The 44,201-nt window shown below is 44.3% G+C and carries 35 protein-coding genes; 29 read left to right on the plus strand and 6 right to left on the minus strand.

Features of this window, described 5'->3' with window-relative positions; genetic code table 11:
• The 3 genes from ACQRBN_RS13010 to ACQRBN_RS13020 all read right to left on the minus strand — a co-directional run.
• Positions 1-495: uracil-DNA glycosylase family protein (locus ACQRBN_RS13010; RefSeq protein ID WP_427739432.1), on the minus strand; the 495-nt coding region annotated here is incomplete at its 3' end.
• A gap of 53 nt (positions 496-548) precedes the next feature.
• Entirely contained in the window at positions 549-1,388 is an 840-nt protein-coding gene (locus ACQRBN_RS13015; protein ID WP_427739433.1) for an AraC family transcriptional regulator, read from the minus strand.
• 214 nt (positions 1,389-1,602) lie between these two features.
• Positions 1,603-1,776: a hypothetical protein gene (locus ACQRBN_RS13020; protein ID WP_427739434.1), complete on the minus strand. Its 174-nt coding sequence runs from the start codon at positions 1,774-1,776 to the stop codon at positions 1,603-1,605.
• A gap of 274 nt (positions 1,777-2,050) precedes the next feature.
• Here ACQRBN_RS13020 and ACQRBN_RS13025 point away from each other — a divergent pair, with 274 nt between their 5' ends.
• The 3 genes from ACQRBN_RS13025 (at position 2,051) to ACQRBN_RS13035 (ending at position 6,381) form a co-directional block, all read left to right on the plus strand.
• Positions 2,051-3,013, plus strand: a complete 963-nt coding sequence (locus ACQRBN_RS13025) for an alpha/beta hydrolase (protein WP_427739435.1) — start codon at positions 2,051-2,053, stop codon at positions 3,011-3,013.
• A 23-nt stretch (positions 3,014-3,036) separates the two neighbouring features.
• A complete protein-coding gene (locus ACQRBN_RS13030) occupies positions 3,037-3,882 on the plus strand; it encodes an MBL fold metallo-hydrolase (RefSeq protein ID WP_427739436.1) in 846 nt (281 codons plus the stop codon).
• A 63-nt stretch (positions 3,883-3,945) separates the two neighbouring features.
• Positions 3,946-6,381: a family 78 glycoside hydrolase catalytic domain gene (locus ACQRBN_RS13035; protein WP_427739437.1), complete on the plus strand. Its 2,436-nt coding sequence runs from the start codon at positions 3,946-3,948 to the stop codon at positions 6,379-6,381.
• Between the two features lie 129 nt (positions 6,382-6,510).
• On the opposite strand, the gene ACQRBN_RS13040 is transcribed toward ACQRBN_RS13035, so the two are convergent.
• Positions 6,511-8,784, minus strand: a complete 2,274-nt coding sequence (locus ACQRBN_RS13040; RefSeq protein ID WP_427739438.1) for a glycoside hydrolase family 3 C-terminal domain-containing protein — start codon at positions 8,782-8,784, stop codon at positions 6,511-6,513.
• Between the two features lie 136 nt (positions 8,785-8,920).
• Here ACQRBN_RS13040 and ACQRBN_RS13045 point away from each other — a divergent pair, with 136 nt between their 5' ends.
• From ACQRBN_RS13045 to ACQRBN_RS13075, 7 genes are all read left to right on the plus strand, one after another.
• Positions 8,921-9,661, plus strand: coding sequence for a helix-turn-helix domain-containing protein (locus ACQRBN_RS13045; protein WP_427739439.1), 741 nt, complete (start codon positions 8,921-8,923; stop codon positions 9,659-9,661).
• Positions 9,662-9,834: 173 nt separating this feature from the next.
• Positions 9,835-11,517 (plus strand): trehalase family glycosidase, encoded by a 1,683-nt coding sequence (locus tag ACQRBN_RS13050; protein WP_427739440.1) that lies wholly within the window; start codon positions 9,835-9,837, stop codon positions 11,515-11,517.
• 6 nt (positions 11,518-11,523) lie between these two features.
• Positions 11,524-11,766, plus strand: a complete 243-nt coding sequence (locus tag ACQRBN_RS13055; RefSeq protein WP_427739441.1) for a hypothetical protein — start codon at positions 11,524-11,526, stop codon at positions 11,764-11,766.
• Position 11,767: 1 nt separating this feature from the next.
• Positions 11,768-14,140, plus strand: coding sequence for a glycoside hydrolase family 2 TIM barrel-domain containing protein (locus ACQRBN_RS13060; protein ID WP_427739442.1), 2,373 nt, complete (start codon positions 11,768-11,770; stop codon positions 14,138-14,140).
• Between the two features lie 56 nt (positions 14,141-14,196).
• The gene (locus tag ACQRBN_RS13065) at positions 14,197-16,761 is read left to right on the plus strand and encodes a family 78 glycoside hydrolase catalytic domain (protein WP_427739443.1); all 2,565 of its coding nucleotides are present in this window, start codon (positions 14,197-14,199) and stop codon (positions 16,759-16,761) included.
• A 137-nt stretch (positions 16,762-16,898) separates the two neighbouring features.
• Positions 16,899-17,192, plus strand: a complete 294-nt coding sequence (locus ACQRBN_RS13070; protein WP_427739444.1) for a type II toxin-antitoxin system RelB/DinJ family antitoxin — start codon at positions 16,899-16,901, stop codon at positions 17,190-17,192.
• A complete protein-coding gene (locus ACQRBN_RS13075; protein WP_427739445.1) occupies positions 17,192-17,470 on the plus strand; it encodes a type II toxin-antitoxin system YafQ family toxin in 279 nt (92 codons plus the stop codon). Before ACQRBN_RS13070 ends, ACQRBN_RS13075 begins: the two co-directional genes overlap by 1 nt.
• 32 nt (positions 17,471-17,502) lie before the next feature.
• Here ACQRBN_RS13075 and ACQRBN_RS13080 read toward each other — a convergent pair whose 3' ends face one another.
• A complete protein-coding gene (locus ACQRBN_RS13080; protein ID WP_427739447.1) occupies positions 17,503-18,570 on the minus strand; it encodes a MerR family transcriptional regulator in 1,068 nt (355 codons plus the stop codon).
• 353 nt (positions 18,571-18,923) lie between these two features.
• On the opposite strand from ACQRBN_RS13080, the gene ACQRBN_RS13085 reads away from it, so the two are divergent.
• The 3 genes from ACQRBN_RS13085 (at position 18,924) to ACQRBN_RS13095 (ending at position 24,364) form a co-directional block, all read left to right on the plus strand.
• Positions 18,924-21,092: a glycoside hydrolase family 3 N-terminal domain-containing protein gene (locus ACQRBN_RS13085; RefSeq protein WP_427739450.1), complete on the plus strand. Its 2,169-nt coding sequence runs from the start codon at positions 18,924-18,926 to the stop codon at positions 21,090-21,092.
• A 198-nt stretch (positions 21,093-21,290) separates the two neighbouring features.
• Positions 21,291-22,763: an MFS transporter gene (locus ACQRBN_RS13090; RefSeq protein WP_427739452.1), complete on the plus strand. Its 1,473-nt coding sequence runs from the start codon at positions 21,291-21,293 to the stop codon at positions 22,761-22,763.
• A gap of 110 nt (positions 22,764-22,873) precedes the next feature.
• The gene (locus ACQRBN_RS13095) at positions 22,874-24,364 is read left to right on the plus strand and encodes a family 43 glycosylhydrolase (protein ID WP_427739454.1); all 1,491 of its coding nucleotides are present in this window, start codon (positions 22,874-22,876) and stop codon (positions 24,362-24,364) included.
• Between the two features lie 434 nt (positions 24,365-24,798).
• Here ACQRBN_RS13095 and ACQRBN_RS13100 read toward each other — a convergent pair whose 3' ends face one another.
• On the minus strand, positions 24,799-25,938 hold the full coding sequence (locus ACQRBN_RS13100; protein WP_427739455.1) for an AraC family transcriptional regulator: 1,140 nt from the start codon (positions 25,936-25,938) through the stop codon (positions 24,799-24,801).
• 212 nt (positions 25,939-26,150) lie between these two features.
• Between ACQRBN_RS13100 and ACQRBN_RS13105 the strand changes: the two genes are divergently transcribed.
• The 16 genes from ACQRBN_RS13105 (at position 26,151) to rhaD (ending at position 44,036) form a co-directional block, all read left to right on the plus strand.
• The gene (locus tag ACQRBN_RS13105) at positions 26,151-27,860 is read left to right on the plus strand and encodes a glycoside hydrolase family 3 protein (protein WP_427739457.1); all 1,710 of its coding nucleotides are present in this window, start codon (positions 26,151-26,153) and stop codon (positions 27,858-27,860) included.
• A gap of 22 nt (positions 27,861-27,882) precedes the next feature.
• Positions 27,883-30,618, plus strand: a complete 2,736-nt coding sequence (locus ACQRBN_RS13110) for a family 78 glycoside hydrolase catalytic domain (protein ID WP_427739458.1) — start codon at positions 27,883-27,885, stop codon at positions 30,616-30,618.
• A gap of 14 nt (positions 30,619-30,632) precedes the next feature.
• Complete coding sequence (locus ACQRBN_RS13115; RefSeq protein WP_427739459.1) at positions 30,633-32,927, plus strand: glycoside hydrolase family 65 protein; 2,295 nt, start codon at positions 30,633-30,635, stop codon at positions 32,925-32,927.
• Positions 32,928-32,938: 11 nt separating this feature from the next.
• On the plus strand, positions 32,939-33,310 hold the full coding sequence (locus ACQRBN_RS13120; protein WP_427739460.1) for a hypothetical protein: 372 nt from the start codon (positions 32,939-32,941) through the stop codon (positions 33,308-33,310).
• On the plus strand, positions 33,270-34,928 hold the full coding sequence (locus ACQRBN_RS13125; RefSeq protein WP_427739461.1) for a hypothetical protein: 1,659 nt from the start codon (positions 33,270-33,272) through the stop codon (positions 34,926-34,928). Before ACQRBN_RS13120 ends, ACQRBN_RS13125 begins: the two co-directional genes overlap by 41 nt.
• A gap of 74 nt (positions 34,929-35,002) precedes the next feature.
• Positions 35,003-35,857, plus strand: a complete 855-nt coding sequence (locus tag ACQRBN_RS13130) for an MBL fold metallo-hydrolase (RefSeq protein ID WP_427739462.1) — start codon at positions 35,003-35,005, stop codon at positions 35,855-35,857.
• 57 nt (positions 35,858-35,914) lie between these two features.
• Positions 35,915-36,547 (plus strand): beta-phosphoglucomutase, encoded by a 633-nt coding sequence (gene pgmB, locus ACQRBN_RS13135; protein WP_427739463.1) that lies wholly within the window; start codon positions 35,915-35,917, stop codon positions 36,545-36,547.
• A 68-nt stretch (positions 36,548-36,615) separates the two neighbouring features.
• Complete coding sequence (locus tag ACQRBN_RS13140) at positions 36,616-37,149, plus strand: family 43 glycosylhydrolase (RefSeq protein ID WP_427739464.1); 534 nt, start codon at positions 36,616-36,618, stop codon at positions 37,147-37,149.
• Positions 37,146-37,268 (plus strand): hypothetical protein, encoded by a 123-nt coding sequence (locus tag ACQRBN_RS13145; RefSeq protein ID WP_427739465.1) that lies wholly within the window; start codon positions 37,146-37,148, stop codon positions 37,266-37,268. The genes ACQRBN_RS13140 and ACQRBN_RS13145 overlap by 4 nt, the downstream gene beginning before the upstream one ends.
• Before the next feature lie 15 nt (positions 37,269-37,283).
• Positions 37,284-37,727, plus strand: coding sequence for a hypothetical protein (locus tag ACQRBN_RS13150; protein ID WP_427739466.1), 444 nt, complete (start codon positions 37,284-37,286; stop codon positions 37,725-37,727).
• Between the two features lie 27 nt (positions 37,728-37,754).
• Complete coding sequence (locus ACQRBN_RS13155; protein ID WP_427739467.1) at positions 37,755-38,522, plus strand: threonine/serine ThrE exporter family protein; 768 nt, start codon at positions 37,755-37,757, stop codon at positions 38,520-38,522.
• Complete coding sequence (locus tag ACQRBN_RS13160; RefSeq protein WP_427739468.1) at positions 38,516-38,998, plus strand: threonine/serine exporter family protein; 483 nt, start codon at positions 38,516-38,518, stop codon at positions 38,996-38,998. Before ACQRBN_RS13155 ends, ACQRBN_RS13160 begins: the two co-directional genes overlap by 7 nt.
• A 117-nt stretch (positions 38,999-39,115) precedes the next feature.
• Positions 39,116-40,099, plus strand: coding sequence for an AraC family transcriptional regulator (locus tag ACQRBN_RS13165; RefSeq protein ID WP_427739469.1), 984 nt, complete (start codon positions 39,116-39,118; stop codon positions 40,097-40,099).
• A 261-nt stretch (positions 40,100-40,360) separates the two neighbouring features.
• Positions 40,361-41,767, plus strand: coding sequence for a rhamnulokinase (gene rhaB, locus ACQRBN_RS13170; protein WP_427739470.1), 1,407 nt, complete (start codon positions 40,361-40,363; stop codon positions 41,765-41,767).
• 36 nt (positions 41,768-41,803) lie between these two features.
• Positions 41,804-43,066: an L-rhamnose isomerase gene (locus ACQRBN_RS13175; RefSeq protein WP_427739472.1), complete on the plus strand. Its 1,263-nt coding sequence runs from the start codon at positions 41,804-41,806 to the stop codon at positions 43,064-43,066.
• Between the two features lie 139 nt (positions 43,067-43,205).
• Positions 43,206-44,036, plus strand: coding sequence for a rhamnulose-1-phosphate aldolase (rhaD, locus tag ACQRBN_RS13180; protein WP_427739473.1), 831 nt, complete (start codon positions 43,206-43,208; stop codon positions 44,034-44,036).
• The last annotated feature ends 165 nt before the right edge of the window (positions 44,037-44,201 follow it).

Raw genomic sequence — 44,201 nt, forward strand, 5'->3', positions numbered from 1 at the left:
TTTCTTCCCGTTGATCTTAAGATCCTGGAATACCAGATCTGTCAACTTTTCACCCGGGAAGAAATAAGCAGCAGCATACCCACCAATAAGAATATAGATCTCATTTCGCACCAATGCAAGTTCCTGTACCAGCCACTTATCGGCACAGCATTTCGGCGGTCGCCTGTCACCACCACCTGAAGCCTTCCCCGGATAGCAGTGTGCTACAGATACAATATAGAAATTATCCGGATGATAGAAAGTCTCATCAGAAATCTGATACCATTCTGAACGCAGACGTTTTCCGCTTGCATCATTGAAAGGCTTTCCCGTATTATGAACACTGCGAGAAGGTGCCTGGCTGATCTGCATGATCTTGGCATTAAGATTGCCGAATAGAATCGGGTGCGGTTCAAAACCAAAATCTTTCTGGCAATAGCGGCATGCGGATATCTGTTCTTGAAGATTCTGGAATTTACGAAAGTCTGCTTCTGGAACAATACTATTGTATGACATGATAATTCTCCTTTTAGTTGCTAAAGCATCTGGAGGAAACCGTAGTCCGCTTTTTACGATGGTTTCCGGATTGCAGAAGGCGTACACCCATACAATTTTTTAAAACTGCGATTGAACAACTTCTGATTTGTAATCCCATTTGCTTCCATAATCTCGGTAATCGGTGCGTCTGTAGTAATAAGATCCTGATACACGTGGGTCAATCGGATCTCATTCAAATAATTTAAAAAAGAGAGTCCCATATTTTTTTTAAAGAAACGGCAAAAGTATTCCTTCCCAAGTCCCAGTTCTTCCGAGATGTCAGATAAGGAGATTGGCTCCCGAAAATGCTCTTCCACATAGGTGATGATCTGGCGGATGCGTTCTCGTGTGAGAGCATCACTGGCATCTAACTGTGGAGCAGTATTGGTAGAGAAGTGTCGAATCAGATGTGCCAGAATCTGAAGTACGATTCCCTCAGCCTCCAGTTGGAACGCGGCAGCATCTTCGATATAGATACGGGTCAAGGTTTCCAGCATTTTACAGATCTCAAGATAGAATGGAAAATCTTCATCAGCAATCTCTTCTGGTTTGCAATGGATCTGATATAGTTCAATATCGGGCATGTATTGCTGCATGTGCTTTTTGGAGAGATGTATACAGAGGAACATGCTGGGGGAGTTATAGGAGTAGGTACTGTGTACTTCGCAGGATTCCACTACCATCAGTTGTTTCACGGGAAGATCATATTTTTTTCCTTCAATATTAATATCGACAGCACCGTTCAATGGATAGAGAAGTTCTAATTCTTCATGCCAGTGGAGAGGATGATACCCTCCCGGTACTGTCTGATAGGACAGAATGATGCCGGAATTACCGATTTCCTTAATGGATTCATAATAGGCTTTGCTCATAGAATGTCTCCTTTTTCAGAATGCATACTTCCATTTAGCTGCTAAGTAAAATAATTCTCATAGATTATAAGATATATTGTCCAGAAAGAAAATAAAAAAATCAAATAATTATCAAATCATATACGAAAGAATTATGTGAACGGGTATGGACTCTTCATTTTGTGAACTCTTTTATCCGTTGGTTATTATTTTCATCCATCCGCTTGTATCCATATTATTCTGTCAATGCTTTGTAAAGTGGGTACACGTTGGCTGAACCGTTCATAGAAAGTAAACCACAGATGATACTTGCTCTTTCTGCTTTGGATAGATTCATGAACTTATCCCAAAGGGACTCCTTTTTGTTTGTATTGCGATATACGTTAGTTCTTAATACTGCTGTTGCCATAATTAATCTCTCCTTTTCATGTTTGTTGAATGATTTGTTATCTTGTTTACGTGTATTATAATACTGCTTTTGAATGCCTCGAACTAGATGTATATTTGACTTGTTTTAAGGCGATATTGACTTTTGAATCGTCGAAGTATTTGGGAGGACTGCTAGTAGCGGTCCTGCAAGCAAGATGTTAAAAAATGTCGGATAATCAAAAAATAGTGGTGTGGTTTTAGAAAAATAGTTTATATACAATAATGATATCGTATATAAAAAGGAGTGGTTTTTCATGAAAACAGAAGTGATTAAGTTATATGAGAACAGAGAAGATGTAACATTGACCACCTATATTCTCCAGGATTCGCCGGAACTGCTTGCGGGAAAGATGCGTCCGGCTATTATCATTTGTCCGGGCGGAGGATATTTTAATTGTTCAGACCGGGAGGCAGAACCGGTTGCGATTCGATTTGCGGCTATGGGGTATCATGCTTTTGTATTGCGCTATTCGACTTATTGCGAAGGAAGTGGAAGATTCCCGGATATTATGAAGGGGATTGAGGAGAATGTGAACAGCCAATATCCTAATGCCATGCGTGAGATTGGAAAACCTATGTTGATTCTTCGGGAACATGCCAAGGAGTGGATGGTAGATACAAAGCGGATTGCCGTATGTGGATTCTCGGCAGGAGCACATAATGCTTCAATGTATGCGGTTAATTGGCAGGAAGACGTGATTAGTGAGTATTTTCAGGAAGAGAAAGAGAATTTCCGTCCGGCAGCAGCTATCCTGGGTTATACATTGAGCGATTATGTTTATATGAGGGATGTAATGGAAGAGTATACACCAATGGATAAGGCATTTTTTGCTGCGTCTGTTAAGGCGTATCTTGGGGAGGAAGTTCCAGGCGAAGAGATGCTTGACAAAGTAAGTCCGGCAAGACATGTGACAGAATACATGCCGCCAACTTTCCTATGGGCGACATCAGAAGATACATTGGTACCAGTGCAGCATTCCATCCGTATGTCCCATGCCCTTGCAGAGAAGAAGATTCCGTTTGAATTACATATTTTTGAAGAAGGTCCTCATGGACTGTCGCTTTCTACACAGGCTTCGGCAGAGGCAAGAAGCCTGATCTATCCGGATGCGGCTAAGTGGAGTGAGCTTGCAGGATGCTGGCTGGAGAAAAGATTCGCATTGCCGCTCCCTGAGAAATCTTCTTTTGAAGAATTGCTGGAACAGGGACAGATTTAATTAATATGCGAGGAGGAAGTAAGATGTATTATCAAGTTGAGAAAATGAATGGCTATTACAGAATAGGAAGCCCGGAGTCAGTGTATTGCTATCTGATTGTGGGAACTGAAAAAGCAATGTTGATTGATACCGGCTATTGTTATGGGAATCTAAGAGAAACAGTACGGCAGGTGACTGAGAAACCATTGATTATTATTAATACACATGGACACTGCGATCATGCCGGAGGGAATGCGCAATTTAATGAGTATTGCTATATTCATGAAAAAGATGTGGAATTATGTAAAGAGCATACAGGACGGAAGATGCGTATGGATAACGTAAAAAGAGCCAGACATAGCATTCACTATGAGACTGGGGAAGAATACAATGCATTACCGGAAGGGTTCGATATGGAAAAGTATTGTCAGATGGATACGGGGAAACTTCTGAGTACGAAAGAAGGAGATGTGTTTGAACTTGGCGGCGCTTCCATCAGCGTCTATGAGACTCCCGGACATACAAAAGGCAGTATTTCATTGCTGTATCAGGAGAAAAATATTATGTTTGTTGGCGATGCTACAGGAACGTTCGTATGGCTGTTCTCATACGAAGCAACAGATCTGAAAGAGTATATCAGAACCGTGAAGAAGATGTACGGCTTAAATGCAGAGGAATATATTGGCGGTCATAATCCGGTTCCGATGCATAAAGATGACCTAAAACGATATATCCAGGCGGCACAGGAAGCAGATTATTCCAAAGGTGAGCCTTTCGAGTGTTTTTTTTCAAATGAATGCAAGCCGAGAGTCTGCGCGTTAGACGGAATGACAATGGCGGATATGTTTCGACCAGAGTATGCGGCTGTGGTAATTAGTGAAGAAAAGTAAAAAGAACTGATATATTGGTATAAGAATTGCGATTAAGGAGGAAAATATAAGGGAGATGAGATCATGAATACAACACTGGGCAGTTGGATTACGAACCGGACTGCCGTACCATTTTATGCAAGAAGAAAATTCTGCATAGAGAAGAAAGTAAGAAGAGCTGAGGCAAGAGTCTGTGGACTAGGGCAATTCATTTTTTATGTCAACGGAAAGAAAGTGGATGACCATGAATTAGATCCTGGCTGGACAAATTACCGGAAGATAATCCAGTATGTGACCTTTGATGTAACCGAGTATCTGCAGATGGGGGATAATGTGCTGGGAGCAGAAGTAGGGAACGGGTGGTTCATTAAGATGGATGAGCATTATACATTCTCATTTCCGGAATTCATGCCGCCGAATCCGAATCCGTATAAGCCTTTTGGAAAATATCTGGTTCTTGCGTTGGAACTTGCAATTACATATGAAGATGGAACTATGGAGACGATTCAGGCAGATGATGCCTTTGAAGTAAAGCAGCATCCGGTAGTGATGAGTAATGTATATGGTTCGGAGACGATTGACGGGAGGCTCATTCAGGAAGGATGGAATACGGCGGATTATGACGCGTCTGATTGGGAGAAGGCTGTTATTCTGGAAGAAAGAGAAATACCGAAGGGAAAACTCATGGAGCAGTTTCAGCCTGCCGTGAAAGTTATACGGACATATGATGGAAGAGATCTTGGAGGAATTCCAAAATATGAGAAAAGTACGGATGCACAGAGAAGAAGGAAAGAGGAATCCTGCGGTATAACAAGACGGGAAATCTTTGATTTGGGACAGAATATGTCTGGAATACTAGAGTTTGAAGTCCGGGGAAAAACCGGAGATATGATAAAACTGTATCCTGCAGAGAAATTAGGACCGGATGGAGATGTCGATCAGATGGCAAAAGGCTGGGTGAATCTGGATTCCTGCATTACATATATCATCGGGAAAGATGATGTGTGGGAGACATGCCGGATGAAATTCACCTATTTTGCGGGAAGATATGTAGCGGTGGAGAAAGTCTATGCCGGGAATTCTGATGGAAAAGAATATAAAGCAGATGATAATGAAGATCAGAAAGATTCACTGGGCAGCCATATCGCTGCAAGGATTGAATTCCGGCGATTGCGGGCGCACGCAATCAGCAGCGCATGGAAGACGGATGGCTCTTTTTCTTGTGATGACAAGCGGTATGAACAGATATACGATATGATTGAAAAAACGGTAGAGGCAAATATGCTGAGCATCCACACGGACTGTCCGACAATTGAGCGTTTTGCCTGGCAGGAGCCGAACCATCTGATGGCGCCTTCCATATTCTATATGAAGGATGGCAGAAAACTGTGGGAGAAGTTCCTGTTGGATATGCGGGTGGACCAGCATACGGCAGGCGATTACTTCTTTGACTTTGCGGGAAATAAAGTCTATCCGGGAGATGGGCTGATGCCGTCGCAGTGCCCTTGTTATATACCGAATGTTCTTCCGGTGCCTGGAATGGGAAGTTTCTATGATATCATTCCCTGGGGCAGCACCTGTATCCTGGGAACCTGGTGGCATTATTGGTTCTATGGGGATGTACAGATTATAAAGGATAACTATGAAGCAGGGATGCGGTATCTGAAGCATCTGAAGACAAAGGTGAATGAAGAGGGATTTATCAATCATGGACTGGGTGACTGGGGGAATCCAAGGAATGAACTGGCAAGAGAGAACATAGAAACGGCATTTTTATATGCGGATGCAATCACCTTGGCTAAGTTCGCAAAGATATTGGGAAGAGTTCATGAACAGGAAGAATTGGAAATTTACGCAGAGAGCGTGAAGAAGAATTATAATGAAAAACTGTTTGTATGGAACGCTGACCAGGGATTTTGGTGCTACCGCGCATGGGATCATGCGGATGAGACATTCATGACACAGGCCTGCGAAGCACTGCCTCTTTACTGGGGAATGGTGCCAGAAGAAAAATACGAAAGCGTGGCAAATGCTTTTGCATATACGCTGGAACGTGAAGGCGCATTTATCAGTGGAGAGGTAGGGCTTCCGTATATCATCCAGACCGCGCGTAAGAATGGAATGAACGATGTGATTGCCAGATTCATATTAAGGAAAGAACATCCGAGTTACTATTCGTTTATTCTGGACGGAGAGACCACCCTGGGAGAATATTGGGAGACCAATCCGAGAAGCCATTGCCATGATATGATGGGGCATATTATTGAGTGGTATTATAATGGAATTGCCGGAATTGTGCCGGAGGAAGCCGGATTCGAAAAAGTGGTCATATGTCCGTATCTGCCGGAGGGCATGAGAGAATTCACATGCAGTTACAGATCCGTGAAGGGTGAGATTAGGGTGCATGTGAAAGAAGAGGATGACAGAATCATATTAGAAGTGAAAGTGCCGGAGGGTGTGAGGTATAGAGTTGATGTGGCAAATCTTGGGATAAAAGGAAAAGAAGTGATGGTTATATAACCTTTCCGTATATTTTCAGTTACGATCTGATTGTATGTACCAGACGGAGAACCGCATGTGTTTGACGTCATATTTTAATATAGGGAACTGACCACTGGAAATATCAGTGGCTCAGTTCCTTCCTGATTTTTAATGCTGATTCATCTCGTTTAAAAGATTCTCAAGTTCTTCTCTGCCAAGCAGTCCAAAAGTCACAACATTTCGAAGCGGCATAGATGCCACCATCGCGTTATTCATTTCATCGCTGATTGCTTCTTTTGCGCTTGAAGATTCCTCTTCGTCAGAAATTGCCGGAGCGCCGAAGAAGGTATCCATACGCTTCTTGAATTCCAATCCCAGTGCTTTGGTGCGCTCATCAGAAAGCAGTTCTCCCAGAGTTGTGTTGGCATGTACATTCAGCGGCAATACCTTTCTGGTGGTCAGGTGTACCTGCTCTGTCAAGCGTACATCCTGTGAGGAAGCGGCAATCAGAATCTCATAATCGCCGGATGCCGCATACCAGTCGCTTAATCTAGTGTTATACCAGGCAAAACTTCTGTAATCAAGGGTGAAAGAAACGGTCTTCGTTTCACCCGGCTTCAGAGATACTTTATCGTAACCCTTTAGTTCTTTTAACGGACGGCGTACAGTTCCGGTCAGATCACGGACATATAACTGGACAATCTCTTTTCCCTCTCTGTCTCCTGTATTGGTTACATCTGCAGATACGGTAATCGTATCGGCATCAGACAGTTCTTTTTGGCTGATTCGCAGATTACTGTATGCGAATGTAGTATAAGAAAGTCCATAACCGAATGGAAATGCTACCGGCATCTCTTTCGTATCGTAATAGCGGTATCCGACGAAGATCCCCTCGCTGTACTCCACATCTTCTCCGTCTCCAAATGATAAGTAGGACGGATTGTCAGACAGTTTATAAGGAATGGTCTCTGCAAGTTTTCCCGATGGATTGACCTTGCCAAAGAGAATATCTGCCAGCGCTTCTCCAACTGCCTGTCCGCCAAGATATGCTTCCAGGAGTCCTTTTACTTTAGAAAGCCACGGCATTTCAACCGGAGAACCATTGTGAAGCACAACGATTACCTGAGATTGTACAGCAAGAATCTCATCGATCAGGCGGTTCTGACAATCAGGAAGCCGCATATGGGTCCGGTCATAACCTTCAGATTCAAAACTGTCCGGAAGTCCGGCAAAGATGACCACTTTGTCTGCATTCTTGGCTGCTTCGATTGCTTCGCCTGCCAGATCTTCATCATAGATATCGCTATCTGCTTGGAAACCTTTTACATAAGTTACGTTCGTCTTTTCTGTAATCGAATCCAGGATGCTGCTGACACGGTAACTGTTGATATGGGAACTTCCGCCGCCTTGATAGCGTGGCTTTGCGGCAAATTCACCGATGAATACGATCTTTTCTTCATCGTTCAGAGGAAGTATAGAATCGTTTTTCAAGAGAACCATGGATTCCTCTGCAATCTGTTTGGCTAATGCATGATCTGCCTCCAGTGTGAATTCCTGGTCTTCACGGTGATCTGTATATGTGAAGATAATTTTCAGCATACGTTCCACTGCCTGATCAAGGACTGCCTCGTCCAGAGTGCCATTTTGTACGGCAGAGACGATTTCACGGTCATTGATGCCGCCGGAAGAAGGCATCTCAAGTTCCAGACCGGCTTTCAGACCTGCAACACGGTCATTAACAGCGCCCCAGTCAGACATGACATAGCCTTCGAATCCCCACTCATCCCGAAGAACATCGGTCAAGAGCCATGGATTCTCAGAGGCGAAGGTGCCATTTATCTTATTGTAAGAGCACATCACGGTGTATGGCTGGGATTTTTTTACGGCTGTCTCAAAGGCAGAAAGGTAGATCTCCCTGAGCGTACGCTCGTCTGCGTTGGAAGAGCAGCTCATACGGTTGAATTCCTGATTATTTGCGGCAAAATGTTTGATGGAGGTTCCTACATGATGTGCCTGGACACCATTGATGAACGCGGCAGCAGTTTCGCCGGCAAGGTAAGGATCTTCCGAGTAATATTCAAAGTTCCGTCCGCATAATGGGGAACGCTTGATGTTGACTGCCGGTCCGAGGACAACGGACAGATCGTTAGCCTGTGCTTCTTTGCCGATGGCATCTCCGAAGGTATGCATCAGTTCCCGGTCAAAAGAGCAGGCGCTTAGGACTGCCGGAGGAAAGCAGACTGCTTTGATACTGTCATTGATTCCCAGATGATCAGCTGCTTCGTCCTGTTTTCGTAATCCATGAGGGCCATCGCTCACCATGACGCTTGGGATTCCAAGCCGTTCCACTCCTTTCAGATGCCAGAAGTCAAGACCGGAACACATACCGGCTTTTTCTTCCAGTGTCATCTGGCTGACCAGTTTTTTCAGATTTCGTTCCATATTTCATATCTCCTTTTGCTTATGATTCTATCTAACAAAGAATTTATCACGATTACAGTAGTAGAATATAGTAAAATCTTGCGAATAATGATAAAATCTTGTCATATAAAGAAAGGGTAGATGAGAACGGATGAAGATGAATAAGGATTTTTTGGAAATTTATAGGGAAAGCAGTCTGTTTGAAAGAAGAGAGCAGGTTCAGCCACATATGTCGTATGCACATGAGAAGGAGCGGCACCGGGTAATCAAAGAAGGACGGATTGATTTGTTGGATTCGGCGCTTCAGATTCCGCCGGATGGGACGGCGGGAATCCTGTCGAAAGATGCTTTGCGCAATCAGAAGAATATGTTGATTGCTGCGATTACGATGTTTACACGTTCTGCGATGGATGGTGGGCTGCCGGAAGAACTGGCATATGCTATGAGTGACAGTTATATTCTGATGGGGGAAGAGTGTTCTACAGTAGAAGAGATAGACAGGCTCTATAACCATGCGTTTCGGGAATTCACCTACGCAGTTGCCAGGAAAGGAAACCGGCATTACAGGGCAGCGATAGATAGTGCGATCCATTATATTGCGATTCATCTTCATGAAAAGATTACGTTGGAGATGGTGGCTGATGCAGTTGGAATGAGTCCCTGCCATCTGTCAAGGGTGTTTCGGCAGGAGACAGGCATATCGATGGTGGACTTTGTACAGCAGGAAAGGATTGAGGCAGCAAAACATATGCTCATCTATTCGGATGCTACTTTGTCCGCAATCAGTCAGTATCTTTATTTTTCAACACAGAGTTATTTTATCCGTATTTTTAAAAAACATGTCGGAATGACACCGGGACAGTACCGCCAGTCTTATCGTGAAAACGGTGAATGGTAGAGAAAAGGGAGATGCAGTTGTATAGGGAATATGTACCGGTCGGTATATTATCGTAAAATATGTCGGATTTGTGTGAAAAATAGCATGTGACGTTTATAGGAAACAGAAGTTAAACTAGAAACAGAGAGACGTTGAGAAAAGCAATACGATAATATGGCAGGAAGGTGGAGGGAATGATAGAAAGAAACTACTGGATCTGGTACCCTGGGGATTTTGAATTGTATCATGCGATGAAGCAGAATTTTAGCCGTATTGAGCGGGGAATCGGGTGGCCGGCATTCTGGAAGAGTGAGGGATTCCGCAACAGGGTTGTGTTCCGAAGAAACTATCAATTAGAAAAGGAGACGGTATTTTCCGTCTATTCAAAATCAATAGGCTATGTGCTTGTGGGAGACAGGAAGTATCCATTTGGACGGGAGATCATATGCGGTCCCGGAGAAACAGACGTGTCGGTCCATGCGGCATGTATTGAGAAGTTCCCAAGTATTTATATTGCAGGAGACGTTATCTGTTCAGATAGCGGATGGATGGTGGAAGATTATGACCAGCCGGCAGTTCCGGTGGGTTATAGCAAATATTTTACGAGGAAAGAGCAAGACCCTTCTGTCTGGGATTATACGGAGAAGATTTATCTGCCGATCCGTATAGAAGAAGTGAATGATGGCATACTCTGTGAGTTTGAGACAGAACTGACGGCGCAGATTAAAGTGACCGGACAGATACATAAAAAACAGGAGGAAACTGGGCAGAGGGATACATATCCAATGCGGATTTACTGTGGGGAATCCAGGGAAGAGGCTTTGAATCAGGAATACTGTTATTATAGTTGGGAGATAGATCCGCATACAAAGTGCAGTCCAAGATGCGCAGTGCGGTATGTATTTATCCCGGAGTGCAAAAAAAGTGAGGTACAAGTCCTGGCGATCCACAAGTATGTGGATATTCCGGTAAAAGCATCTTTTACTTGTGGCGATGAGTTGCTGAATCAGATATGGAAAGTTGCGGAGCATACATTCAGGCTTTGCAGCGGCATCTTCTTTATTGATGGAATTAAAAGAGATCGATGGATCTGGAGCGGAGATGCTTATCAGAGCCTTTTTGTAAATCAGTATCTGATGGCAGACCCGGATATTAACCGCAGAACCTTGCTGGCGCTTCGTGGAAATGATCCGATGACTACTCATATCAATACGATTGTGGATTATTCGTTATTCTGGATTCTGGGCGTGAAGGCTCATTATGAGGCATATGCGGATGAAGAATTTTTAAAACAGGTATATCCGAAGATGCTTTCGCTTATGAATTTTTGCGAAGAGCAGCTGGATGAGCATGGGTTCCTGATTGGGCGTAAGCAGGATTGGATCTATATTGACTGGGCGGATCTGGATAAAGAAGGACCACTCGCCGCAGAGCAGATGCTGCTTGCGGCATGCTATAAGGCTATGGAGGAAATGGGCAAGGTTCCGGAGTGTTCTGGGGAAGGATATAAAGGGAAATATGAGAAACTTGTAAGAAAGATTGATCAATACTATTGGGATGAAGAAAAGTCTGCTTATATAGATTCATTTGTTTCGGGAAAGCGGCAGGTGACAAGGCATGCGAATATATTTGCGATCTTATATGGAATCGCAGATGATAAGCGCCAGGAGCAGATTGTAGGGCATGTATTATTAAATGATGAGATTCCGGCAATTACGACGCCTTATTTTAAGTTTTATGAATTGGATGTCTTATGCCGGATGGGCAGGCTTTCCGAGGCGTTCAATCAGATCAAGTCATACTGGGGCGGCATGCTTAGGAAAGGAGCAGTCACATTCTGGGAAGAATATGATCCGAATGTGCCGGAGGAAGAGTAGTATGATATGTACGGCGATAGATTTGGCAAGAGTCTGTGCCATGCATGGGCGGCAAGTCCTGTCTATCTGCTGGGGAAATATTTTGCCGGTGTTCAAAGTCTCAGTCCGGGAGGAGCGCAGTATGAGGTGAAGCCACGGATGGAGTTCTTACAAGAACTGGAGTGTACATTGCCGATAGGCGAAGATAGGTGTATACGCATTCGGGGAGATGCCAACGAAGTTAAGATAGAAGAAATGATGGAGGTATAAGATGGAAAAGGTAAGATTTAATGATGGATGGAAGGTGTGGAAGGATCTGGACCCGTTTGAACTGGTATTCCGTGTGCCCGATGAGGCAGTGGAGGTGCAGCTGCCTCATGATGCCATGTTCCATGAAGAGCAGAAGCAAGGTGCGGTAAATGGAGGATTTACCGGTAATATTGATGCGGGAGAATATAAGTATTATAAGCAGTTCTTTGTACCGGAAGACTATCACGGTGGTCATGTAATGCTGCAGTTTGAAGGAATCTACCGCAATGCCAGCGTGTTCGTCAATCAGTCGAAGGTGGGCGAAAGTGCATATGGATATACGGATTTTACCGTGGAGATCGGAGATTATCTGAAATATGGTGAACAGAATGATGTCCTGGTGGCGGTAAAATGTGGCACCAGAAGCAGCCGCTGGTATAGTGGTGCCGGAATCTATCGTGATGTATATCTGATTCACAGCGGCAGTATCTATGTGAAGCCTAATGGACTGCGTATGACAACGCTGGATGTGGATGCGGACGGCGCACTGGTGTGTGTATCTGCCAGAATACACAATGACAGCCTGATAGCAGACACGGTAACAGCAACTGTGACAATAAAGGATGCAGATGGCAATGTGGCAGTCAGCAATCGTTATCCGGTGAGAATCAGAAGCCGTCAGACATTGGAACTTCGTAAGAATCTGTATCTTGACCATGCAAAATTATGGGATGAAACTGAGCCTAATCTATATACGGTGACGCTTACTATTTCTAATCAGCAGGAAGTGTTAGATGAAACCGAGATCACATCCGGTGTGAGAAAATTGAACCTGGATAGTCGCCACGGACTTCGGGTCAATGGAAGAAGTGTGAAATTACGCGGTGCATGTATCCATCACGACCAGGGAATTCTGGGAAGCGCTGCTTATGACGATTATGAGTACCGCAGGGTAAAACGGCTAAAAGAAGCAGGATTCAATGCCATCCGTTCTGCCCACAACCCAGCATCTCAGGCACTTCTTCGTGCGTGTGATAAGTTAGGGGTCTATGTGATGGATGAATTGGTGGATGTATGGAATAAAAGTAAAGTCAGTTATGATTATTCGATTGATTTTGAGCGAAACTGGGAGAAGGATATCGAACATATGGTAGAGGCTGATTATAATCATCCTTCTGTGATTATGTATTCTACGGGCAATGAGATCTTTGAGATCAGCACAGAGAAAGGCTTAGAAACCAGCTGTATGCTAAGTGATAAGTTCCATGAACTGGATGCAACTCGTTATACAACGAATGGAATCAACGGTGCATTTGCTGCAGGGGATAGTCTGGCTAAGATTGTGGATGATATCACGGATGGACAAGCAGATACCGGAAAAGGTGACGTCAATGTGTTTATGGCAGCATTGGAGACGGATATGCCGGGAATCGTATCACATCCGATACTCGGAGGTATCCTTGAAAAACTGGAAACAACGATGGATATTATCGGATATAATTACATGACCTCAAGATATCTCATGGATGCGGCAAAATACACCGACCGGGTCATGGTTGGAACAGAGACCTATCCAAAGCAGATTGCGGAGAACTGGGACGCGATTACCAGATGTTCAGCCGTGATTGGGGATTTTACCTGGACTGGATGGGATTACCTGGGAGAAGTGACTTCGGTATATCCGGATCTTATGAACACAGGAGGAGACATCTCGATTCTTGGGAATCGCCGCCCGACCTCCTATTATAGAGAGATTGTATTTGGTCTTACGAAGAAGCCGTGTATTGCAGTTCAGAACCCGGCAAGTTATGGGATTCCTCGTAATTTTGGACCTTGGTGCTATACGGATTGTACCTTTAACTATGCTTATGAAGGACAAGAAGGAAAACCGATCATGATTCAGGTGTATGGCGGCGGAGACAGCGTGGAACTGTTCATAAATGGGAGATCGCTTGGGGTACAGCCATGCGGGAAAGAGACAAGTTTTGAGACGCAATACCATACAGTATATGAACCAGGCGAACTGGTGGCAGTTGCCTATGAAGATGGAACAGAGGTTGGACGTATGACTCTTAAGACCGCTGGGAAAGCAGCAAAGATGGCTCTGTCTGCTGAAAAGTATGAGACACTTGCGTTCATAAATGTGGATATTCTGGACGCACAAGGACTTTTGGTGGCAGATTCAACGATTCTGTTGTCAATACAGGTAGAAGGGGCGGCAGAACTTCTTGCATTTGGAGGAGTTAAGGCAATTCACAAGAAAGGATATGAACTTCCTGAGACAACAGCAGGAGAAGGCCATGCATTGGCGATTCTGAAGATGAAAAAAGAAGCAGGGAAGATAACCGTGAAGATAACCGGTGAAGGTATTGAGGGAGCAACGGTTGAGTTATAGAGAACATATATGCAATAACGAGAAAGATACATGATGTTGTCACAAGGAGGCAGAGAATGAAAGTTACAGAGTTGCGTGTCAATCATATTAGAGAACCTAAGGGTTACTGTTATGATCCGGTCTCTTTTTCCTGGAAGGTGGAAGCGGAGAACGGAGAAAAAGAGCAGAAATATGCAAGAATTCTTGTAAAGAAAGGAGCAGAAGTTGTATATGACAGCGGTGAGGATGAACATACGGACAGCCTGGACTATCCGGTGCAGTTTACATTGGAGCCAAGATGCAGATATGACTGGACGGTTATTGTGAAGGCGGACAACGGAGAAGAGGCAGAAGCATCCAGTTCTTTCGAGACAGGAAAACTTAATGAAGAATGGAAAGCGAAGTGGATTACGCCAGGTGAGGGAATCGTCGATGCGGATGCTATGGCAGGATATATTTTGGAAAAAGATGTTGAAGTGCAGGAAGCAGAAGATGCTCGCCTGTATATCTGTGGACTTGGCGTATATGAGTGTTATATTAACGGAAGAAAAGTGGGAGAAGAATATCTGGCTCCGGGATATCATTCTTATGATTTTCACTTGCAGACAAGTGTCTATGATGTAACAGAATATTTAGAATCCGGAAGGAATCATATGGAGATCTGGCTGGGAGAAGGATGGTTCAAGAGCCGTCTTGGATTCGATGGTGGTATCCCGAATCTTTATGGGGATAAGTTATATGCTATTGCAGAATTATATGCTGGCGGTGAACTGTGCGCAGCGACCGGAGAAGGCTGGATGAGCAGAAGATCCCCGATTGTCTTCAGCGGCATCTACGATGGAGAGAACTATGACGCGAGATTGGAAGGGACAGGAGCGAATGAGGAGAAAGATGCAGTTAAAAGATACCCGGCGGTATGTGAAGCACCGGACCGATGTGGGGCATTGACAGAGCGATATCATCTTCCGATTGTGAAAAAAGAATCGTTTAAGCCCATAGAAGTGATTGTATCTCCGAAAGGGGAGACAATCCTGGATTTCGGACAGAATCTGACGGGCTGGACAGAGTTCGAAAGTGACTTGCCAAAAGGATCTCAGATTCGGTTGACCGCTTGTGAGATTCTGCAGGATGGATGCTTCTATCATGAGAACTTAAGACTTGCAAAAACGGAATTTATCTATATTTCAAGTGGAAAGAAAGCACATGTAAGACCGCATTTTACCTTCTATGGATTCCGCTACATGCTGGCAGAGAGAAAAGATGCCGGCGGTGAGTGGAGAGCGCTTGAGAAGGAGTGTGAATCTTATGATTTTACTGCCTGGCATCTGCGTAGTGATTTTGACCAGATTGGATGGATCGTTACAGGAGATGCTAAGGTGAATCAGTTATTCTCCAATGCGCTGTGGGGACAGAAGGATAATTTTCTGGATGTGCCGACGGATTGTCCGCAGCGTGATGAGCGTCTTGGATGGACTGGAGATGCACAGGTCTTTTCTGAGACTGCATGCTATAACATGTATATGCCGGCATTTTACCGGAAATACCTGTGGGATATGCGTGCGGAGCAGAGTATTACAGACGGAGCGGTACCGAATGTAGTGCCTCGAATCAAAGAAGGAATGATTGCGGAATGCGGTAGTTGTCCATGGGCGGATGCGGGAGTCATTATTCCATGGAATGTTTACCTTCATTATGGAAGTAAGACGTTGCTTGCTGAGACCTATCCGGGAATGAAAGCCTGGGTAGATTATGAGAGACGGATAGAGGAGCAGGAGGAAGGCGGACATTTGATCAAGAGTGGCTTTCACTTTGCAGACTGGCTGGCGCTGGATAATGAGCAGCCAGGACCATTTGGCGCAACTGATCCGCTCTATATCGCAAGTGCCTACTATTACCGGGATGCGGATATTATTGCAAGATCTGCCGGGATTCTGGGATATGAAGAGGATGCGGCAGAATATAGGAAGTTAGCAAAAGAGATTAAAGAGGCGATTTTTGCAAAATATTTTGATGAGGACGGATTATGCCTGTGCCATACCCAGACGGGAGCAGCGATTGCGATTATGTTCGGCATTACGGATGGAAAGGCAATCGAAGAAGGAGAGAATCTATCACAAAGAGTTAGTGAGAATCAGAATCATCTGAATACAGGATTTGTAGGAACCACCATTCTGTGTCCGGCACTCACCGAGACCGGTCATCATAAGCAGGCAGTAGACCTGCTGTTAAATGAAGATTATCCAAGTTGGCTCTATAGCGTGAATCTAGGAGCGACCACCATCTGGGAGAGATGGAATTCAGTTTTGCCGGATGGTCATATGAATCCGGAAGGCATGAACAGCCTGAACCATTATAGTTATGGAAGTATTGAGGCATGGATGTATGGATATGTGGCAGGAATCCGTGAACTGGAGCCGGGATTCCGAAAGGCCGTGATCGAGCCGCATCCGGATGAAAGGCTTAGATTTGCAGAGTGTACTCTTGAGACGGCTGCCGGAACTTATCAGTCGAATTGGAGATATGACGAAGCGGGGAAAGTAGCTTATGAGATTGTGGTTCCGTTTGGATGCGAAGGGGAGATTCGTCTGATGGATGGACGGTGGATGAACGTGAAGGCAGGGACATATAAGTTTTATAATTAGATGCTCAGGTTGCGTTTGGTTGCAATTTCTCCGTTATATTGTTATTTATCTACACCTTGATTTTTTGATGTACAATGTATTGACGATGTTAATCCTTTGTGATATATTATGCATAATGAAGATGGGAGGTATATGGGATGGCTAAGACTGCTAATATTAATATTCGTATAGATCCAGAGACGAAATCTAGCGCAGAAGAACTTTTTGCGAGTTTTGGCATTACAATAACGGATGCAATCAATATATTTTTACGTAAATCTCTCATGGAGGGTGGGCTGCCTTTTGAGGTTAAACAGCCGCGGTATAATGTGGAGACAGAAGTGGCTATACGTGAAGCAAAGGCCATTATGGAAGGCCAGATTCAGGCAAAACAGTATTCTTCTGCAAAGGCTTTGTTTGAAGAATTGAATGCGGAAGCAGGTGATAAGTAGTGCTGAAATTGGTAACGACTGGACAATTCCGAAAAGATTATAAGCGTGCCAAAAAGAGAGGATACGATATGTCTTTATTGGAAAAAGTTATTGATACACTCTTAGATGAAAACGTATTGGAAGAACGTTACCGAGATCATGCGTTAGTGGGGAATTATATTGGATTTCGAGAATGTCATATATTACCCGACTGGCTTTTGATTTATGCGATAGACAAAGGAAAGTTGGTGTTGACGGCGGCACGAACGGGAACACATTCAGATTTGTTTGATAAATAGTTACATAGGAAGAATAATAGAAGCCAGGTGCGTTATGCACCTGGCTTTTTAAACCGTTCTTCCTCAGGATACTCTTTCCTTTCAACAAAGTGGTCAATCAACTGATAGATAATGATTAGGAGAAGAGCATAACTGATACATACTTCTTTGGAATAGGAAAACAGTATGCTGCAGCTAACCACTCCGCCACTTACAATCACAAAAAAACCGTTGACTCCTGTGACATGTCTTCGGTCAAAGATGAGACGAAGTTCCAATATATGATAGATGTATCCCCAGGCTGTAATTCCAAATGTTACAAGTATATACGGTAAGAATCCGATATCTTCTTTTACATCAAGGATTAATTGCTCTATAGTAAGTCTAAAGAAACCGGTAATATATACGAACATTCCAAGAGTTGCTAGTACATAACCGATTTTTTGCAGGTATTTTGCTGCTGATGGATGCTTTTCTTTCAAGAAAAAAGAAGGAATCTCGAATACGGTCAGGATCAGCAGGAACAGAATCGGCGTAAAAGCGCCCTTCAAAAAGGCAGTGATTCTGTAGCCTTCAAGAAGAAAAGCAATCGTACCGCAGGCTAAGACCAAAAGTACTGTTTTGAAAATAGACGTCCGTCTGCTGTGCCGCAGGTTTCCCGCACTATCTGTAGCAGTCAGAGTCTGGGTGATATCTTCCTTTTCATATTTTATCAGATCTCCGGTAATATCCAGGAATCGGTATCCGGCTTTTTCCTCTCTATGGATCTCTTCCCAGTAGAATTGTTCATCGAATGTGGACAGGACTTCTTTTCGCTTCTGAATCTGTCTGCATATTTCCAAGGCACCGTTTAATTCTTCAATCTGTTTCTGAAGTTCTGTAATATTTCGCTCGATAGAAACCGGCAGGTCAGTAATCCCATCTAGAAGATCTTCAATCTCTGCCATTGATAATCCGAGTTTTCTAAAGATAATGATTTTTTTAAGAGTTGCAATATCTTCGGCGCTGTAATCCCGATATGCATTTTCGCCTCTTTTGGGGTGAATAAGATTCTGTTTTTCATAAAACCGGATGGTAGCGCGAGGGATACCCAGTTCCATTTCTAATTCTTTAATTGTCATAAGTCCGCCTCCTTATATAATTATTATAGAGGAAGCGTACAGTATAAACCATGTTTACAGTCAATAACTTTCCGGCATATTTTATGAATTTTTGCTGCCAAAGAATCTAAGAGGAACTTTTGGCAGTATGTACTGTATGTTGTCAGGCATCCCGAGGAGAATGCCGGCGGCAGGTTCCACAGGCGGATAGTGGGGTTCTCAGGACAGGGGAAAATAAGTGTTAAACAGGATGAAAAAATGTCGGATTTTTGAAATGATAGTACATATTCTTAGGCGCCACAATGAGTTAAAATGAATACTATAGTGTGTGACAACGGATAATGATAGAAAATATTGATTCATTAGGAGGCAACATGAAGAAAAATTATGAAAAGCAGATCAAAGAACTTCGGGAGAAGATGACGTTAGAAGAGAAGATCGGGCAGTTACAGCAGTGTGGTCCATCCTTAGTCGGAGCGTTCGAGGTTAGTTTTGAAGAACTGCTGAATATGATGTTTGACGGCAGAATCTCTCAGGAGGAGTTTGAGAGGTTGATGGGAACTGCTGAGCAGGATTTCCATGAAGAGGACTTAAGAGCAGGAAGAATCGGTTCCTACAATGGAATTGGAGATGCAGGGACGGCGAATCGTCTGCAGAAGATAGCAGTGGAAGAGACGCGGCTTGGGATTCCGCTTCTTTTTGGATATGATGTCATTCATGGATTTCGGACCGTGACGCCGATTCCACTGGCAGAAAGTTGTGCATGGGAGCCTGGACTTTGGGAGAAGACGGCAAGAATCGCAGCAAAAGAAGCGACTGCTGCCGGTGTACATATGACATTTGCCCCGATGGTAGATGTGGCGAAGGATGCAAGATGGGGACGTGTCAGTGAAGGAGCGGGCGAGGATGTGCTGCTGAACAGTGTTTATGGTGTCTCGAAAGTAAAAGGATTCCAGGGAGATGATCTGTCGAAAGAAGATGCCATGGCAGCGTGCCTGAAGCATTTTGCGGCATATGGTGCCGGGGAAGCGGGAAGAGATTATAACCGGGTGGATATGTCCATGCAAAGACTATGGGAAGAATATCTGCCGCCATATAAAGCCTGCATTGATGCCGGGGTAAGAGCAATCATGCCTGCATTTAACGATATAAATGGAATCCCATGTACCGTGAATTCCTGGTTGCTTCGTGATATCCTGCGCGGAAAATGGGGATTCGATGGGCTGGTAGTCAGTGATTCGAACGCCATTGCTGAGTGTGTGAACCACGGAATTGCAGAAGATAAGAGAGATGCATCCAGACAGGCAATTCTTGCCGGAATGGATATGGATATGTCTTCTAATTCCTATATCGAATGTCTGAAAGAACTGGTAGAAAACGGAGAAGTGGAAGAAAGTGTATTGGATGAGGCTGTGGATGACGTCCTTCGGATCAAGTTTGAACTGGGTCTATTTGACCGGCCATATCGGACGAATGAGGAGAGAGAACAGCAGACAATGCTAAAAGAAGAGTACCGTGCGATTGCGCTGGAAGCCGCAGAGAAGTCTATCGTTCTGTTAAAGAATGAGGAGAATCTTCTGCCTTTAAAATCTGATGCAAAGGTGGGAATCTTTGGCGCACTGGCAGCGGATAAGGGACAGATGACCGGCGCATGGGCGATCGGAGCCAATCCGGATGATTGTGTCAGTATTGTAGAAGCATTGAAAGCGAGGGGAATTTCCTATCAATATAGTACAGATGGCTCGAATCTGCTGGAAATTGCTTCAGAATCGGATATTCTGGTGGCGGTGATTGGTGAGAGGAAGGAAGAAAGCGGAGAAGCGGCAAGCCGGGCGGATATTACTCTACATTCGGAAGATCTGGCGCTTGTCAGAAACTTACAGGCAACGAGTAAGCCTGTGGTAGCTGTCTTATTGAACGGAAGACCACTTGCTATCCCGGAACTTGACCAGATGGCGTCTGCTATCATAGAAGCATGGCATCTTGGGATAGAAGCAGGGAATGCGATTTTGAATGTACTGTATGGTGATGTGAATCCTTCAGGCAAGCTTACGACTACGTTCCCAGCAACAGTTGGTCAGTGTCCGATGTATTATGCGCATATGAACACCGGAAGACCTGGCGGAAAGTCCAAGTTTACATCCAAGTATCTGGATGCTCCGGTGGACCCATTGTATCCATTTGGTTATGGATTATCCTATACGACTTATGCATATGAAGATCTGAAATTTGAAAAAGACGAAGACGGAGTTCATGTGATTGTAACGGTTCGCAATACTGGGGAAAGAGCCGGAGAGGAAATCGTACAGTGCTACACACAGATGCCATATGCGAAGCGTGTACGCCCGGTACGGGAATTAAAATCCTTTACGAAGATTGCATTGGAGCCAGGCGAGGCGAAGCAGGTAGAGTTAAAGATTACAAATGACAATCTTGAGTATTATGACTGGGAGATGAACAGGATTCCTTATGAAGGAAAACTGAAAGTATACGTAGGCGGCAATGTACAAGATACGATTGTCGAAGAGTTAGCCCTCTCTTAGATAGATGCAAAAAGAACGTTTTGCAGGAAGATCGCAAGACGTTCTTTTCGCGTTGTCAATGGCAGGTTCTGCAGGCATTTTCCTATGCAGAGACAGCGTTAAAAAATGTCGGATTTACAGAATGATATAACATGGCTTGTTGGAACACCCAAAGATAAAATTAGTATATAAACTAAAGAGCCAAAAAGGAGAGAGAGAATGGCAAAACAACCAACAAACCAAACGGCTAAAAAGGGCAAACTCAGCAATGCATTTGTATGGTTCCATGCAACTTCTGTTAATGGTACTGCAATGGCGATTGCTGCAACGATTGCTACTTACTTTTCCCTGTACGTACAGGAAGAGATCGGCATTACTGCCGCTCAATTATCAATCATTCTGTTGATCTGTTCTTTATGGGATGCGATCAATGATCCATTAATGGGCGTTATCTGTGATTCTTATAATCCAAGATGGGGACGTTATCGTACCTGGTTTTTATTTACCCCTATCTTCCTGCTTGTGGATATGTTCCTGCTGTTTAGCAATCCGGGATTCATTCAGGGAAGTCCTATGGCAAAATGCGTCTATGTCTGCATTACGTATATGGTATATGGTATGTGTGTAACGGCGTATACCATGCCTCAGATGGCGATCCTGCCGGCAATGACACTGGACGATCAGGAACGTAACGATGTCGTTGCGAAAGGCGCTGCTGTATGTGCACTGGCATTTACAGTTGCTTCTACCTTCTCTACACAGTTGGTGCAGATTTTCGGAAGTTATCGTAATATTATGTGTTTCTACGCAGTATTTGCATGTGTTTTTTTCTGGGGATTGTATAAGACATCCGAAGAGCGTTATGTGGCTCCAAAAGATGAGAACGGGGGCTTGAAACAGTTGATCTATGTATTCCGTCATAAGGAGATCTGGCCGGTTATGCTCTGCTGGTGTCTGGCGGCTATTTCCTACGGATTCATGTTTACATCTTCCGTATATTATGCACAGTATATCCTGGCACCTGGAAGAATTGATATGGCGAAACTGGCAACATTAGATGAGGCTGCAGCTGGCAAATTGATTGGTGGAACCATCGGCGGAACCATCTCCACTTACATGGGCTTCATCTCTGTTGGAGCGTTGATCTCTATGATGGTATTAATGCCAATTTTGCTGAAGAAATTAAAGACCGGATATAAGGCAATCATTGTTTCTCAGTTATTGACCATTATCTGTTATGTTGTTCTGTTCTTTACTGGAAAACTGAACTTTATGTACTGCTGTATCCTGTCATTTGTTGCGACAGCAGTAGGAGCGATGGTAAATGCTCTGGTGAATGTACTTGTAAATGATACGATTGATTTTATTATGTTGAAAGAAGGCAAACAGTTGAATGGAATTGTGTCTTCTGTAAAGGGATTCGCACAGAAATGTGGTAATACAGTTGTTAACTCAGGTATGCTGGCAGTACTGGCAATCTGCGGATTCGACGCTCAGCTTGGACCATTAGGACAGTCTGAGATGGCACTTACAGGTACAAACCTGGTACGTTTTATGATACCTGCAATTGTGTCTGCTTTAATCTTGGTCATTATGGTATTCTATCCATTGAAGAAGTACTTCCCGGCAATTGCTGAGATGAAAGCAAAGATGAAGGCAGAGCATGATATGGCGGAGACAGTAGAAGAATAAGATATAGTTTGAGTGGTGAAAGGGGAAGTTAGGGGTAACTTCTCCTTTTCACGTCTCTGTATACTTATCGGAGAAATTATAGGAGCAATGATTATGATAGGAGTAGGTGTATGAAGACAAAAACATTAGGTTTGAACCCATATCTTCCGTCATGGGAATTTGTGCCGGATGGAGAACCGCATGTATTTGATGGAAGGGTGTATATATTTGGAAGCCATGACAGCAGGAATGGTGTGTCGTTCTGTGAAGGAGACTATGTAGTATGGAGCGCGCCTGTAGATGATCTTGGGAATTGGAGATGCGAAGGTATTAGTTATAGAAAGGATCAGGACCCGCTGAATGGGGCTGATTACGACGGGGTGCTTCCGAAGATCGACATGCCGTTTTGCACTCCGGAGAATCCACATCTGTTATATGCACCGGATATAGCAAAGGGACCGGACGGCAGATATTATTTGTATTATTCGCTAGATTTTACCAATGTGATTTCTGTGGCTGTAAGCGATACTCCGGCAGGTCCTTACGAATTCCTGGATTATGTAAGGAATGCAGATGGAGAAATCCCGGATGTGGGAAGATGGTTTGATCCGGCAATTCTCAGTGAAGAAAGCGGTAATTACTTATATTACGGATTTGCGCCGGTATTCCGTTTCCCAGGGATGGAAGGTGTCATCTTCCCTGGATCTATGATGGTGAGACTTGCCGATGACATGCATACCATCATTAGTGATCCGGTATGTGTGGCAAATGGTCCGGATACTGCGAAAGGAACGGCATATGAAGCTCACCCGTTCTTCGAGGCATCCAGCATACGAAAGATTGGTGACTGGTACTATTTCGTATATTCCAGTCTGCAAGGGAACGAACTGTGCTATGGTATGGCAAAAACGCCTGAGGGACCGTTTGAATATAAAGGAGTTATTGTATCTAACGGAGATTTGGGATATCGAGGAAATGAACTTGCAGTGAACTATACCGGAAACAATCATGGCGGACTTGTGGAGATTGGGGAAGAGACTTACATCTTCTGGCATCGTCAGACTCACGGCACCGGATTCTCCAGACAAGGATGCGCAGATAAAGTTCATATCGCAGAGGATGGTACGATCGCACAGATTGAGATTACAAGCTGCGGCTTGAATGGTGGACCGCTTCCTGCAAAGAATACCTATCAGTCTTATATCGCATGCCACCTTACCGAAAAAGACCGCACAAAAGTCGGACATGTAGTAGAACCTGGACCAGGTGAGACCGTTCCGACACTTCCGCCGGAAATGCCATATATTACAGAAGAGGAGAATCCGGATTACGAAAAGGGATTAAAGCCTTTCATCGCCAATCTTCAGGAAGGCGCAGTAGCTGAATTCAAGTATCTCGCATTTGACGGAGATGAGAAGAATATTACTTTGGAACTTCGTGGAACAGGCACCGTTCAGGCGCTGCTGGATAGACCAGACGGAGAACAGATTGCAGTTGTAAACTGCGATTCCGATACATGGATCAAAGTAACAGGAAAACTAACAAAAGTAGAAGAAACACATGCATTATACATAAAAGTAACAGACGGCGAGGTAGACTTTGCGTCTTTTACAATTGCATAATAAAAAAATTAGAACCAAAAGTTCGTAAGGAAAGATGCAAAAAGAGTATTGAATTGTACAAAACAATACCAAAAGAAACATGTTACCACTCCAATAATCTCTCATTACGCCTCACGCCGGAATCCTACTCGTTGAGAAAGACCGCCCATTAGAAACGTCAGGTGTGTGGAGGAATCGAAGGCTGGCAACCGTAGGACAAGCACTAGAATATGTTACAGAGCAAGAGACAGAAATACCGTACGAAACTTTGACCACAAGTCAAAGTTGAGAGGACTGCTGAAAGCAATCATCATCAAGATGATTGATTGAATCAGTCCGGTTACGATATTTCTGTCTCTTGCTCTGTTACATATTCTTAGCGCAGGACTCCGGCTGCCAGCCTTCGATTTCTCCACACGCCGTACACTCTAAAAACCTTCTTCCCAACCAAATTCCTACCAATTCCCCTCCTTAATCTCCTCAAACGGCATAAACAATTCCTCCTGCGTCTGATGTTTCTTCCGGTATTCCTGCGGAGACATCTTATGTGTCGCCCGAAATACCCGTGAAAAATGATCCGCCGAATTATACCCGATACATTCTGCAATCTCACTAATCTTCATCTGCGTATTCGTCAGATAAGACACAGCATCTGCCATCCGCAGCTGCTTCACCAGCGTTGTAAAACTGCATCCCGTATTTTGCTTGATCAGTGTGCTAAGATGCGGTTCGCTGTAGTGGAAGAATTCTGCAAGTGAAGCCAGTGTTAATGACTGATAGTTGTGCTGGATATACTGCAGGATCAGCGAAAAGTCCGTGCCCATCTGATAGTTGTAGAACTGGATCGTCTTACTGTAATCCCGGATCAGATGGGAGAAGAACAGATGAATCCAACTGATACAATTATTATTACTGAACGCATCTCGTTTGTAACACTCAGACATCGCATTTCTTATGATATTCTTCAGCCAGACCACATCCTCCGAATAAAACATCAGATAGTTTGAATGCGAATCCCCTTGCAGAATGGTTCTAAAAAAGTAGGACAGCAGATTCTTCTGTGACATGAGCGAAAAAAATGTCGTATTGAAGGTGCTTTTTCGTATCATGATGCAGAAAACAGTGGATTCATCATCAATCGTCAGGTCATGTCTGGAATGCGGAGCAATGATGCACAATTCTCCTGTCTTCAGGGTGCGTTTCTCGTTTTCAAAGACAAATGTACACTGTCCCGAGGCAACAAAATCAATCTCAAAATAATTATGAATATGCGGAGCCGGACGGGTATATCTGGGATGGCGTATTACGAATACATCTCTGGTCTGAGGGATGATTACAGACTCATCGACCTTGGAAGTTATGGAAGTATTCGGGGTCAGAGCCAGAACGAAGGAATCCATCACCTTGTCAAATTCTTCATCCGACATGGAACCATACATCTTATTGGCAGGCAGCCCTGGCAGCGGTTTGTCGGATAATAACCCTTTGTAATAGAGGTAGTCCGTCATCTCCGGAAACTGCATCCGGCTTCCGGTTCTCTGATAATATTCTTTCAAATGGTATTGAAAATCACCGTAGGTTATGTAGTATGGCATAATTACTCCTTTATCAATCATGAATAAAATACAGGTTCCTTTGATTTATCGGAAGTATAGCAGAAGAAAAAGAGACCCGCAAGGACGTTTGGGGAACATCTGAAAATATGTCGGGTAATCAGAAAGAATCTACATGGTATTTGCATGGGAATTTCCCTAAACTGGGAGTAACAATTACGGGTATTCCGATAAGACAACAGGAGGAAAAAGAAATGGTAGATTTGAAAGCGAATCCGTTTTTCCTGGATGAAGAAAAGGAAAATTGGGTTCATGAGACGTTGGCATCTATGAGTACAGAAGAAAAGATTGGTCAGATGTTCTGTCCGATTGGCGGCAATATTGAAGAAGGATTCTTGAAAGAGTTCGTGGAGGAGTTTCAGCCGGGGGCTATGCTGTATCGTCCGATGCCGGCGTCAGATGTACAGAAGACCCATAGATTCTTGCAGGAGAATTCAAAGGTGCCGATGCTGTTCGGAGCGAACCTGGAGTCCGGAGGAAATGGAATCTGTGCTGACGGAACCTATTTTGCAAGACCGATGGGAGTTGCGGCAACAGATCATCCGGTAAATGCATTCCGTCTGGGCGCTGTTGCAGGAAAGGAAGCTGCAGCCGTTGGATGTAACTGGGCATTCTCTCCAATCTGTGACCTGGATATGAATTACAGGAATCCGATTACGAATGTGCGTACCTTTGGTTCGGATCAGGACAGGGTCATTCGTTTTGTAAAAGAACAGTTAAAGGGACTGAAAGAGTATGGAGTTGCTGCAGCTGTGAAGCATTTCCCGGGAGATGGCGTGGATGAAAGGGACCAGCATCTGGCAGTGACCGTGAATAGCTTGTCTGTGGAGGAATATGACAAGACTTACGGAGCAATCTGGCAGGAGGTAGTAGATGCAGGAACGTTGTCTATCATGGTCGGACACATCATGCAGCCGGCATATAGCAAATATTTCAACTCGGAACTGAAAGACGAAGAGATCCTTCCGGCTACCTTATCCAAAGAGATTCTGCAGGGACTTCTTCGTGGGAAATTAGGATACAACGGAATGATCGTGACGGATGCAACTCCTATGATCGGATTCAATACGCCGATGAAGCGTTCAGAGGCAATCCCAACAGCGCTTGCATCCGGCTGTGACATGATCCTGTTCAATAAGGATATCCGTGAAGATTATCAGTTCGTCCGTGATGCATTAGCAGATGGACGCTTGACGATGGAAAGAGTCGATGAAGCGGTGACAAGAATTCTGGCTATGAAAGCAGCCATGGGACTTCCTGAAAAAAAGGCAGAAGGCAAACTTGTACCGGGAGAAGAAGCATTAGCAGATGTTTCCTGCAAGGAGCATAAAGAATGGGCAAGAGAGTGTGCCGATGAGAGCGTTACTCTTGTAAAAGATACGCAGAACCTGCTTCCAATCTCACCTGAGAAATATAAGAAGATCCGTCTGTATCTTCTGGAGGACCGGATCGGCGGAGGCTTCAAGGACGGTGAAGGCGCCATTGATAAGGTGAAGGCAAAACTGGAAAAAGAAGGATTTGAAGTGACACTTTTTGATTATACCAAACCAGACTTCTACGAGATGTTTGAAGGCGGAGTGGAAGATATTAAGAGCAAATTCGATCTTGCTGTCTATGTTGCATGTATCGATACGGCAAGTAACCAGTCTGTAAGAAGAATTGACTGGGTACACCTGATGGCAGCAGATGCACCGTGGTTTATCAATGATGTGCCGGCAATGTTTATCTCTATTGCCAATCCTTATCATCTGGTGGATGCGCCGATGTTGAAGACCTTCATCAATGCGTACACACCAAGTGAAGAAGTGGTTGACCAGGTAGTTGAGAAAATCATGGGAAGATCTGAATTCAAAGGAGTGAATCCGGTAGACCCATTCTGCAATATCTGGGGTGCAAAGTTCTAACGATAAGCAGGAGGAAGAAGAAATGAAGATTACAGGTATGCAGACAAACCATCTGACCAATCCGCTGGGATATGAGATTCAGACACCAAGAGTATCCTTTCAAGTGACGGACACCGAAGCAAAAAAGGCAGACGGTATCCGCATTCAGGTGGCTTTGGATGCTGATTTTGAAGAAATCATATATGATACGCAGAACTCATCAGACCTTTCGATGATTGGCACGGATCTTGATCTGGAATTAAAGCCTCGTACCAGATATTACTGGAAGGCAGAAGTATGGGGAGACAACGGAGATTATGCATGCAGTGATACCGCATGGTTTGAGACAGCCAAGATGGAAGAGCCGTGGGAAGGCAGATGGATTGGAAGTAACAGGCTTAAAGATACCAATCCGATGTTGGTGAAGGAATTTACGACAGAAAAAAGTTATCCAAACAGCAGGATCTATGTAACAGGGCTTGGATTGTATGAATTATATCTGGACGGTGAACGTGTGGGCAATGAATATCTGACACCAGGATGTACGGATTATAACCAGTGGATTCAGTACCAGACTTATGAAGTGGAAGTAAAGAGTGGACAGCACAAACTGGAAGTCTTTCTTGCAGATGGATGGTATAAGGGAAGATTCGGACTGGACCATGCGGTGAATAATTATGGTGACCAGCACAAGATGATCCTGGAACTGGTGATGCAGGACGCAAAGGGGAATGAAGACAGAATCGTCTCGGATGAGTCCTGGGAAGCGGCAGCAGGAGATGTGGTATTCAGCAATATTTATGACGGAGAAACTTTCGTCCCGACTTCGAATCAGTCTGCACGCTATCCGGCAGAAATCTTAGAAGGACCTACTGAGCGTCTGATGGCAAGATACGGACAACCGGTGGTGATCAAAGAAGAAGTGAAACCGATTGAGATGATTCACACGCCTGCAGGCGAGACAGTCATCGATATGGGACAGAATATGGCTGGTTTCCTGCGCTTCTATGTGGATGAGCCAAAGGGAACGAAGATACATATGCAGTTTGGAGAAGTGCTGCAGGAGGGGAATTTTTACCGGGATAACTTGCGTACGGCCAAGGCAGAATTCACCTATATCTCAGATGGAATCGCAAAGTATGTACAGCCGCATTTTACTTATTATGGCTTCCGTTATGTTAAGGTGGAAGGCTTTACGAAAGAACCTGCACTGGATCAGTTTACCGGATGTGTACTTTACAGTGATCTGGATCAGACAGGCTGGATCTCTACCAATCATGAGAAGGTAAACCAACTGATTCAGAATGCTATGTGGGGACAGAAGTGTAATTATGTGGATGTTCCGACAGACTGTCCGCAGAGAGATGAGAGGATGGGATGGACGGCAGATACCCAGGTATTCTCAGGCACGGCATGTTTTAACATGGACAGTTATAATTTCCTGCGCAAATTCAGCCATGATCTGTATGAGACCCAGATGGAATACGGGCATGTGACCTCTGTTGTTCCTGCATTCCATGAGAATGGGCCAACCTGCTCCGTATGGGGCGACGCGGCGACCATCGTGCCATGGAATCTATATCTGTATTATGGAGATGCTACGATTCTGAAAGAGCAGTTTGAGAGTATGAGGCAGTGGGTGGACTACATCAAAGGAATTGATGAGGCAACCGGCGGAAGAAGGTTCTGGGATGTGGGATTCCATTTTGGAGACTGGCTGGCCCTGGACGGAGAAGGCGATGACGGATTCAAAGGGGCAACGGAAGACGGATATATAGCAACTGCATACTACTACAATTCAGCAAACATTGTAGCAAAGGCAGCAAAGATTCTTGGAAAAGAAGAAGAGGCGGCATACTATAGCACGCTTGCTCAGGAGATTAAGGCAGCTCTCCAGGCAGAATATTTTACCGCAAACGGGCGTCTTGCACTGACGACACAGACTGCTTATGCGGTAGCTCTTTCTATGGATTTTGCGCCGGAAGGCAGCAAGGAGCGTATCGCCGAATTCCTGAAAGAGAAATTAAAGGTGAATAAGGGATATCTGAAGACGGGATTCGTAGGAACCTATCTTCTGAATAAAGTCTTGTCTGATTACGGCAATAATGAACTTGCATACAAACTCCTTCTGAATGAAGAATGTCCGAGTTGGCTGTATGCGGTGAATATGGGAGCGACAACCATCTGGGAACGCTGGAATTCGATCCTGCCGGACGGAAAGATCAGTGGCACGGAGATGAATTCTCTGAATCATTATTCTTATGGCAGTGTTGTAGAGTGGATGTACCGCAACATGGCAGGTCTTCATGTAGAAGAAGAACATCCTGGATTTACACACGTTACGATTGCACCGCAGCCGGATTACCGCATTACGTCCTGTGATATGAAGTACCGGTCCATTGCCGGAACCTATGAGATCAGCTGGCAGGTGGAGAAAAGCGGAGAGTTCCATCTGAAAGTAACCGTTCCATTTGGCGCGGGGGCGAAGATCGTTCTGCCAAATACCAGTCAGGAGCCAAAAGAAGTAGCAGCCGGAACTTATGAGTATTCTTATATACCGGAAGTACCGATTATCAAGGTCTATTCTTCCAAGTCACCATTCAGTGAATTATTAGAAGATCCGGAGGCATTGACTGTAGTGGAAAGTTTTATCCCAGGTTGGCAGGCAGTACCGGCAGGAATGCGGGATATGACGGTGGAGATGCTGAGTGAGACTCCGTTTGTAAGTCTGACACCGGAACAGATGGAAGCATTTAATACACATTTGAAAAATTGTTAGGGAGGAACATATTCATGGGAATGGATTATAGCAGAATTGAGGACTGGATACTTAGGGAAGATTCTTTTGATCCGGAAAAACTGGGGAAATGCGAGGCTGTCATGAGTCTTGGAAATGGCTATCTGGGACTTCGCAGTGCGACAGAAGAGCGTTATCTGAATGAGACCAGAGGACTCTTTGTGGCCGGAACATTTAATAAATTCGATGAAAATGAAGTGACCGAACTTCCCAATGCGGCAGATATGACTGCCATGAGCCTTACGATTAACGGGGAAAAATTCTCTCTGACAGAAGGAACAACCGAGGATTACACGAGAGAACTGAATATCCGTACCGGAGAGTTAAAAAGAAGCATGCTATGGACTTCTCCGAAAGGAACAAAGGTGAGACTTGCCTTTTATAGAATCGTTTCTCTGAAGCGGCTGCATGTGATTGCACAGCGTGTAGAGATTACGGCTGTGGATAGCGATGTAAAAGTGGAGTTGAAAAGCGGTATCAACGGAAAGATGACCAATACAGGAAGTCAGCATTTTTCTGATGGTGATAAACGTTTTTATGACAAACGAATCATTCAGTTCGTACAGACAACGGGACAGTCGAAGATTGATTTTGTAGATACCACGGTACATAAGTTGGAACTGGAAGGAAACGTGCTTCCACTGGAGGCAGAAGTCTATATCGAGAAACGTGAGATCTTCGCAGGATATACTGTGGAAGCAGAGGCAGGACAGACACTTGTGATTGAGAAATATTCCAGTGTATATACGAGCAGAGATCTGGACGTGGAAGGAAAGACGGTTGCACAGTTACAGGAACTGGCACTTGAGACCAGCAAAGAACTGGAATCTCTTGGATATGAGGCATTAAGGGAGGAATCTGCAAGGCAGTGGGAAGAAGAGGTGTGGAATCTGGCGCCGATTCAGATTGAAGGCAATGGAATGGACAATTTCGCAGTTCATTTTGCACAGTATCATTTGCGCTTGATGGTACCTGCACATGACGCGCGTATGAATATCGGAGCCAAAGGATTATCCGGAGAGGGATACAAGGGACATACTTTCTGGGATACGGAAGTGTTCCTGCTTCCTTACTACATCTTCACGGATCCAAAGACAGCAAGAAAACTGGAAGAATATCGTTATCTTTCCTTGCCTGGAGCACATGCGAAGGCAGAACACAACAATTACAAAGGCGCCATGTTCCCTTGGGAGTCTGCATGGCTGGATGACGGAGAGGTTACACCGGAATATATGGATGTGGATATTCTGACAGGTAAGCCCAATAAGGTGTGGTCAGGATTTATTGAGCAGCATATTACTTCGGATGTGGCATTTGGCGTATGGCAGTACAGCGTTATTACCGGCGATGAAGACTATATGGAGAGATACGGTTATGAATTGATTATGGATACGGCAATCTTCTGGGCATCCCGTCTGGAACAGGGCGGGGACGGCAAACTTCACATCAATGATGTGGTAGGACCGGACGAATACCGCGAGCATGTCAATGACAATGCATTTACGAATTATATGGCACACTGGAACATGCAAAAAGCGATGGAATACTATCATCTGCTGAAAGAAGAAAAGCCAGAGATCTATGAAAGACTGAATGGGAAACTTCATCTGGATGAGGCTTACGGCGCATGGAAAGAGGCTTGCGAGAAATTGTATCTTCCGACACCGACAGAAGAAAATGTACTTCCACAGGATGACCGCTACTTAAGCTGTCGTGATATTGACTTAAGTAAATACAAGGCACAGGAACACGTAGGTGGCATTACCCGGGATTATAATCTGGAGCAGATTAACCAGATTCAGGTATCGAAGCAGGCAGACGTGCTGGTACTGTTCTTCCTGTTGGAAGATATCTTCCCACAGGAAGTAAAGAAAGCCTCCTGGGAGCACTATGAGGCACGTACCCTTCACGATTCTTCCTTATCATTGTCTACGCATTCGGTACTGGCTTGTGATATGGGTGAGAAGGCTATGGCGTATGATCGGTTCCGTAAGGCGGCCACGATTGACTTAGGACCATTCATGGGATCTTCCAATGCAGGAATCCATGCGGCATCCTTCGGCGGTGTGTGGGAATGTGTCGTCTATGGGTTCGGCGGTGTGCGTATGTTAGGCGGTAACTTAAGAATTAATCCATCACTTCCGGATGAGTGGACGAAACTTTCTTATACCATTATCTGGAAAGGCCAGAAACTTGCGGTAGAAGTAACGAAGGGCACTGTCAGCGTGAAGAATCTGACCGGTACAAAGCAGGTTGAATTAGAAGTGAACGGAGAAAAATGCGTGCTATAAAGGAGGAAAATATGAGTTATTCAGGACTTGTATTTGAAGATAGCCAGAAACTTGTGGAGCAGGAGTACAGCCTGCTCCATGAAGCGAATGTGGCAACACTTTTGACAACGGGCAACGGCTATATGGGTGTGAGAGCAAGCCTTGAGGAATACGGAAGCCTTGGCATCCAGGGATTCTGGATCCGGGGCGTGATGGACGAGGTTGTAGAAGTGCGGATTACCATGTGCGACAACATGTACATGAAGAAATATTATGTAGAAGAAGACAGGCTTAAGAAGTTCGAGAAACAGGAACGTGCTATTAATCTTCTGGACTTTCTACTGGTGAGGTTCGAGATCGGTGGTGAGACTTTCTATCCGTGGGAAGGAAAGGTGCTGTCATGATGTCTGCGAGGATGGAATCGCAGCACAAAAGATTATCTTCGAGGCAGAGCAAGGAAACATCTATACATTGGAAAAATTGATTGCAACTATTACAAGCAGAGATACAGACCGGGAATTGGACGAATGCATAGCGGAATATCTCTGTGCATATCAGGACAGTTCTTATCAGAAAGAATATGAAAAACATCGCAGGGTTTATCAGGAACTGTTTGCAAAACTGGAGATTCAGATCGAAGGAGATGATATTGCAGACCGTGCCATCCGGTTCTCTAACTATCATACTTTGATTTCCCTTGAAAGAAATGATTATGTACATAGTTTCTCAGCCAAGGGACTGACCGGAGAGATGTATAACAATTTTGTCTGGTGGGATGCAGAGATCTTCCAGGCTCCGGTGTTTCAGCAGACCATGCCGGAGTATAGCCGGAATCCGCTGATGTTCCGTTATTCTCATTTGAAAGAGGCGAGAGAAATGGCGGTAAAAGAAGGCTGCCGGGGGGCCAGATATCCATTTACCACAGGCGTCACCGGAGAAGAGACCATCTGGACCGATGTGCGGCATCCATTTATGCAGATTCACTGCGTGTCGGATGTAGGATTATCCATCCTTAATTATTTGACTGCCACGGGAGATCATGCATTCGTGAAAGAATATGGAATGGAGATGCTGCTTGAGATCTGCCGTTACTGGGTGTCACGAGTGACATGGAAGGAAGAGAAGAAGCGTTATGAGATCCTTCAAGTTACCGGAACGGATGAGCATCATCCCTACGTGGATAACAATGCATATACCAATTACAGTGTATACCGTGTACTGAAGGCTACATGCAGTCTTCTGGATGAGTATGGCAGCGGGCTGGATGAATTGAAAAAGAAGATTGGATTCAAGGTGGGGGAGAGTGCCGAGTTCGAGCACGTCGCCGAATATATTTATCTTCCGTTGGATGAAGATACGGGCATGATCCCGCAGTTTGACGGTTATTTTGATCTGTCAAGAGAACTGGAAGTACAGGGTGGAAGCAAGAGTGGTTATACCCAGATGAAGCAGGCAGGATTATATAACAAAAGTCAGGTGATTAAGCAGCCGGATGTACTGATGCTTTTTGCTTATCAGAATCTGGATATGCCGAAGACAATCTACCGCAGGAATCTGGACTATTATCAGGGACGGTGTGAAGCGGCATCTTCTTTATCTTACTGTGTTCATTCCATCTGTTATGCAGATATGGATATGCCGGAGAGTACTTATGGCTATCTGATGGAGACGGCAGAGATGGATCTAAAGAACAAGCATGGCGGCACGCAGGATGGCATCCATTCCGGATGTGCGGCAGGTGCCTGGATGGCGGTGGTAAGAGGCGTTGCCGGGATGAAGATGACGCCGGATAAGGTGGTATGCACACCGCATTATATTCCGTGGTGGAAACGGGTGACCTTCCACTGTGTATGGCATGATCAGGGATACCGGGTGATTCTGGATTATCAGGGAATGCAGGTAATTGCAGATGCAAAAAATATAGGGGAACTTGTGCTTGGAATCTATGAGAAAGACTTTGTATTAAAAGCGGGAGAGACGGCAGAGTATCTGTTTCCGAGAATCTCTTCCATCTGGAGTTAATATATGCGTCCGGCATCCCGTAATACCTGATTGTAGGAAATTACTATCCTATAGAAATGAAAGAGGTGGAGAGTATGGAACCAACTTTAGAGCAAATCTTTGGCAGTTATACTGCATGGAAAGCAGATGATGCTACATGGTTTATCAATTTTATGAATGGAACGGAGAATATGTATCTGCTGGAAGGAGAGGAGAAGGCCCTTCTGATTGATACCGGATATGGCGTAGGGAACTTAAAAGCCTTCGTTGAGACTTTGACGGATAAACCGGTTATCGTTGCAAATACACATTTTCATCCGGATCATGCGGCTGGAAATGGTGAATTCGAGGCAGTTTACATGAGTAAGGGCGCTATGTTGGATGAGCCATCCGTTTACGGAGAAGGTGCAGTGCCGTTTGACTTGAATGCTTTGCCACACCCGGATTATGAGAAGATCTTCGTGGAAGAGGGCTTTAGGATAGAACTGGGTGGGCGTACGGTTGAAGTGTTAGATGTGAAACCGGCGCACTGTAATAGCAGTCTGTTCTTCCTTGACCGCGGACACCGGATGTTGTTCTGCGGAGATGAGATGGAGGCAGCACAGGTACTGATGTACGACAATTCGAATAATCCGGAGGCACCGTATGATGTGAAAGAAAGGCTTTTGAACTTTCAATCGAACACACAGAGGATGAAGAATCTGGCAGGGGAGTATGACTATCTGCTCCCCAATCACAATGGATATCCGTTGGCAAAGAGTTATCTGGATGAATATATCGAACTTGTGGATCACATCTTTGACGGAACGGCGAAGATTGAGGATAAACTGAATCATCCGTTTATAGAGATGGATCCAAAAGCACCGGATCTGTGCAGGGTACGTTGGAAACACAGCAGCATTTTTATTAAAAAGGAACTTTTAATGACGGTGTACGGCACTGGGAATTAGCAAACTACACTAGTGTCAGGATACTAGAATAAAACGAGGCTGGAAAGGAAAGAGGACATGAATTATAAAGGCGTGATTTTTGATTTGGATGGAGTTATCTGCTTTACGGATAAGTATCATTACCAGGCATGGAAGAAGATGGCAGATGATATAGGGGTATATTTTGATGAAAAGATTAATAATAGACTTCGTGGAGTGAGTCGTATGGCAAGCCTTGATATCATACTGGAACGCAGCGAGAAGTTATATACGCAGGTAGAGAAAGATATATTAGCGGATCAGAAGAATGAACTCTATAAGAAACTTCTGCATCAGATGACACCAGCGGACTTATCAGATGAAGTAAAAAGTACGATGGATGAACTTAAGAACAGAGGATGCAGGCTTGCGCTTGGCTCATCCAGCAAGAATGCAAAATTAATTCTGGAGAGATTAGGGCTTGGAGAATATTTTGATGCTGTCAGTGACGGAACTAATATTACGCATTCAAAGCCGAACCCGGAAGTGTTCTTAAAAGCAGCGGAATTCCTGGATCTAGATCCAAAAGACTGTCTGGTGGTCGAAGATGCGATTGCCGGAATAGACGCGGCGCTTGCCGGAGGATTCCACAGTGCAGGCATTGGAGAGGCAGCAGTGCATGAAAAAGTAGATTATTCATTACATACATTTGCAGATTTACTGTCTATATAGGAGATGAATTGGGGACGGGGGATTTTTCATTTTCCCTCGTCCGCAATTCGAAAAAAGAGGAGGAGAATATGAAAGTAACCGATATAAATATCAGAGATCCCTATGTGTTGTATACCAAGGGGAAATATTATCTCTATGGAACCAGAAGTGAGACATGCTGGGGACCGGCAGATGGTTTCGACTGTTATATTAGTGAGGATTTTGAAGATTGGGATGGTCCGGTTGAGATTTTCCAAAGACCAGAGGGATTTTTTGCCGACCGTTTCTATTGGGCACCGGAATGTTATGAATATGAAGGTGCTTACTATCTGTTGACAACGTTAGGAAGTGAGACGATCAAGAAGGGAATATACGTGTTAAAGTCTGACAGACCGGAAGGACCTTTTGAGATATATAGTGAAGAACTGACACCGCAAGAGTGGACAAGCATTGATGGGACTCTGTATTTGATGGAGAAGACGGAAGATTGTATATGCTATGGTCCAGTTGGAGTAAGTGTGGATATGCAATTGGAACTGCGGTATCAGATTCCGGGCAGATCGAAGGTCCATGGAGGCAATTGCCAGAGCCTGTATTTCCCGAAAATGGCGGTCATGGGATGATGTTTTATACAGATAACGGAGAGATGAAATATACGTTACATTTCCCGAATGATAAGTATCAGGAGAGACCGATTTTCAAGAATCTGGCAATCAAAGATGGAACAGTTGTAATGTTATAGAAAGAGGGTAAAACTATGTTTAGAAGAGAGCAGTTCGGTATTGTGTTTAATACGGTTTTTTCGATTGTATTTAGCGCGGCGCTTACTTTTTTTGTAAAATTCATGAATGGTCAGTTGACTTTTGAGACATTTTTGATGGGCTTTGTGCCGTCTTTTGCAATTAACTTTGTGCTTGGTTCCTACATACCACTTGTGAAGGTAGGCAATGCATTCGCCGGAATCTTCATAAAAGATGAAAAGAATCCGGTATTCTATTTCCTGCGTATCTTTATGATCGTGCTGATTATGACGGCGGCAATGAGTTTTCTTGTTATGTTTTCGGAGATGGGATTTACGAAAGTCTTACTCGTTGCTTTCATAGCATCTTTTCCGGCTACATTCGTGTTCGCATATATTGTTGGGGTGGTAGTATTTCCATTCTTATTCAAAATGACACAGACTTTGTGTGTGAAAGAGTAAGGTCCTGGCACGATAAAGGAGAAAACTATGAATGATGTGGAATATATTTTGGATTTTGTGGCAGGTCTTGGGAGTCGTATGTTGTATACAGGTGCGAATCTGGAGCGCGTGGATGATACGATGACTCGCATCTGTCTTAGTTACCACCTGGAATCGATCAGTATCTTTTCGCTGAGTAGCACGATTATAGTCAGTGCAAGGTCAGCAGGCGGTGCTTATGGTTCACGCCAGATTACAGTGCCGCCCGCCAGTATCCATCTGGAGAAACTAAACCGGCTGAATTGCTTATCCAGGCGCATATGTGCAGAGAAACCAGAACCGGCAGTATTGGCTGGATTGCTTGAAGAGGCAGAGCAGGTAGAAGAGTATTCTGTGTTGACGGTGATTCTTGGATATCTGGCTGCAATGACTAGTCTATGTGTCATCTTTGGCGGAAATATCCTTGATATTGTGGCAGCGGATTGTATTACGGTTGCGCTTTACTGGATCGTCCGGTGGCTTTCCAGACCGAATCTGAACCATATCGTTGTGAATACACTGTGTATGTGGTTCGCCGGAACGCTTGCCATTGTGCTGGTCAGTCTTGGAATCGGAGAGCATGTCTTCAGTATTATCATTACCAGCAGCATGATGATGATTCCAGGAATTCCACTGGTGAACTCTGTAAGGAATATTCTGTGTGGAAATGAGATGAATGGAATCATTGAATTCTTTAAAGTGATTTTAGAGACGATAGCAATCGTATTGGGGCTGATTCTGAGTATCTATATGTTTGGAGGGCTGATACGATGGTAGAAAATATGAAATTGATCCTCTTTTCTTTCACAGCTTCGGCAGGTTTCGGTATCGTATTTCGGATTGAGAAGAAGAAACTTTTGTGGGCAGGGCTTGGAGGTGCATTGACCCGCTGTGCTTATCTGTTTTTGTTAGAAATTACGGATCAGAGGATTCTCTATACGTTACTGGCAGCAATGTTCGCTGCTCTCTATGCGGAGATCATGGAGATGTATCAGAAGATGCCGTCTACCGTATTCTTATATCCAGCAATTATTCCGCTGATCCCCGGAGATCTGCTCTATAACACGGCAGTTAATCTGATATTACAGGACATTCCGGAGATGTTAAGCAATGCCAGGAATTGCGTGCTGTCACTTGCGGGGATGAGTATTGGGTTCGTTATCATCTCTACATTTACATATTATAGAAGGATTTATTATGTGAGTAAGGACATTGCGTATCACATCATGTATTGGCAGAAGAGAAAGGAATAACTTGCGATTCCTTGATATGTTTTCTGCAAGTCTTGATTTTTGAAGGAGAAAGTTAGTATACTAATCATATTGTGGAATTTAATCAGCCAAAACATGCAAGGGAAGGAATCGTCAGGGATGAATGAACAATTAATCAGAAAGATGCAGGAGATCTCTCCGGAAGAGCAGAGTTATCTGGATGGCGATATGGCTGTTAAAAAGGATATCTATACCAGTAAAAATACGTTAGAAATAGACCGGAACCGGTTTTTAAAAGAAGGCCGTCTGGTTACCGTGCGTCCTCACAGCCGTTTTATAGAATTCCCTGCCCACAGGCATAATTATATAGAAATTATGTATGTGTGCAAAGGAACGATTACGCATTATTTGGATGGAAAAGAAGTTACAATGCAAAAGGGTGATATGCTGCTTTTGAATCAGCATGTGCAGCATGGAGTGCAAAAGGCGGGGTATGATGATATCGGGATTAATTTCATTGCACTTCCGGAGTTCTTTGACATACCGCTTCAGATGCTTAAGGAGAAGAATGTATTGGCGGAATTCTTGGTAGATACGCTTAGGCAGAATAATCCGGTATCTCATTATCTACTGTTTCGACTGGAGGAAGATCCGGCGATTGAGAATCTTATGGAAAATATGATTGCATCGATGATGAATGATGACCGCAATGAAGACGGCATTAATCAATATACTATGGGGATCGTATTTTTGTATCTTTTGAGACATGTAGATTGTCTGACGCAGAATTCTTCCCAAAGTTATAAGGATGTAGTTGTTCAGTCTACACTGAATTATATTGATACCTGGTATAAGACGGCGAATCTGACGAAGATCGCGGAGGATTTCCATCAGTCGTTGTCTGTACTCAGTAAGTTGATTAAGCAGAGTACAGGGTTCACTTTTCAGGAACTCTTGCAGCGGAAGCGATTCCAGAAGGCAGTGATGCTTCTGGTAGAATCAGATCTTTCGGTGGAGGAGATTGTAGCGGCGGTGGGGTATGAGAATCAGAGTTGTTTTTATCGGCAGTTTAAGGCGAGATATGGGATGACACCGAGGAAGTACCGGCTGGAGCATAAGGATGATCAGGAGATTAGGATATAGAAGGTGGAGAGTCAGATGGATTCATCTATGTGTGGACATAGGAATTCATGTGACTCTCTTTTTGGTTCTACAATTGTAAGAAACTGTTGGTGGCAGGTCCTGAATATGTCTATTATTCCTAATGTGGAAAATAAGGACAGTTTTTTAATCAAGTGAGAATCTAAAAATCAAGAACTCCATCTGCTATATTAGAATCACAAGGAAGAAAAAAGACAAGAAGAATGCATGAAAAGCAAAAACCAATAGAAAGGAGCGAATGAGATGCATACATATTATCTTGCGGTAGATATCGGCGCCTCCAGCGGGCGGCATATCCTGGGACATCTGGAGAATGGCAGAATGGTTCTGGAAGAGATCTACCGTTTTGAAAATGGAATGGCGAATCAGGACGGTAAAAAATTATGGGAGGTTGACCGGATATTTACAGAGATTGTAAATGGAATGAAACGCTGCAAAGAATTGAATCAGATACCGGTGAGCATGTCCATAGATACCTGGGCAGTAGACTATGTGCTGTTAGACGAGAAGGATCAGATTCTTGGTGATACCTATGGCTACCGGGACAGCAGAACAACAGGAATGGATGAGAAGGTATATGAACGGATTCCGGAAGCAGACCTCTATCATAAGACAGGGATCCAGAAGCAGATATTTAACACCATCTACCAGTTAATGGCAGTGAAGCAGAGCACGCCAGAACTTCTAGGTAAAGCAAAGACATTCCTTATGCTGCCGGACTATTTCCAGTTCCTGCTGACCGGCAATAAAGTATCGGAATATACCAACGGTACGTCCACACAATTAGTAAGTCCATTGCTGAATCAATGGGATGAGGCTTTGCTTGACCGGCTGGGGTATCCGAAAGAGATGTTTCTGCCGCTGTCATTGCCCGGAACTGTGGTCGGCAATCTGACAGAAGAGATGCAAAAAGAAGTAGGCTATGATCTTACAGTGGTACTTTGTGCCAGCCATGACACGGCTTCTGCGGTTATGGCAATGCCGAAAGAAGAGGGTACGGGCTTATATATCAGTTCCGGTACCTGGTCATTGATGGGAACAGAGGTGGTGGATGCCATCTGTACCGAAGACAGCAGAAAAGCGAACTTTACCAATGAAGGCGGATATGACTATCGTTTCCGTTATCTGAAGAATATCATGGGGCTGTGGATGATCCAGTCAGTCAGACATGAATTAGAAGATGCATATTCTTTTGCAGAACTTTGTGAAATGGCAGAAGCGTGCAAGGAGTTCCCTTCAAGAGTGGATGTAAATGATGATGTATTCCTTGCTCCGGACAGTATGATTCAGGCAATCAAGGATTATTGCGTGGATACAGATCAGCAGGTGCCGGAGTCGGTCGGAGAATTGGCAAGCGTGATCTACCAGAGTCTTGCAGAATGCTATGGCAGGACGGTACGTGAGATAGAGGAGAATACGCATCAGGAATATGATTGTATCCATATCATTGGCGGCGGTTCCAATGCCTCCTATCTGAATCAGTTGACAGCCAATGCGACCAGGAAAAAGGTGCTTGCTGGTCCGGGAGAGGCAACCGCGATTGGAAATATGATGGCACAGATGATTCGGAGCGGAGAACTTCAGAGTCTGTCCGAAGCAAGAAGATGTGTATTAGAATCATTTGATATTAAAGAATACAAGCCTATCTAAAACGGAAGGATTAAAATCAAGAAAAGGAGAATGATTATGGCAACAAGTAAACGTTATGAATCAGCAAAAGAAATCTACGCAAAATTAGGTGTAGATACAGGAGCAGCAATTGAGAAATGTATGACAATTCCGGTATCTCTGCACTGCTGGCAGGGAGATGATGTCATCGGATTCGACCATGACGGTCCTCTGACCGGAGGTATCCAGACAACTGGAGATTATCCGGGACGAGCAAGAACACCGGAAGAACTTCTTGCGGATATGGATAAGGCAATGAGCCTGATGCCGGGGAAGAAAAAAATCAACGTACATGCCTGCTATGCGATCTTCGAGGATGGAGAGTTCGCAGACCGTGATAAACTAGAACCAAAGCATTTCCAGAAATGGGTGGATTTCGCAAAGGAAAGAGGAATGGGACTGGACTTTAACCCGACTTTCTTCTCTCATGATAAGGTAAAAGACGGACTGACATTATCAAGTCCGGATGAAGAGACAAGACGTTTTTGGATTGAACATGGAAAAGCCTGCATTCGTATCTCTTCTTATTTTGCAGAACAGACAGGAGTTCCTTGTGTCATGAATATCTGGACCGGAGATGGATACAAGGATGTCCCGGCAGACCGTATGGGACCAAGAATGCGCTATAAAGCATCCATTGATGAGATTCTGTCTGAGCCATACGATCCAAAGATGGTGAAGCCTTGCGTAGAATCCAAGGTATTTGGGATTGGTGTAGAGGCATATACGGTAGGATCTGCGGAGTTCTCCCTGAGTTATGCAGCAGCGAATATCGATAAATGCCTGCCACTGATGGATAACGGTCACTATCATCCGACAGAGATGGTATCGGATAAGATTCCGGCACTTCTTACCTTTTTCCCGGAGATTGCGTTGCATGTAACCCGTCCGATTCGTTGGGATTCTGACCATGTAGTATTGCTGGATGATGAGACAAAAGAGATTGCAAAAGAGATCGTTCGCTGTGAAGGTGGTATTGAGCGTACCTATATTGCACTGGATTACTTTGATGCATCCATCAATCGTATCTCTGCCTGGGTAACCGGATTCAGAAGTTTCCAGAAAGCGCTCCTTAGCGCGTTGTGTACACCGAATGAGATGCTGAAAGAACTGCAGGATACCAACCAGATGTCGAAAAAGATGGTATTGATGGAGGAATGTAAGACACTTCCATTCGGAGATGTATGGGAAGAATACTGCAGCAGATGTGGCGTGGCAGCAGAAGGATGGTTTGAAGATGTTGTGAAATATGAGGAAGAAGTGCTGAGTCAGAGGAATTAGTATATAATATACTGATATTCTGATAATATACTTATTCGAATATTCTGCAAGACAATTTCTGCGAAAAGGCAGATGAGCATGAGCAGATGGGTATGAAATGATTGAGGATAAAAATAGATAAGACGAGGAGATATAAGTTATGAGTAATATATTAGATGCAAAATTTGTACAGGGATTTATCCGTATGTGTAATGATGGATGGGAACAGGGATGGCATGAGAGAAATGGCGGCAACCTGTCTTATCGTATGAAGGCAGAAGAAGTAGAAGAAATCAGAAGTTTCTTAAGTTTTGATGGCGAGTGGAAACCAATCGGAACATCCGTACCGGATCTTGCCGGAGAGTTCTTCATGGTAACAGGAAGTGGGAAATATTTCCGCAACGTTATCTTAGATCCGGAGGACAGTATCTGTGTAATCGAACTGGATGAAAAGGGCGAGAATTACAGAATCTGCTGGGGCTTGGTAAATGGCGGCAGGCCGACCAGTGAACTTCCAAGCCACCTGATGAATCATGAGGTGAAGAAGGCAGCATCTGGCGGAGCACATCGTGTCATCTATCATGCACATACCACCAATGTAATCGCGCTTACTTTCGTGCTGCCTTTGAAGGACGAAGTATTTACAAGAGAACTGTGGGAGATGGCTACCGAGTGTCCGGTTGTATTCCCGTCAGGAGTTGGTGTTGTGGGCTGGATGGTACCGGGAGGTCGTGATATCGCAGTTGCAACCAGTGAACTGATGAAGAAATATGACGTAGCAATCTGGGCACATCATGGAATGTTCTGCTCCGGCGAGGACTTTGATCTGACATTTGGCCTGATGCATACGGTAGAGAAGTCTGCAGAGATTCTGGTGAAGATGCTGTCTATGCGTTCGGACAAACTGCAGACGATCACACCACAGAATTTCCGCGATCTGGCAGTGGATTTCAAGGTGACATTGCCTGAGGAATTCTTATATGAAAAATAGCATAGATCGAAAGATACTTGTGTAGAAGACCTGAAAGAGTTGTTCCGCAAGTTGATGTAAATGATAGTAAAGAGTCTATATCTGGCAATTATAAATTGTGCTGGATATAGACTCTTTTTATAATGCGCGAAACAAAGAATTGAATTTTGTCTTGCTTCTTAGGTC

Source organism: Bariatricus sp. SGI.154 (genome assembly GCF_050313795.1).
Taxonomy (GTDB): Bacteria; Bacillota; Clostridia; order Lachnospirales; family Lachnospiraceae; genus CAMBRQ01.

Coding starts and splice junctions, on each gene's coding strand:
- ACQRBN_RS13015 (WP_427739433.1), bottom strand. CDS start 1,388: ATGAGCAAAGCCTATTATGAATCCATTAAGGAAATCGGTAATTCCGGC.
- ACQRBN_RS13020 (WP_427739434.1), bottom strand. CDS start 1,776: ATGGCAACAGCAGTATTAAGAACTAACGTATATCGCAATACAAACAAA.
- ACQRBN_RS13025 (WP_427739435.1), top strand. CDS start 2,051: ATGAAAACAGAAGTGATTAAGTTATATGAGAACAGAGAAGATGTAACA.
- ACQRBN_RS13030 (WP_427739436.1), top strand. CDS start 3,037: ATGTATTATCAAGTTGAGAAAATGAATGGCTATTACAGAATAGGAAGC.
- ACQRBN_RS13035 (WP_427739437.1), top strand. CDS start 3,946: ATGAATACAACACTGGGCAGTTGGATTACGAACCGGACTGCCGTACCA.
- ACQRBN_RS13040 (WP_427739438.1), bottom strand. CDS start 8,784: ATGGAACGAAATCTGAAAAAACTGGTCAGCCAGATGACACTGGAAGAA.
- ACQRBN_RS13045 (WP_427739439.1), top strand. CDS start 8,921: ATGAATAAGGATTTTTTGGAAATTTATAGGGAAAGCAGTCTGTTTGAA.
- ACQRBN_RS13050 (WP_427739440.1), top strand. CDS start 9,835: ATGATAGAAAGAAACTACTGGATCTGGTACCCTGGGGATTTTGAATTG.
- ACQRBN_RS13055 (WP_427739441.1), top strand. CDS start 11,524: ATGTACGGCGATAGATTTGGCAAGAGTCTGTGCCATGCATGGGCGGCA.
- ACQRBN_RS13060 (WP_427739442.1), top strand. CDS start 11,768: ATGGAAAAGGTAAGATTTAATGATGGATGGAAGGTGTGGAAGGATCTG.
- ACQRBN_RS13065 (WP_427739443.1), top strand. CDS start 14,197: ATGAAAGTTACAGAGTTGCGTGTCAATCATATTAGAGAACCTAAGGGT.
- ACQRBN_RS13070 (WP_427739444.1), top strand. CDS start 16,899: ATGGCTAAGACTGCTAATATTAATATTCGTATAGATCCAGAGACGAAA.
- ACQRBN_RS13080 (WP_427739447.1), bottom strand. CDS start 18,570: ATGACAATTAAAGAATTAGAAATGGAACTGGGTATCCCTCGCGCTACC.
- ACQRBN_RS13085 (WP_427739450.1), top strand. CDS start 18,924: ATGAAGAAAAATTATGAAAAGCAGATCAAAGAACTTCGGGAGAAGATG.
- ACQRBN_RS13090 (WP_427739452.1), top strand. CDS start 21,291: ATGGCAAAACAACCAACAAACCAAACGGCTAAAAAGGGCAAACTCAGC.
- ACQRBN_RS13095 (WP_427739454.1), top strand. CDS start 22,874: ATGAAGACAAAAACATTAGGTTTGAACCCATATCTTCCGTCATGGGAA.
- ACQRBN_RS13100 (WP_427739455.1), bottom strand. CDS start 25,938: ATGCCATACTACATAACCTACGGTGATTTTCAATACCATTTGAAAGAA.
- ACQRBN_RS13105 (WP_427739457.1), top strand. CDS start 26,151: ATGGTAGATTTGAAAGCGAATCCGTTTTTCCTGGATGAAGAAAAGGAA.
- ACQRBN_RS13110 (WP_427739458.1), top strand. CDS start 27,883: ATGAAGATTACAGGTATGCAGACAAACCATCTGACCAATCCGCTGGGA.
- ACQRBN_RS13115 (WP_427739459.1), top strand. CDS start 30,633: ATGGGAATGGATTATAGCAGAATTGAGGACTGGATACTTAGGGAAGAT.
- ACQRBN_RS13120 (WP_427739460.1), top strand. CDS start 32,939: ATGAGTTATTCAGGACTTGTATTTGAAGATAGCCAGAAACTTGTGGAG.
- ACQRBN_RS13130 (WP_427739462.1), top strand. CDS start 35,003: ATGGAACCAACTTTAGAGCAAATCTTTGGCAGTTATACTGCATGGAAA.
- pgmB (WP_427739463.1), top strand. CDS start 35,915: ATGAATTATAAAGGCGTGATTTTTGATTTGGATGGAGTTATCTGCTTT.
- ACQRBN_RS13140 (WP_427739464.1), top strand. CDS start 36,616: ATGAAAGTAACCGATATAAATATCAGAGATCCCTATGTGTTGTATACC.
- ACQRBN_RS13145 (WP_427739465.1), top strand. CDS start 37,146: ATGATGTTTTATACAGATAACGGAGAGATGAAATATACGTTACATTTC.
- ACQRBN_RS13150 (WP_427739466.1), top strand. CDS start 37,284: ATGTTTAGAAGAGAGCAGTTCGGTATTGTGTTTAATACGGTTTTTTCG.
- ACQRBN_RS13155 (WP_427739467.1), top strand. CDS start 37,755: ATGAATGATGTGGAATATATTTTGGATTTTGTGGCAGGTCTTGGGAGT.
- ACQRBN_RS13160 (WP_427739468.1), top strand. CDS start 38,516: ATGGTAGAAAATATGAAATTGATCCTCTTTTCTTTCACAGCTTCGGCA.
- ACQRBN_RS13165 (WP_427739469.1), top strand. CDS start 39,116: ATGAATGAACAATTAATCAGAAAGATGCAGGAGATCTCTCCGGAAGAG.
- rhaB (WP_427739470.1), top strand. CDS start 40,361: ATGCATACATATTATCTTGCGGTAGATATCGGCGCCTCCAGCGGGCGG.
- ACQRBN_RS13175 (WP_427739472.1), top strand. CDS start 41,804: ATGGCAACAAGTAAACGTTATGAATCAGCAAAAGAAATCTACGCAAAA.
- rhaD (WP_427739473.1), top strand. CDS start 43,206: ATGAGTAATATATTAGATGCAAAATTTGTACAGGGATTTATCCGTATG.